Below are 57,671 nucleotides of genomic sequence, written 5' to 3'. Positions count from 1 at the left end.
AGCCCCGAGGCCGGCAACGGCTCGGTCGCCACGACCGCGGAGGCCAGCCTGACCGAGGCCGCGGCCAGCGCCGACCTCCCAGCCCTCGCGGCCGAGACGGGGGAGAAGCAGCCCGCCAAGCGGTCGCGCCAGCGCGCATCCGCCCGGGCGGCCGCGGTGAAGGCCGAGACCCGGCTGCCGGAACCTCAGGGCCAGGAGGAGGAGCAGCATCAGGGCGACGCTCCCTCTGAAGGCAGCACGCAGGCCGCGGAGACTCCCGCGTCCCGGGCCAAGAGTTCGGTGCGTGCCCGCCGCCGCGCCTCGGTCAAGGCCGGTACGGACGAGGCGCCCGTAGCGCCCGTGCGGACGCAGGCGCCGGCCAAGGGCGAAGCACCCGAGGCTGAGGCGCCCAAGGGGCGTCGACAGGCACGGGCCGCCTCGCGCCCGGCGCCGGAGGCGCCCGCGACGCCGGAGGCACCCGTGTCCGAGCCACTGCCCCCGGCCGGCCAGACGGCGCAGGACGAGGAAGCCGAGCAGTCCCAGAGCCCGTTCGCAGCGCTCTTCAGCGATGCCCTCTCGCCCACCTCGATGATCTTCAAAGCGCCGGACCTCAGCGCGATCGTGCGTCCTGCCCCCGCGCCCGAGGAGGCCGAGGAGGACGAGCACGACGAGGACGACGACGTCGAGCTCACCGGCCGTCGTCGGCGGCGCGGCCGCGGACGGCGCAGCCGCAGCGCGCGGGGCGGCGAGTCCGCGGAGGACCAGTCCGAGGACGGGGACGCCCCGGAGGCTGCAGACGAGCAGGCTGGGGAGGGCGAGGGCGTGACCTCACGGCGCCGCCGTCGCCGCCGCCGCGGCGAGGTGGACCTCGAGCTCGACGGGGGCCTCGACGACGACCCGCCCGGGACGGTCACCCGGGTCCGCGCCCCGCGCACCCCTTCGGAGTCGACGAGCAGCCGGGTGCAGAGCCTCAAGGGCTCCACGCGCCTCGAGGCGAAGAAGCAGCGCCGGCGGGAGTCCCGCGAGTCGGGCCGCCGGCGGCACGTCATCACGGAGGCCGAGTTCCTGGCCCGGCGCGAGTCCGTGGAGCGGCAGATGGTGGTCCGCCAGAAGGAGGACCGCATCCAGATCGCCGTGCTCGAGGACGGCGTGCTCGCCGAGCACTTCGTGTCCAAGACCCAGCAGGACTCGCTGATCGGGAACGTCTACCTGGGACGGGTCCAGAACGTGCTGCCGTCCATGGAGGCGGCGTTCGTGGACATCGGCCGCGGGCGCAACGCGGTGCTGTACGCCGGCGAGGTCAACTGGGAGGCCGCGCGCCTCGAGGGGGCGCCCCGGCGCATCGAGAACGCCCTCAAGTCCGGCGACTCGGTCCTCGTCCAGGTGACGAAGGACCCGGTGGGCCACAAGGGCGCGCGCCTCACGAGCCAGATCTCCCTGCCGGGCCGCTACCTCGTCTATGTCCCGGGCGGGTCGATGACCGGCATCTCGCGCAAGCTCCCTGACGTGGAGCGCGCGCGGCTGAAGAAGATCCTCAAGGACCACCTGCCGGAGGACGCGGGCGTCATCGTGCGCACCGCCGCGGAGGGTGCGAGCGAGGAAGAGCTCACGCACGACATCAACCGGCTGCGTGCCCAGTGGGAGTCCATCCAGAGCCAGGCCTCCTCGACCAAGGTCCTCGCGCCGGAGCTCCTGTACGGCGAGCCGGACCTGACCATCAAGGTGGTCCGCGACGTCTTCAACGAGGACTTCTCGAAGCTCATCATCTCGGGCGACGAGGCGTGGGACACGATCGAGGCCTACGTGACGTACGTGGCGCCGGACCTCCTCGGCCGCCTTGAGAAGTACCAGGGCCACGACGACATCTTCGCCCAGTGGCGCATCGACGAGCAGATCCACAAGGCGCTCGACCGCAAGGTCTTCCTGCCCTCCGGCGGATCCCTCGTGATCGACCGGACCGAGGCGATGACGGTCATCGACGTGAACACCGGCAAATTCACCGGCTCGGGCGGAAACCTCGAGGAGACGGTCACCAAGAACAACCTCGAGGCTGCCGAGGAAATCGTCCGGCAGCTGCGCCTGCGGGACGTGGGCGGCATCATCGTCATCGACTTCATCGACATGGTGCTCGAGTCCAATCGGGACCTCGTGCTCCGCCGGCTCGTGGAGTGCCTCGGCCGCGACCGCACCAAGCACCAGGTCGCCGAGGTGACCTCTCTGGGACTCGTCCAGATGACCCGCAAGCGCATGGGAACCGGCCTGCTCGAGGTCTTCAGCGAGACCTGCGAGGTGTGCGCCGGCCGCGGCGTCATCACCCACGACGAACCCGTGGAGCGCGGCGGGACCCGCGGCCCGGCGGCACCGGCCGTGGAACAGCAGCCCCGCACGGACAGCGCCGCGAGTGGCGGCCGCAAGCGCCGCCGTCGGGGCAACGGCCAGCCTGCAGAGGCGTCGGCGCCCGCGGCTCCCGCCCCTGCGCCCGAGGACCCGGACCGGCAGGCGAAGGCCCAGGCGACGCGCGCAGCGCTCGCCGCAGTCGCGGCCGCCGCACACGCGGCCCACGCACACGACGGCGAGGCTCCCGCCGCCAAGGCGCCCGCGGTACCGGGGGAGGCTCTCGCCGGATCGGCCGGTGCCGTCTCGGTCCCCGCCCCCACCACCGCGACCGAGCGGCGCCCCCAGCACGAGGGTGGGTCCTCCGAGGGAGCCTCCGTTGCGGCGGCCGTTGCCGCCGCCTCCCCGGCAGCCCAGGCCGAGGCCGCCCACGCTCCCATGGCAGGATCCGAGCAGCGGGACGGCGCGGCGCCGGCCATCCTGACCATCGGCGGCGAGCGCATCGAGATCCCCCAGGGGGATGCTCCCCATGAGGCGCCGGCACCCGAGCCGGTCCTGAGCCTCGACGCACTCAGTCATGCCTTCGACGAGCTCACGGGCGAGCGCCATACGCCCGGCGAAGCGGAGGCGCGCCCAGGCCGCCGGCGCCGCGGCCGCGGTGCGCGCAGCGGCCAAGGTTCGGCTGAGGTGACGCGCGTGGACGCGTCGGGCGGCGCCGTCGGCGGCCAGACCCGCTCTGTCAGCACCCCAGCGCCCCAGCGGGACAGGCAGACGCCGCCGGATGACGGGGGCCCGCTCATCCTGGGCGTCGGCGTCCCGGCCTCGGAGCTGTAGGCGTGGCCCGCGCCGGCGCCATCCCGCGTGTGCTGAGCATCGCCGGCTCCGACCCCTCGGGCGGAGCCGGCATCCAGGCCGATCTCAAGAGCATCGCGGCGATGGGCGGCTACGGCATGGCCGCGATCGCAGCCTTGACCGCGCAGAACACGCGCGGCGTCACGGCCGTGCACACGCCGCCCGCGGAGTTCCTCGCCGCGCAGCTCGAGGCGGTCAGCAGCGATATAGAGGTCGACGCCGTGAAGATCGGCATGCTGGGCACCGCCGAGGCGATCCGCACGGTCCGTGCATGGCTCGAGCGGACCCGGCCGCCCGTCGTCGTGCTCGATCCCGTCATGATCGCGACGAGCGGCGACCGTCTGCTGGCGGACGACGCGGAGGAGGCGCTCGCGGCGCTGCTCCCGCAGGCCCACCTGCTCACGCCGAACCTGCCGGAACTCGCCGCGCTGCTCAAGGAGCCCGTACCGGCCACCTGGGAGGAAGCCCTCGCGGCCGGGCTCCGCCTGTCCGAGCGGACCGGCTCCGCCGTGCTCGTCAAGGGAGGCCACCTGGACGGCGCCGACTGCCCAGACGCCCTCGTCGACGCCCGCCACGAGGACGGACCCGTCCTCGCCGAGATCGGCGGCCGGCGGGTCGCCACGCAGAACACCCACGGCACGGGCTGCTCGCTGTCCTCGGCGCTCGCCACCGTGCAGGCCCGCACCGGTGACTGGGCCCGTTCGCTCGCAGTCACCAAGGAGTGGCTGGAGGGCGCCCTCACGGCGTCGGACCGGCTCGAGGTGGGCCGCGGGCACGGCCCCGTCCACCACTTCCACCATGCGGAGGCAGCCGTGCCGCTGGCGCCCGGCGAGTTCGCCGAGTCGCTCTGGGCAGACATCGCGAAGGTCCGGGCCGAGATCGACGCGCTGCCGTTCGTGGCCGAGCTGGAGGCGGGAACGCTGCCCGAGGCCCACTTCGCCTACTACCTCACGCAGGACGCGCTCTACCTCAACGGGTACTCCCGCGTGCTCGCACGGGTCAGTGCCCTGGCACCCACCGAGGAGGAGCAGCTGTTCTGGGCCGAGGGCGCACACGCGTGCCTCGAGGTCGAGGCGGAACTGCACCGCACGTGGCTCTCCCGGCACCCCACAGTGGCGCCCGACGCCGCGGGCTCGCCTGCCGAGGCAGCCCCGACGGGAGGCCGTGCGGTGACGGCCGCACAGGGACCCGTCACCAAGGCGTACGTGGACCACCTCCTGGCGGCTTCCGCGTCCGGCAGCTATGCGGTGCTCGCCGCCGCGGCCCTGCCCTGCTACTGGATCTACGCAGAGGTCGGAGCCGCGCTCCACTCCCGCCACGCCGCCCGCAGTGATGCGGCCGACCACCCGTACGGGGCGTGGATCGGCACCTATGCCGACGAGCGGTTCGCCGAGGCCACGCGCAGGGCGATCGCCTTCACGGACGCGGCAGGACGCCGCGCTTCCGCGGGGGAGCAGGAGGCTATGCGGGAGGCGTTCATGGCGTCGTCGGTGTACGAACGGGAGTTCTTCGACGCGCCGCGTCGGCACGCCTGACCCGTGGCGCGGTCCGGGTGGGCTAGACTGGCTGGGCGTGCTTGCCGGGTGTGGCAGGATATCCGCCTGTGCTCCGGTCCATTTGCGGCCGGGCAGAGGACTAGCGTATTCTTGATCCTCGGTGCTTGCGCCGTCACTTCGGTGTTCACTCCCAGGGATTCCCCTCGCGGACTCACGGCAGAAAGCACAGTTGACGCCCAACGAGCCGTGCAGGGCACGGACGCGGGCGCCGCGCGCAAAGAGCTTGTAGAAATATCGTCGAGAGAAGTGAGTTCCCCAGTGGTGTACGCGATTGTCCGCGCCGGCGGCCGTCAGGAGAAGGTTTCCGTCGGAGACTTCGTCACCCTCAACCGCGTGGCCGGTGAGGCCGGCAGCACCATCGAGCTGCCTGCCCTCCTCCTGGTGGATGGCGAGAAGGTGACGTCGGCCGCTGACGAGCTGGCCAAGGTGAAGGTCACGGCCGAGGTCCTCGAGGACCTCCGCGGCCCGAAGATCGTCATCCAGAAGTACAAGAACAAGACCGGGTACAAGAAGCGCCAGGGCCACCGCCAGGAGCTGACCAAGGTCAAGATCACCGGCATCGACGCCTGAGTCGCGCCGGTCAACGTCAGTCTCAAGAATTCCTCAGGGAGGCATAGCTCATGGCACATAAGAAGGGCGCAAGCTCCACCCGCAACGGCCGCGACTCCAACGCGCAGCGCCTCGGCGTCAAGCGCTTCGGCGGCCAGACCGTCAACGCCGGCGAGATCATCGTCCGCCAGCGCGGCACGCACTTCCACCCGGGCAACGGCGTGGGCCGCGGCAAGGACGACACCCTGTTCGCCCTCACCGCCGGTGCCGTGCAGTTCGGCTCCCGCCGGGGCCGTCGCGTCGTCGACATCGTCGCCGCCTGAGCACAGGCGCGTCAGCACAGAACTGGCGTCCCGCAACGGACGCACTGAGCATCAGGGTGGAGTGGACCGGAAGGTCCGCTCCACCCTTTGCTGTCTAGAATCGGGGTCATACCCGCAGACCTAAGGAGAATGAAGTGGCGAGCTTCGTCGACCGTGTCGTCCTGCACGTCTCGGGCGGGAATGGCGGCCACGGCTGCATCTCCGTCAAGCGGGAGAAGTTCAAGCCCCTCGGCGGCCCCGACGGCGGCAACGGCGGCAACGGGGGCGACGTCGTCCTCCGCGTCTCGCACCAGACCACCACCCTGCTCGACTACCACCACTCGCCGCACCGGCACGCCCAGAACGGCGGCCCGGGGATGGGCGACTGGCGGGCGGGCCACACGGGAGAGACCCTCGTGCTCCCTGTGCCGGACGGGACGGTCGTGAAGAGCCGCGAGGGCAAGGTGCTCGCAGACCTCGTCGGGGAGGGCGCCGAGTTCGTTGCTGCGGCCGGCGGCCAGGGCGGGCTGGGCAACGCCGCGCTCTCGTCGGCCAAGCGCAAGGCCCCCGGCTTCGCACTCCTCGGGATCCCGGGCGACGAGCGGGACGTGGTCCTCGAGCTCAAGTCGATCGCGGACATTGCCCTGGTCGGCTACCCGTCGGCTGGCAAGTCGAGCCTGATCGCCGCGATGTCCGCCGCGCGCCCCAAGATCGCCGACTACCCGTTCACGACCCTCGTCCCGAATCTGGGCGTGGTCCAGGCCGGCGACGTCCGGTTCACGATCGCCGATGTCCCCGGACTCATCGAGGGGGCCAGCGAGGGTCGCGGCCTCGGCCACGACTTCCTGCGCCACGTGGAGCGCTGCGCGGCGATCGTCCACGTCCTCGACTGCGGAACCCTCGAAGCGGACCGCAACCCGATCGACGACCTCGACGTGATCGAAGCGGAGCTGACGAAGTACGCCGTGGACATGAGCTACGGTGGTGCGGACGGCGAGGCGGTGCCGCTCAACGAGCGGCCCAAGCTCGTGGCCCTGAACAAGACCGATCTCCCGGACGGCAGGGAGATGGCCGAGATGGTGCGCCCCGAACTCGAGCGCCGCGGATACCGGGTCTTCGAGGTCTCGGCGACGAGCCATGCGGGCCTCAAGGCGCTCGGCTTCGCGATGGCGGAGATCGTCCAGGCGGCTCGCAACGCCGTCGAGGCCGCTCCTCCCAAGGTCGCCCCCGCCGTGCTGCGTCCGCGGGCCGTCAACGAGGCCGGATTCAAGATCCGGCGCGAGGAGCGCAACCTCGAGCCGCTGTTCCGCGTGCTGGGCGACAAGCCCGAGAAGTGGGTCAAGCAGACGGACTTCGCCAACGAGGAGGCGATCGGCTACCTTGCGGACCGGCTCAACCGGCTCGGGGTCGAGGACGAGCTCTTCAAGGTCGGTGCGAAGCCGGGCGACACGGTGGTGATCGGGGAGGACGACGCCGTGGTGTTTGACTGGGAGCCGACGATGATGACCGGCGCCGAGGTCCTCACCGGCCCGCGAGGCACGGACCTGCGCCTCGCCGACTGGGAGCGGCCCACCCGCGCCCAGAAGCGCGAGGACTACGAGGACCGCAAGGCCGCCCGGGCGGCCGCCCGCGAGGAGCTCGAGGCCGAGCGCCGGGCCGGGATCTGGACGGAGTCCTCACGGCAGCGGCGCGGCCAGGGATCCGACCATGACGCGCTGGCGGGGGAGCAGGCCGCCGAGGGGGACTGGGCCGATGACGATGACCTCTGAGGTGCGTGCCAAGGGGCGGGAATGGCTGCCCGAGGCGCGTCGCATCGTGGTCAAGGTCGGCTCCTCCTCGCTCACCACGATCCGGGGCGGGATCTCGGAGAAGGCCCTCGCGGCCCTCGTCGATTCCCTCGCCGACAGGGCCAGCGGTGGCACAGAGATCGTCCTCGTCTCCTCGGGGGCGATCGCGGCGGGCCTCGCCCCGCTGGGCCTGGCCCGCCGGCCGCGGGACCTCGCCACGCAGCAGGCTGCGGCGAGCGTGGGGCAGGGGCTGCTCATGGCCAGGTACACCCAGGCCTTCGGCGCGCACGGCGTCACCGTCAGCCAGGTCCTGCTCACCGCTGACGACCTCGTGCGGCGCACGCAGTACAAGAACGCCCACAGGGCGCTGGAGAAGCTCCTCCATCTCGGTGTGGTCCCCGTGGTCAACGAGAACGACACGGTCGCTACCCACGAAATCCGGTTCGGCGACAATGACCGGCTCGCCGCCCTCGTGGCGCACCTCGTGCACGCAGACGCGCTCGTCCTGCTCTCCGACGTCGACTCCGTCTACACCGGGCCCCCCGCGGAGGGCGGCGTGCGGATCGAGCACGTGCGCGGCGCGGCCGACCTCGATGGCGTGCAGATCGGCAGCACCGGCAAGGCCGGCGTGGGCACGGGCGGCATGGCCACGAAGGTCGAGGCCGCGAGCATCGCCGCGAGCTCGGGCATTCCGGCCCTCGTGACCTCGACCGGGGCCGCTGCCCGGGCCCTCGCGGGCGAGGACGTCGGGACGTGGTTCAGCGTGAGCGGGCGCCGCAAGCCCGTCCGCCTCCTGTGGCTCGAGCACCTCGCCGCCGTGCGCGGCACCCTGACGCTCGACGACGGCGCGGTGCGGGCGGTGGGGCAGCGGCACCGTTCGCTGCTCCCGGCGGGGATCACCGCCGTCTCGGGCGACTTCGAGGCGGGCGACCCGGTGGAGATCGCCGACCAGGCCGGGCGGGTGCTCGCCCGCGGCATCGTGAACTTCTCGGCGGACGAGCTGCCGGCGATGCTCGGCCGGTCCACGAAGGACCTGGGCAAGGAGCTCGGGCCGGAGTACGAGCGCGTCGTCGTGCACGTGGACGATCTCGTCCTCGTGTGACCGGGCGCGGCGGCCGATCGCGCCGACCTCGGTAGACTTGAGGCATGACTGAGACCGCGCGCGCCGCTGCGCCTGACACCGAAACCGCCGAGCACTCCGCTGCCGCCGAGCAGGCCCCTGGGGCCTCCGCGCAGCCGCCGCTCGCACCGGTGGAGGTCGAGGCGGCGGTCCACGCGATCGGCGACCGGGCCCGTGCGGCCTCCCGGGTCATGGCCCGCGCCAACCGGGCGTGGAAGGACCGCGCCCTGCGGGCCATCGGGGACGCCCTGAAGGCCAAGGAGTCCCAGATCCTCGCCGCGAACGCAAAGGACCTCGAGGCCGGTCGCGCCAACGGGACCTCCGCGGCGCTCCTGGACCGGCTTGCCCTCACTCCGGCACGCATCGACGGCCTCGTCGCTGCTCTCGAGACGCTCGCCGGTCTGCCCGACCCCGTTGGCAGCGTGGTCCGCGGCCAGACGCTCCCCAACGGGCTCCGCGTGCGCCAGGTCCGCGTCCCCATGGGCGTCGTGGCTGCCATCTACGAGGCGCGTCCGAACGTCACGGTGGACATTGCCGGGCTCGCGCTCAAGAGCGGCAACGCGGTGATCCTCCGGGGCGGGAGCGCCGCGGCGCACACGAACGCAGCACTCGTCGACATCCTCCGGGACACGCTGGACTCCGTCGGCCTGCCTGCCGACGCGGTGCAGAGCGTCGACGCGTACGGTCGCGAGGGAGGCGCAGTCCTCATGAAGGCCCGCGGCCGCGTCGACGTCCTGATTCCGCGCGGCGGCCGCGAGCTCATCCAGAGCGTCGTGCTCGAGTCGACCGTGCCCGTCATCGAGACCGGTGAGGGCAATGTGCACATCTTCGTCGACGCGAGCGCGGACGAGGAGATGGCCGTCGACATCCTCGTCAACGCCAAGACCCAGCGCCCGAGCGTCTGCAACACCGTCGAGACCGTCCTCGTGCACCGTGACTCCACGGTGCTTCCCGCCGTCGCGCGGGCCCTCGCCGAGCGCGGCGTGCGACTCCACGTGGACGGCCGCACCATGGCTGCGCTGCCCGAGGGGGTGCGCGCCGAGGAGGCCACAGACGCCGACTGGGCCACCGAGTACATGGACCTCGAGCTCGCCGTGGCGACCGTCGAGGGGCTTGACGAGGCCATGGCACACATCCGTCGCTGGTCCACCGGCCACACGGAGGCGATCATCACCAACGACCTCGCCAATGCCGAGCGCTTCATCGCCGAGGTCGACTCCGCAGCCGTGATGGTCAACGCCTCCACGCGCTTCACCGACGGCGGCGAGCTCGGGCTCGGTGCCGAGGTCGGGATCTCCACCCAGAAGCTGCACGCGCGCGGTCCCATGGGCCTCGCGGAGCTGACCACCACGAAGTGGATCGTGCAGGGCGAGGGACAGGTCCGGCCCTGATCCGCCGGGGTAGGATGAGATCCAGCCGCGGCGCTGCATCCGCAGCGCGCCATTTAGCTACGACGTGAGCTACGACTTGAAGGGGAGACCATGCTGGCAACGCTGATCAGCACCGCAGTCAACATCGCCGGGGAGGTCGCTGGCCACGAGGAGCCTGCGCCGCTCATCGCCCCGCCGTTCGTGATCGGCGGCACGATCTTCGCGATCTTCCTCGTGCTCATGTTCGTGACGGTCTCGTACACGAACCTCGGGCGCCGTCACGAGGCCGTGGACGAGCACGCCGACCCGCACCGGCAGCACCCGAACAAGCACGACCGCGGCCAGGGCCACTGAGTCCTTTCGCCGTGGGCCCGGCACAGCAGCGCGAGAGCGGACAGCGAGTCCGCCTCGGCGTCATGGGCGGGACCTTCGATCCGATCCACCACGGCCACCTCGTCGCCGCGAGCGAGGTGGCCTCGAAGTTCAACCTCGACGAGGTCGTCTTCGTGCCCACCGGGGAGCCGTGGCAGAAGTCGAAGCGCAAGGTCAGCGCTCCCGAGCATCGATATCTCATGACCGTCATCGCGACGGCATCGAACCCACGCTTCACCGTGAGCAGGGTGGACATCGAGCGGCCCGGGCCCACGTACACGATCGACACCCTGCGGGACCTGAGGCGCCTGCGGCCGGAGGCCGACCTCTACTTCATCACGGGCGCCGACGCGATGGCGCAGATCGTCTCGTGGAAGGATGTTGACGAGCTCTGGGAGCTCGCCCACTTCGTCGGGGTGACGCGGCCCGGCCACGAGCTGCACAACCTCGGGCGCAAGGACGTGAGCCTGCTCGAGGTGCCGGCCATGGCGATCTCCTCGACCGACTGCAGGGCGCGGGTCGCTGTGTCCGAGCCCGTCTGGTACCTCGTCCCGGACGGCGTGGTGCAGTACATCGCGAAGTACGGCCTCTACCGCGGGGGCGGCACGCAGGATGGAGCCGAGGACGGCAGCAGGCACAAGGACGAGCACGGAGAGGCAGGGAGCGCAGCGGAAGCTGTGCGATGAGCCAAGGATGAGCAACGAGGAGAAGCCGATCACGAGCCGGCGCGAGCGTCGCCTCGCGCAAGCTGCACTCGGCTCCGCCGACCAGGTGCGGCTGACGCCGGAGCAGGCTGCAGCGGAGGCGCGCGGACGCGCCGAGGCGGAGGCTGCCGCCGAGCGGGAACGCGCCGCGGCGGAGGCTGCCGCCGACCGGGAACGCGCCGCGGCGCGTGTCGCGGACCGCGGTGCGGCCGAGGAGGCAGCGCGCAGGGCGGGATCGTCGTCGTCCTCTGCGGCTGCGGCCGCGAGCGCGTCTGCGCCGCTCCGTTCCCGCCGCGCCCAGCAGGCCGCTGAGCCCGACCAGTCACCCGGGGAGCGCAGCTCCCAGGCACGGGCACGGGACAGGGCGGCCCAGCGCGTGCTGCGCGAACTGGCCGAGAAGGAGCAGGCCGCGCAGAGCGCGCAGCAGGCGTTCCCCACGCGTCGCTCCATCCGGGAGCGCGAGACCGGCAAGATCCCCGCGGTGGACACCCCGCCTCCCGGCACCGGGGGGACCGAAGGCGGTGCTGCTCCGCGGGCCGTCCCTGCAAGCGGCGCTCCGTCGCGTTCCCCGCGGGACGCCGGCCCGCGGCCCGGGCCGCACCCGATCCCCGGCATTGACCCGGCACCTCCCACTGCGATGCAGGGCATCATCCCGACCGGTCTCACGGTCACGCCCGCACTGGGTCCCGAGACAGGCTCCTTCCGCCGGCTCAGCCACGAGCAGATCGCCGCGGCCCGCGAGCTGCTCAAGGAGCAGGCCAAGAACCAGGCAGCCATGATCGATTCGCAGCGCGGGGGCAACGGCACGGATGTCGATCCTGCCGTGCTCGCGGAGCAGGTCGCGATGGCGGAGCGGGCGGCGATCCTCAACCGGCGCGCGCAGGCGAAGCAGAAGCTCGCCGAGGAGTCCCGGAGGGAGGCCGCCGCTCCGGCGCGCAAGGCGCCCGCACCGGCCGCAACGGACAACCTCGCCATGGTCACCCCGCTCGAGTTCGTGCACCTCCCGGGCGTTCCCCACCCGGTGATGAAGCCGCCCACCACGACCCACGTTCCCGTCGTGACCGGCAAGACGGTGCGGCAGGCGCCCCGCAGCACCCGGTCGGAGCCGCAGGAAGCAGCCCCGGTCTCCGCACGCACCGCCCACGGCCTCGAGCCGCTGAACGCGTCCCAGACAGGCGCCGGGCGCGCGGAGCGGGAGCGCATGATCCTGCTCGGCGTCGGAGCCGTGGGCGTCGTGGCCCTCATCGTGGCCATCATCATGATCGTGCTGTCCGGCAGATAGCCGACCGGCAGCGCCGAGGCCGGGCGCCCCGCCCGGTGCACGGCACAGACCGGCAACCCCAAGCCTCCCAAGGAGAAGAGTGAGCGCAACAGAGACAGCCATCGAGCTGGCCCGGACGGCGGCGAAGGCCGCCGCGGACAAGCTGGCTGAGAACATCGTGGCTGTGGACGTCAGTGAACGCCTGGCCATCACCGACATCTTCGTCATCGCATCCGCGGACACCGAACGCCAGGTCAATGCCGTGGTCGACAACATCGAGGACGAGCTCATCATGCAGCTGGACCGCCGACCCGTGCGCCGCGAGGGCCGCTCCGAGGGCCGCTGGGTGCTCCTGGACTTCGGGGACGTCGTGGTGCACGTCATGCACAGCGAGGACCGCGCCTTCTACGCGCTCGAGCGGCTCTGGAAGGACTGCCCTGCCGTGGATCTCGGCCTCGACGGCGCGGGGGCCGCGGCCTCCGCCGCGGGCTGAGGCCCGTGGAGGCCGGCTCCCGCCGTCGCATCGTCTTCTGGCGCCACGGCCGCACCGACTGGAATGCCGCCGGCAGGTTCCAAGGGCAGACCGACATCCCCCTGAACAAGGAGGGTCACCGCCAGGCAGTGCAGGCCGCCCGAAGGCTCGCCTCGCTCGGGCCCAGCGCCATCGTCTCCTCAGACCTCGCGCGGACGCGCTCGACGGCGGAGGCGCTCGCCTCAGTCACGGGCTTGCCCGTGGCCATCGACCCCGATCTCCGTGAGACCAATGCGGGGCAGTGGCAGGGGCACACGTTCGATGCGATCCGCACCATGGACCCCCACGGCCTCCACTTGTGGGAGGAGGGGGACGTGCACACAGCCGCGGGCGGGGCTGAGACGCGCCTGGACGTCGCGGCACGCTTCCACCGCGGGGTGGACCGCGCCCTCGGTGCGGTCCCTGCGGACGGCACCCTCGTCGTCGTGAGCCACGGCGGCGCGATCCGTGTGGGCCTCGCACACCTCCTCGGCCTCCCGCACACGCTGTGGGGCGCCCTCTCGGGGCTGTCGAACTGCTCGTGGTCCATCCTCGAGGAGCGCCGGCCGGCCGCCGATGGCACGCTGCGCTGGCGGCTCGGCGAGCACAACGCGGGCACGCTGCCCGCCCCCGTGGCAGTCGTCGAGGGGTGACGAACGGCCTCCTGCGCAGCGGTCCGCGCGATTTGTGCGGACGCGTTGCGAGGCTCTAAGATGGTCGAGTTGCTCCGGACGGGGTGAAGGGATCTTCGGGTCCTCTCCACAGCGTGCGGAAACGACTTCCGGGGCTGTGGCGCAGCTGGTAGCGCACCTGCATGGCATGCAGGGGGTCAGGGGTTCGAGTCCCCTCAGCTCCACGGGGGTATGGCGCAGTTGGTAGCGCGTCTGCATGGCATGCAGAAGGTCAGGGGTTCGAATCCCCTTACCTCCACCCAATAGGGCTTATTCGAAAAGTCGAAGCAGTCTTCGACATCGGATAGCCCGGAATAGCGAAGAGAGCCGTCCTGCGGGGCGGCTCTCTTCGTGTCTGTGGTTGTCGTCGCTTTTGGCACTGGTTTGTCAGGATCGCGAAGTCCGCTGGCGATCAGCTCCTGGTGACGATGGAGGTCGAGCAGTAGTTGGAATGGCTCCTCGAGCAGGTGGCCAGAGACGTTGTCCTCGTCGAGGTAGATGTGGGTGAAGAGCGCGAGGTTGAGTTCTCTGCGTTGGTCGTCACTGCATCGTCGGTAGAGCCAGTAGGGATCGCGGAGGAGGTCGAGGCAGGCTTCGACGAGCTCGGCGCCAGCACTGAGGTCGTCGGTGGTCGTCTCGAGGCGGGAGCGGACTTTCGCGCGCTGGTCGGCGATGTCCATCAGCTTCGCTCGGATCTGATCCTTTCCAAGGACACCATCGGCTGCGAGGTCGATCAGGTTGGATTCCTGTCGGGCCAGCGTCTCGAGCTGTTCTGAGAGCTGGTCGTTCAGTAGTCTGGTCGCCCCATTCGCGTCGTCGACCACACTCCGGATCTGGGCCTTGACCTGGGTGACGAACGCCTCACTGAGCCCGACGGCGCTGTAGTGGCGCTCGACGGCATCCTCGACCCGGTGTGTCGGTAGGTGCCGCATCCGGCAGACATGGCGCTTGGTGCCGGTGCAGAAGAAGTACCCGTAGGTCTGGCCGGACTTGGCGGTGCACAGCTGGAGCACCATGCGGTTGGTTTCGCCTCGTCGAGCGCACTGGCCGCAGAAGATGCTGCCCTTGAGGTAGTGGTGGTGCTTGCGCTTGCGGACGCCGTTGCCTGAACGGGAGGCGATCACGCGCTGCACCGCATCAAACGTCTCGCGATCGATCAGGGCCGGATGCCGTCCCTCGTAGTGCTCGCCATGGAACGTCACGTAGCCGAGATAATAGGGGTCCTTGAGCATGCGATGGAACTTGGTGACACTGATCGGCTGGGACGCGCGTCTGGGTGTCCGTCGGCTCCGCAGACCGCGGGCTTCCATCTCGTCAGCGAGTTCTTCGATGGTGTACTCGCCGCTTGCGTATAGCTCGAAGGCAAGTCGGACCAGGTCGGCGCGTTCCTCATCGATCGTGACTGCCCGAACCTCGCGGCCGTCGACCCGGTCGATCGTGTTGAGGTAGCCGAGCGGCGCCATGTTGACCGTGCCGCCCTTTCTTGCCTTCTGGCCCATCTTGTAGGCAATGTCTGCGCCGTCCTCGCGGGAGCGGTACTCGTTGAAGGCTGCCAGGATGCCATGCATGAGCTGACCCACGGGCGTGTCGTCGATGGACTCTGTGGCGGATATGAGCGTGACGCCGCGCTTGCGCAGGTCAGCCATTACGATGGCATCGTCGTAGCGGTTCCTTGCCATGCGGGAGAGCTTGTAGACGATGACGTACTCGATGTCCTTGTCGTTGCGGATTCGCTGGAGCATCTGCTGGAATTCCACCCGGCCGACCATCGTCGTGGCAGATTTGCCAGCCTCGACGTACTCGCCAACTATCGTCAGTCCGAGCTGCTCGGCCTTGCGCTGGCAGGCCACGCGCTGGGCCGGAATCGAGATGCCTTCCGGGTCGTAGTCGGTGTTGACCTGGCCCGCCGAGGAGACACGGAGGTAGAGGACCGCGCGTTTTTGTTCGGGCACTGTCTCGGGCGGTGATAAGAGATCGAGGTCTAGTGACATGATGCCTCCTTTTCGTGCTTTATAGTTCTGTGAGAATTGTTTATACTAGGGATATATGGAAGAACGATTCGATAGATTAGAACAGCAGATCGGAAGTGTTGCAGGGCAACTTGCAACACTAGCGCAGCAGGTCTCAAAAGGCTTTGAGGGCCAGCAGCGTCAGATAAACGAACTAAAAGATGATGTCTCAGGGCTAAAGATGGCGCTTGAACGCAAAGTCGATACAGATGTGTTTCTCGAGCACCTCGACGGCATTCGTGAGTTCCTTGAGGATGAGCGCCTCGAGCGCACAGCTGGGGCAGCGAAGCTTGACCGTCACGAGGCGTGGATCGAGGTGGCAAGCCCCAAGCTCGGGGTGAGCTACCCCATTGACGGGCCATCGCTGGCTGCGTAGGCCTATCCATCGATGCCTCCTATCTCCTTGTCGTGTTGTCGGCTTTGGTGTGACGGTCGGAGCGACCGCTGTGTGCCGATGTGAATTCGCGAGCTTGATCTGACATTGCGTGTGCGATGGGTATACTCACGCGGTGGGCGCCAGCCAGCAGGCTCTGGACGGAAGGCTGCGTTGAATTGACGTCTGAGCCGCGTCGTGTCGTCTGGCCACCAGAACCGGCACCAGTTGACGTGGCCGACCTCGGGGACGCACCAGCGCGCGCAGTAGATCCGCCACTGCAGGCGATCTTGACGGATAGTTTTGACGGCAACCGCTGCTAACTCGTAGCTAATCAGGCTGCGTCGTGCTGCCAAATAAACGGGGGTCGCGGCGCCGGTGATGCGTGAAATCATCAGCCTCTTAAGCAGGGTGTCGAGGGTTCGAGCCCCTCCTGGCCCTCCACGCAAATCCGCCGATTCGACCCCCGTTGATCGGCGGTTTTGCGTGGTTTGCAAGTCTTCAGATTCGATGTCTTGGCTATCGTTTGACGGATAGTTTTGACGGCAACGGCTACCGTCAGCCTCCACCAGCGACTGCCCGATGCTGTCGAGCGCGGTCGTTTGGCCGGCCTCGTCGGCGTGCTGGTAGATCTGCTGTGTTGTCGTGATGTGGGCGTGGCCCAGGATCAGTTGGACGTCACGCGCGGGCAAGCCCTGGTTCTTCATGAACGTCGCTGCGCCGTGCCGCAGGTGGTGAAGCGTGTTATCGGGCAGCGCCGCCATAGCGGCGAGTCTTTTGAACTTGATATAGAAAGTCTTGGGATCGACCGGGCCGCCCGTCTCGGCGGTGAACACGAGCCGGGCGTCGCGGGGCGTCTGAGGCCGCTTGTGGGCCGCGTCGGGCACGATTCCGGCCGTGAGCGCCCTATTGGCGAAGTAGGCCTGTGCAGGCCCGGTGAGCGGCAGCTGGCGCCGCCCGGCGCTCGTCTTGAGCGGTCCAAGCTCGAGCACACCGTTGACGCGCTGCAGTTGGCGTTCGACATGGATGGAGTTCTCGGCGAAGTCGAAGTCGCCCCATTGAAGGCCAAGCGCCTCGCCGCGCCTCAGGCCATACATGGCCATGAGCAGGTAGGCGCCGTACCACGGCGACCGCTCAGCTGTCTCTAGAAATGCCTTGGTCTGGTCGGCGTCCCATGGCGTGATGGTCTTTCGTTCCCATCGGGGGAGGTCGACGGCTGTGGCGGGGTTGTCGTGGATCAGACCCTGCCGGATGGCGTCGTTGAGGGCTGCGCGGAGTACCTGGCGGCTCTGCTGGATGACGCGTGCTGAGCGGCCAGTGTCGTGCATATCGTCGAACATTGCTTGGACCTGGGCTCGCCTGAGGTCGGTCAGGGCAGTGGTAGCGAGGAAGGGTTTGAGGTGGAGCCGGATGATGCCCTCATAGAGCTCGACCGTACGGGGCCGGTTGCGACGGCTGACACGCTCCACGAGCCAGTGGTCGAGGAACGCGCCGGTCTGCCAGCGCTTCTCGGCAAGCGGCCGGCCTTTCAGGTCGTCGGCGATCCTTTCGGTGAGCAGACGCCTGGCGGTATCACGTTCGCGGTGGACAACGCGGTAGCGCTTTACCTTGCCGGATGTCGTCTTCTGGAAGCTCGATGCTTCCCAGCGCCCGTCCTTACGCTGGTAGATCGAACCGTCACCATTGGCCGCGCGCTTAGCCATGGTGGCCTCCAGCGTCTTGCAGGGTCGAGAGGTAGCGCTCGAGCTCTTCCGCGGCGAACAGGGTCCGGGTCCGGATGTGAATGGGCCGAAGCGCCTTGCTCTTGATCAGCTCGTAGACCGTCCACCGGCTGATCCGGAGGCGCGAGCACACCTCAGTGACCGTGAGGAGACCGCCAGGCGTCGGGTCCGTCACCGGTTCGCTCGTGTCCAGGCGAGCAGCAGCCAGTTGGCGCTGGATCGTGTCGAGTGGTGCCTTGAATCGGGCCGCAAGCTCACCGGGCGAAAGTGCCATGCATTCGGCAGACTCTATGAGCTCCTCAGGCGCGAGGACCTCGTCGGCAAAGCGGTCTGCCATTGCATCACGAACAGCCGCGGTGGTTGCCCGCGTTCCCTCGTAGAGGGAATCGGCAACAGGGTCGTCGATGATGTGCTTGAGGATGTGCAGGGTCATGAAGCGTTGAACTGGCTCCTCGATGTCGGTGTTGATCGCGATGTGCCAGCTCTCGCCTTGCACCGAGTGCTCGATCGTCCGGTAGCCAGTGGCGGGAACCGGCATGTCGGTCTCGTGGCGGAAGTTGAGACTCGATATGGCTGAGAGCGCGGCCAGGTCGAAGCGCTCGGCGTCCTGCGGCTGCCACTTTCGAAGGAGAGCCGCTTGCTGTCGCGCGGCCATGAGAAGTGCATGGTGGCCGCGCCGTTTAGGTTGGATGGCGCGGAGCGCCTCGAGTGTGTGGGAAGAAGCGAGTGGGGCGGCTGTGGTTCCTGTGTTGGCTAGTGGCATTCCATCGCTCCCTTCTCCTCCGCTGCGGCTCTTAGCGCAGGTCCAAGTCCTGCGGATCGATAGTCGGCCCGTCGAGATCGATCCGATGCTGGTCGATGAGCCTTTGTAGGTATGCATCGGCGTCCGCGCTGGCTTCGACCGGGAGGGCCGAGAGCTTCGCCCAGATCGGTCGGGTGGCGGCGTCGAGGTCGAATGGCGTCTGGAAACCTGCCACTGTCAGCAGGTCGAAGAACGGCACCTCCAGCGCTGTTGCGAGGGAGCGCAATGTCTCGACCCTCGGGTTGCGCAGCTGGCAGTTCTCGAGGCGGCTGAACGTCGCCATATCCATCCCGGCCTTGCGAGCCAATCCTCGGACACTCAGTTTCAGGTACTTTCGCCGTCGGGCGAGGTATTCGGCTAGTTCTATTTGATGTAGATCGTCCATTTTGCTTCTCCGTTCGTGTCCACATTTTACCGTGTTCGAGCGTGAAAAGCATCAATTGTTGACAATTCCGCAACCTATTTTTATTCGCAACGGGGGTTTCGCTACCAAACAGGGACATGGAAGCGGGGAGGTTATTTGTTGAAAGCATAGAGGAGCGCTCCGTCGGGCACGATGTCCCAGACTTCCCTGATCCGGGATTTGAGCAGGTCGCGGTCGATCCTTACGAACTCTTCCATCCCGTATTGTGCGGCGAAGCCGCGAAGGGCTGCCTCCCAGTCGTGCACCACGAGCCACCGGTCGACGATCTCGTCCCAGCTGTCGAATTCACCGGCGTAGGACTCGAGGAACACCTCTTCAAGGTTTGGGTCGGTTGCCAGGATGTCCGGCAGTTTCATGAACGCGGCGAAGGGCCTGCCATGCTTCTGGAACAGGTCGCTTGCGCGGGCCAACGCCGTCTGGATTTCTTCCGCAGGTGTCTCGGCTTGGACCTTGAGGTACAGACCTTGGCGCGGATCGCGGACGAAGGTGGCTGAGAAGCCGTCTTCGTCGTGCTGGATGTCAGACAACCCCGGTCGTTGGTCAGCGTCCGTTTCGGGTTGGATGTCTCCCGGTACGTTTTCATTGCCTAGTTCGTGGTTCATCTGACACCCCTCCTTTCTGCGGAGGCCAGCTCCTCGCGGGCGATCCGTGCTTGTAGGTACTGGTCCAAGAGATCGCGCCAGTCGCGCAGCTCGACGGGTACATAGCCGTGCTGGAGTTCAGTGACTGCGAGTGTGGGCCGCAGCTTGCCGGTTGCGGCGAAGCGGCAGAGCTGTGAGTCGATTCCTGAGTGAAGCGCGGCGGCAAGGACCCGGGCGACCGATGTGGACACTTGCTTTCCGGTGAGTTTGGCGAGTCGGACGCGCGTGTCGAGCCGCCGGATCCGCAGGGCATTGCGCGGGGACGCGCTGATAGTTGTTTCGATGTACTGAATCATGAGACCTCCTTTCGTTTTCTGATGAGCGCAGCGGGCTAAGCACCCTTACGGTGGTGCACCGCCCGCCAGGATGAGGGCCATGAAGTCCTCGCTAGTGGTCGTGCGGAACAGCTCGGGCGAGAGCCTGGAGTCCGCTGCCACGACGCGCGCGATGGCGTCGCGGCGTTCGATGCTTGATGTCACCCAGACGATCGCCGGGAAGACTCCGTGCTCGGCCTGATGCGTTCCCGAGGCCGCATATCGCTGGTAGATGCTGGCCTTGCGGAGAATGGCTTTGAGGCTTTCAGTTGCGCGGTCGGCCTCGACGAACCAACTGTCCTCGAAGTCGCCGGAGACTGTCCTGAGGAAGAGGTCTGGTCGGAGGTGCACGGTCGCGCCGTGGGGGCCTGCGAACGTGCGCCAGCAGGTCGGCTCGGTTTCGAGCGCGATGACCTCAGTGTGCTGTTCTTCCTGTGCTTCGTGCAGCTGGACGGCCAACTCCGCGACGGCCAGGGTGTGGGCGGCAAAGGTCAGCGTCGGTTCCACGAAGCGACGACGTTTGGTGAGGCCCCGCTCGGTACGGACGAGGGTCTCCCCGCCGCTCGCGAGGTAGTAGATAAGGCCGGCCGATCCACGTTGCACGCCGCCCACGCGGCCCTTCACCTTGATAATCAGCCGGAGGCTTTCGAGCCGAGACATAACCCGGGTGGTAGCCCTCAGTGCTGCTGTCGCTGTGGTGTGGCCGGTCGCGAAGAAGAGGCGTCGAATCTGATCGGTCGAGAGGATGCGGTATTCGTAGAGGGCCGCGAGGATGGCCCGATCTCGTTCCGCTAGACGACTTTGGAGCTGGCGCAGCTCACGGGCATTCATGGCTGGACCCCCTGCACGGGCATGATAGGGAGAAGATGGCCCAAAGGGGCATCAGTCTCTTCCGCCATGGGGTCAGGCTGCCCGGGAACGCGGCCACCTTTGGGTGCTGTGGGCACTTCGGCACGATGGGCGACAGGATGGGTGAGACGACGCCGTCGGGGAGTTGCGGCACTCATGGTTGGACCCTCCGTTTGCGTCCGATTGGTGCCGCAGGCGGCACGGCAGCCTCGATGCGCTCCTCGTCCTGCGGAGCGCGTTCTCGCTGAGTGGCGGCGTACAGCTCGCGGCTCCGGCTGATGACCGCTTGGCTGGTCGAGATCTCCGTCTGAGGGCCGAGGGTGGCGAGAGAGGCCCAGCCCGTCGGCGCGCCGTTCGACGCGAGGTTTGCGTACACCTGGTGGCGCTCGAGAGCCGTGAAGTCCTCGACGGTCAGCGACCCCGCAAGGTCGGCAAAGTACTTCGCGTCTTTTCGCTCCTGCTTGTAGACGATCTTGTTGCGGGCGTTCGTCGCCACGGCATCGCGGATCTCGGTCGGGAACTGGCTTGGATACTGCGTAGCGAGATGCCAGCCGACACCGAGCGACCTGCTCTGATTGAGCGCATCGGCAAGGGATACGGGCAGATGGAGGAAGCGGTGGGCTTCATCGACGAACACCATGCCGGGGCGATCCATTGGCTGGCGCTCGCGGGCGCGTTCTTGGGTGGCCTGCCAGAGCTCGGCTACCACGAGGCTTCCGAGCAGTGATGCGGTGCCTTCGCCGATCAGGCCTTCATTGAGGGGCACGAGCACGATCTTGTTCTGACGGAAGACGTCCCGGAGATGGAAGGCAGGATGCGGTTGCCCCAGCATCCGCACGAGTGCGGGTCGCAGGAGCAACTGCCGCAGCTTGTTCATCGGCGGAGCGATGGCCGCCGACTGCCCTCCCGGGGAGAGTTCTTCGTACCACGCCCAAAAGCCAGCGAGGCCGGGATCGTTGACGACCTTTGCCGTGCGAACTCGTCGGTAGGTCGGATCGGTCAGCAGCCGCGTGATGTCGATGAGCGTTGCAGGATCGTCGGCGGTGCTGGTTCGGGCCAGGGTGCGCAAGGTTGCAGAGTAGATGTCCTCGGTGCGTGGGCCCCAGCCTTCGGCGAAGATCGCCTTGAAGACCGCCAGGATACCGTCGACAATGACGTCGGGATCCCGGCCTGGGCTGGGCGCAAGCGGGTTGAAGCCAACCGGACGTGCGTCGGCGGCGTCGAGGATGACGACATCATCGAGCCGGGCTTTAGGGATCAGACGGGTGATCCTGCCGAGGGCGAGTTGGGCTTTGGGGTCGAGTACAACGACCGGCCGACCAGCCTTGAGATCCGAGGCGATGAGTGCCTCGAGGGCGGTGCTTTTGCCGCTTCCGGTCGGGCCATAGAAGATCGAGTGGAGCAATGCGTCCTGGGCCCGAATTCCGATCCGACGAGTGTCGCCTGGGACAGCCGACACTGCGAAGGCCCGCTCTGCCCCGAGGGCGGGACTGGCTCGGCAGAGGCGCGGATGGAGCGGAGCCACAGCCGGGAAGTCGGGCTCTCCGGCAGGCCAAGCGAGGAGTGCGGCCACCTCGCTGCTACTGAGAGGCACGAGGGCCGTACGCGGCATCCGCCCCGCGAAGACGTCACGTGCCGAGGCCGGCCCAAGCGAGATGCGGTGTCCAGGTTGCTCGAGCTGGCGCAGGGCCGACAGCACGTCATTACCGAGCTGTTGACGGCGAGGCGCGACCGGTGAGGAGACTCCAATTCTGATCGACGCGACGAAGCCGGGCTCACCCGCCTTTGCCTCACGGCTGCGTCGTTCTGATGCGGTGACCTTGCTCGGTGTGCCGACAAGGGCGTCCAGGATTGACGACTGCGTGCTCGCGAGCTGTGCCGGGAGGATGCGGGCAGGGCGCCTGGCCCCAAGCACGACCTGTAGCACGACCGACTCGCCGTCTCCGAAACGGCGGTTCGCGCTGGACAGGAGGGCGAGGGTGAAGGCTTCCGTGCGATCAGTTGAGAGCATCAATGAAGCCGGGCGGATGTCGACACGGCGAGCCCGATCGGGCGAGAGCCGAGGCGCGGACAGCGCATGAACGACGCTGCCGGGTAGGTGATCCTCAAGTGCCCGCCGGAGGCGAGGAAGATCGCTGGGACGGCACCCGAGGTGATACCGGGTACCGTTCCGGTCGACATAGAACTCGAACGCGATCGGCTTGACCTCACTGCTCGTTGCGATGACCCGAATCGTGTCCAGGACGGCGCTGAAGTCAAACGGACGGGCCAAGTAGAGGGAGTGGAACTCGAGGCTAGCTTTGCTCATCTGTCGCCTCCCGCTGCTTAGGGGACTTCCGGTCAAGCTCGTGCTGTCGGGCGAACTCGAGGAGGAGGCGTATGAGGCGCGGGATGTCTGGCTGCTCGCGCAGCACAGCGGTGGCCACAACGTGCAGTTCTGGTCTTCCTGCACTGCGGCGCGGTGTCCGATTTCGGGTGCCCATATTGGCCTCCTTTCTACAAATTCCGACTGATGCATGAAATCATCAAATCGCAAGGATAGTTATTGATGATTTTGCTCATCACGTCAAGATGAATTGTTGAAAATACAACAAGTTTCACCTGATTACCAGTGATCACGACGGACGCGTCGGATGGAAACGACAAGCCAGATGATGATCCCGATGATGGCGACGCCCACGATAATTGGCAGAATTGGTTGGACCCATTGCCAGGCCAGCGTCAGTAGGATCACCGACCCGATAATGAGGAGGCTCGCGTTCCACAGCCACTCGATCGGGTTCTTTCGCGGTGGCGTGTCACCCATGTCAGCTCGCCTCCATATGACGTCGGTCTGATGGCACGCGATAGCCGGGAATGACGATGTCGGACTCGACCTCGTTACCCCAGACGCTCCACGGTGCCCTGGTCGGTGGTCGACGTCGCGCGAAAAGCTCAAGGTACGGCCCGGGGGAGACGCGCTCGATGATGGCGAACTGCTCCTCTGGCTTGTGTGAGTGATCCTGAAGCGGCGCGAAGACCCAGGTGGCCTGGCTGCGGTAGAGGACAGGCGCCTTGCCGCGCGTGGCGAAGATGACGTGTTCTGTTGCGTTCCGGAGGTAGACCCCGAGGGTGAACCGAGGCTTGACCCAGGTCAGGAGTGAGCGGGGGGTGAAGCCCCATGCTTCAGCGACGTCATAGCCGTCCCGCAGCATGGCGTTGGTGACCCACAGCCACAGATGGGCATCGTCGGCGGCGATATCAGCAACTGGCATGTCCTTGATCCGCTGGAGCGGCAACAAGCTGTAATTCTGGATTGCGCCGCGCGCGCCCTTCTGCTGAACGTCCCAAGGCGGATCGGCAAGAATGGTGGCGAACTTCGGTCCGACATATTGGCGAGATGGTGTGGTCATGGGTATCTCCTTTCTGGACTGCACGATGATTCAGGCTGTCCTGCAGTTGATTAATGGCAGATCGGCGGTATTTGTACGACGCGCCCGTCGTGCGACGCGTCGGGGGACACGAGCGCCGGGCCATCTTCACAATGCTGAATCATGGACGGCTAGCTGGCTGTTGTGAAATTTATTCCCACGGATTTGAGATGAGCGGCATGCGGTGAACTTTGAGCGCATCGAACACCGCCTGCGCGACAGTGCCTGGAGTCGACTGCGGAGTGACGGGGATGAACTGGGCCCCGGGAGGGAGAACGGCCGGTCGCTTGACGATGCCGAGCCCAACGCTGACGATCTGGCCCGGAAGGCCAGCTAATGCGCCTTCGAGCTCCTTGGGATCGTCGAACAGCTCCCAGTCAGTCAGGATGACCGTGACCAGCTCGCTGTCCGGGACTGCTGTGTGGTGGGTGGCCAGCGCCGATAGTGCACCGAGCGCGACGCTCTGCCCTGCGGCATCGGGCGGTGTGCGCAGGCTTCTGGCCAGCACGGATGTCGACGTTCGGCGGAGAGTACGTGGGGCAAGGCACCCTGAGGTCGGCGTGTCGAAATGGATGATCGAGACGTGCTCGTTCCCGCAGAGGCACCACCGTCGGATAGCTGTAATTGCCCGGCGGATTTCCGCGTAACGGTTACTGAGAGGATCGTTGCCGGCCGGCCCGATGACACTGCCCGAATCGTCGATCAGGAAGGCAGTCAGGACCGAATGCTCGGGGCACAGCCCTGGAAAGCCGAGTCGGGTTTCCACCCCAGCTTCCGCGTGCATCGGCGTGGAGTCCCCTCTGAGCGCGGATGCCAGGCAGGCGGCGGTCTTCATCGCGCGCCGATCTGTTCATCGAGCTCGGCCCGTATCCGGCGTGGGGTCGAATTCGGGGGCAGCGCCGAACCGGAAGCCGGTCCATGCCCGACGACGCCAGGGTTGTTGCTGAGCGTTTGGTACTTCACGGCGTGTAGGTGGGTTCGCGCCGCCTCGCCCCTGAGCTTGTGCTCGGCGTCGATCGAGCGGCTGGTTGCGACGTCGCCGTCATGGTTTCGGACGACGGCGTCACCCGACAAACGCAGCCAGAGTTTCCTTGGCCGTTCCGCTTCCAGCCAGGCGTTGTCAACGATGTCGGCCGCCTCGTCAGCATAGGAGTAGCTGTTGACGAATGATGCGAGAGCGGTGGCTGCCGCGAGGGCTCCGAAGACGAGCCCGGCGAGGGTGCCCTCGACCGTGCTGCGAAGCGCGAGAATGCCGACGGTCACGAGCAGAACGATGGTCGTGCATACAATCGCCGTGGTCTTGATGAACGGCAGGGTTGCTTTCACGCCGGAGAAGACCCTTGTGTAGCGCCGCTCGTCGTTGGTGAGCGATTCGGGGTCCCGCGATCGCTCCACCTTCAAACGGATGTCCTTGACGTCGCCGCCGATTGCGCCGGATGTGACCGCCGCGAGGCCGGTGGCGATCGCTTGGCCGATCGCGATCCAAGGTTCTTCGCCGAGGAGGAGCGCGGCGCCGGCAACACCGCAGGTGTCCCCGAGGGCAAGCGCCGCCCAGGTGACCAGATATCGGAATTTGGCCTTCGGTTCGCGCTTGATCCATGGCCCCAATGTCTGGAGCGCCCGTAGGTACTCATCGAGAGCAGTCTCGTGCACCCGTTCGAGCTGGGCACTCATAGCGCCAATAGCCTGACGTCCGAGCGAAAGCGATGCGCTCCGGCTCCGTTCCGTGCGCGAGGCTTGCTCGGCGTCGGCGTCCCAGATGAGTGGCTGCTCTTCGGCCAAGTGGCCGATGCCCTGTTCGAGCCAGGTTGTTGAAAGCGTCTGCGGTGATGCAATCGCTGCGGCTTCATCGACACGCTGAATGCCAATTCCCCCTGCCTCACGCTGCAGTTCCGCTGCCGGGCTGTGCACGACTTTGCTTGTTGCCGACATGTCAGCTCCACCTCGGCGCGTAGTCGGTGAGAGCGGCGCATTTGGCGGCATGCATCTGGTCACAGAGCGCGCCATAGAAGGCTCGAAGCTGAGCCGTGACATCCGACGCCGCATCATTGCCGTTGCTCCGACCGAGGCCGGCAACCATTACGTTCCATCCTGAAAGGTCAGGGACGCGGCCAAAGGCACCCGAGGTCGCGGAAGCGGCGGTCAGCGTGATCGGCTGAGGGCCGACGGTCTGAAAGCCGTCCGTGAGCACGACGAGTTCAACCTTCGTCTGGCCCTGTTGATGAGCCCAGTCCGCGGCCTGCCCGAACTGAGCGACGACGTCCGTGGCATCGTCGCTCAGTGTCGTGCCAACCTTTGCGTACCCCGCCCGAACGTCCGAGACGGCGTCATCGGCTGTTCGAACGACCTGACGGAGGTGCCCATTCTCGGTTCCCGAGGGGACGTGGAACGAACGATCGAGAAGCGTCACAGTGGCCGCGTCCGACGTTGTGAAGGCGAATACCCGCAGTCGGCCGTCACAGGCGGCGACTCGCGTTGCGATGTCTCGAACGGCTTGTTCGTAGCGGGTCGGGAGTGATGGTGTGCGAACGCTCGCGGTGAGATCGATTGCAATCTGGGCATCCGGCGATGGATCTGCGCATGCCTGACTGGCGTGCTGGATTCCTTGGAGGTCCTGCGGGACTGCGTTGGTGCAGGCAGCAAGCGAGAGGAGGGAAAGTGCGAGTGCGCCACGCCTCAAGAGCTTGATCACGGTTGGCTCCGATGTTCGATGGGGTCCGCGAAGTGCGGATGTCTCGAGCATGCGGGTGTGCGAGGGTACAAAAGTCGATGACCGGTCATCGCCAACGGGATGACCGGTCATCGCTAGGGGGTTTGGTTGCGTATGTTCTGAACTGCAGCTATCCGATGGTCATTCCGTCAACGATGACCGTGCACGACGCGGACAGCGCGAGCATGTAGGTGAGCGATTCGCGTTCACCGGTGTGCCGGATCAGTGCGCGGGCAGTCGCGCCACCCCAACGCGCCAAGACTTCCCTGACGCGTGAAATAGCCCGGGGAATGTTGGCCCATGCAATGCCGGTTCGCTCGGCGAGTTCGTGGCGTTTGAGCCCGTGGCGGGGACCGCGGGCGAGTGCTTCAAGCACATGGAGGACCTGCTCAGAAAGCCGGTGGACCGTGTGATTCCGGTGGTTCGAGAATCGAATACTCAGGGTGCGCGCCGCGTTCGCGAGCTCGAAGGCGGTTACCTCAGGAGCGGTCGGAACCGTGGTTGGTTCGAGATCCGGGATGTCCGCTCGGTCGTGGAGGTTCCTGAAGCCGCGCACGTACGTCAGGGCAGTGTGAAAGGTCCATGACGCGTGGAACTCCTTTTCGCCCCCTTCAACGCGGCACCAAGCCCCCTGCTTCCGAGATGCGCCGACCATCCATCTGGATTCGAGACGTTCCCACAAGGGGTGGATGGTGGCCGAGTTCGGATCCGGGGGCACGCTATCGTCATCACTGATACGAATCAGGAGTGCATTCGGCACGACGGCGATGGTGTGGAGGAGCCCTCGGACACTGTTCGGGCCGATGCTGTTCTCGAAGTCCGCCTCAAGAAGCGGGCTTTGCTCCTGCGCAAGCGCGCGAAGCCAGCGGACGCCGCTGGCGATGCCGTCGGGCAAGCGCAACAGCAATGGGTGGTCGGGGGCCATGGCGTCGAGGGTATGCCGGGCCTCCTCCAGGGAGATGAGGCACACGGCCGACATTCCGGGGCTTGGTGCCGACGAGTCGATGGACTTGCTCCAAACCGATTCACCGCCCAGACGCGAAACAAAAAGGCCATTGATGCAGTGCTCAAGCAGACGGACGCTATCGTCGATCGTTGCCGGCCGAATCGTGTTACGCGAGACATCGTGCGTTTCTGAAAGTGCAAGCGCGGCCGCTGCTAGGACCCGCACCGCGAGTGCCGTCTCGTAGAGGGCGGACTCTGTGTCTGCGGCGCGTACGGGCAGGCCGTCGCGAGTGACGGAAGCGCGAAGCGACTTCACGCAGCGCGCGATCGCCGCCTGCGATTCCGCGAGCTTGGGGTGGGCGGCGAAGCCGAGGATAGCCCAGATGAGCGTCCGAGTGAGTGCGCCCTGGCCGCCTTCGCTAAGGGGGGCGAACTGACGCCAGAGATGCTCATCGAGGTAATGCACACCATAAGAGAGTGCGCTGTCGACTTGACGGCGCGTACCCCGCCGGAGGCGAAAGTCACGGAGGCCGATACGAAGAAGCCACATCGCTTGAGCGGTGTGGCGAATGGTAGACGGACTGTGTGGATGCTTGCCCCATCCACCATCGGGGTTCTGCTCGCCCAGATACTTGAGGACGAGCCCTACAAAGCGGTCCCTATAGGGTGGGTTCGGATTGAGTGCCTTCTTCGTCAGCATGGGTTCCTCCGCCATGGTCGTGATCGGCGGTGAGGGTGGTGTAACCCTCTAGCGGGAGTTGTCGTCCCGTTGGGGTAATGATCGGGCATCCTGCGCGACCTCGCATATCGACAGTTGTCGTAGTTTCCGAGCAAAAGATGCGGCTCACCGCATAGTGACTCAGGGCAGCAACCGATGACATAATGAGAGATTGGGTGACCTGTGGACACCAAGTCATGGCTTACCCCCGGTTGCCCGAGGGTAAGCCGGGGGTTTGAGGTTAGTCCCGAGGGATGATGCGAAGTTCCGTCAGATCGTACGCTTGCTGCAGGAGAACCGCGCACGATACCGCCGCGAAGTAGTCCGTAAACGGAAACGGATACTCCAGCCAGCTTGGCCTCGTGGTGTGTCTCATCCTGATGACGAGACGGGTGCTCCGCAGCGCTCGCTTCGTCGGATTTGCGATGTTGACCAGCGTTCCTTTTTCGGTGATTGATCCCACCAAGACGGCGCGACCACGAGGGTGCGCAGGCCTTGTTGTGCCCGCTTCGAGCATCATCACCGCTGCGGCCCGCTCGTTGAGCCGCTCGAGTGGGCGATTTGCATACACCAGAACCATGCCGTTGAGTGGGAGCTGGATTGCGTCGGAGGGTTTGTCTTCGACGAAAAGATAATTCTCGACGTCCGTGAGGTAATCCATTTTCGCCCAACGTGCGGGCTTCTGTGGTTTGGATGGTAAGAGGAGCGCAGTTGGCATGATCGTTGTCCCTTCTCGGGTGCTATCTCCAGTTCGGGTGAGCTGGAGATCGACAACCGCGAAGCAGGAGCCGCGTGTATTCTTGTTATGCGCTTACGACCGGAGAAAATCAAGACCAATTTGTAATGCCCCTCGACCGCAAAGGACGGTCGAGGGGCAGAGTCAGTCCCGAGGGACGATGCGGGTAGCGAAGCTGGGTAGCTTCAGTCGAATGTCGACGACGAACGCCATAGCGCCGAACATGTCGGGGAACGCCAGCGCTACCGGATGCCATCGCTCCTCGCCGGCTGCCTGGAGCTCAACGCGGTAGTTGGCTCGAACGAGGCTCACAGCCAGGTCTTGCGGCACGCGCTGGGACTTGCCATTGCGGTCGGGCGGGCCTGTGAGGACGACGTCACCACGAAGGGAGTCCGTGCTGACGAACCGCTCATCGATGTACCACCAGAGCACGGTGGCGCGTGTATTGACCGGCAACTCGCGTAGCTTGCCTTCCTCATTGACGACGAACGTCACGGCGGGTGGACGGGCGCCGATCGCTTCAATGTAGCCGCCAACCGCCTTCTGGTAGTCGGTGAGCGACGACATGTCGGCGATCTCGATCGGGCGATCGATGTCGGCTGGGATAAGCAAGGTCGTGACCATGGCCACGCCTCCTTTCTCGGGTGCGTTCTCCAGCCCGGTCGAGCTGGAGAGTTGCAGCCGCGAAAGTGATGGGGAGTTGGCGAGAGTCGTGGTGACTCCCGTCAACTCCGTTCCCGCTATGCGGGTTCCGCCTTGCCAGGTGCGGGCTTGGTGGCCGCGCCGCGGGGCTTGGTCGACTGGGGGCCGCTGAAGATTGCGTCGATCGCATTGCGGCGCGTCTGGGCGTCACGTTCGATGTCGGCGCGGACGGCATCGGCCTTCTTGAGCACCTCGGGGTCAGACTTGACCCTGTCGATCCAGTGCTCAATCGCGAGCCGAATCTCTTCAGTGGCACTGCGACCCGTGAGCTGGCCAATGACGTCCAGCTGGGCGCGCAGTTCCTCCGACAGACGGACCGGAAACGTCTTCATGGCGCCTCCGTTTGTTGCCTCGCTCATGGCGAGCCTCCTCGGGAAAGTGCGATCGATGAGCCCTGAGTGGGCTGCGACGTCGACCGCAGAATCCCGGTGAGGTATCGCGCTGGTGAGGCCTACCCATGGTTATGCGCTAAGTGATGAGGAAAATCAACAGTTGCTGCAATGAAAGTACATCAATTACAACGTCTGCCGGGATGGTAATTTATTAGACTGCGAATTAGATGATTTACGAAAATGACAAATCAGGTTAAAATCAGGGCAGATGCTACGTAAGCCGGTGCGAGCCCTGCTCCCGGCCGTGGGCCGGGACGAGCATGCCTGCCGAGACTTGTCGGTGTGCGCTGCTAGGTTGAGAGGGCAAGCCCAGAGTGACAATCGTAAGCGCGCCGAGGCGCGGAGGAGACACCAACATGGCCCGACCGGCTACCAAGCCGAAACCGACGAAGTCGCTGGAGCAGACCCTCTGGGAAGCTGCAGACAAGCTGCGCGGTAACCAAGAACCGAGCGAGTACAAGCACGTCGTGCTCGGCTTGGTGTTCCTCAAGTACATTTCAGACCGGTTCGAGGAGCGACGCCAGATGCTCGAAGCCGAGCTGACCTCCGATGGTATCAAGGCGGAGCGCCTCGCCTCGTTCCTCGAGGATCGAGATGAGTACACCAGCCACAACGTCTTCTGGGTGCCTGAGCTTGCCCGTTGGGGATACGTCCAATCCGTTGCCAAGTTGCCGAATGTGGGTCAGCAGATCGATCAGGCTATGGACTTGATCGAGAAGGAGAACCCTTCGATCCGCGGTGTTCTGCCCCGTAACTACGGTCGCGATGGTCTTGACAAACGGCGTCTCGGCGAGCTGGTTGACCTGATCGGATCGATTGGATTCACTTCAAGTGACGACCACGGGGCCGACGACGTGCTGGGGCGCGTCTACGAGTACTTCCTTGGTCAGTTCGCCGGCAAAGAGACCGGCAAGGACGCTGGCGCCTTCTATACGCCACGTTGGGTAGTCAAGCTTCTTGTAGAGATGCTCGAGCCGTACAAGGGTCGGGTTTATGATCCTGCGGCTGGCTCAGGTGGGATGTTTGTCCAGTCTGCCGAGTTTGTGAAAGCGCACGGCGGCAAGCGCACCGACATCTCCGTTTACGGACAGGAGTACACGGACACGACCTGGAAGCTCGCGAAGATGAACCTCGCCCTGCGAGGCATCGAGGCCGACCTCGGCACCCACTCCGCCGACTCGTTCGGCGAAGATCTGCACCCCGATCTGCGGGCAGACTTCGTCATAGCGAATCCTCCGTTTAATGTTTCTGATTGGTGGGATCCGAAACTTGCAGACGATCCACGTTGGAAGTTTGGGATTCCGCCGCAGAGCAATGCAAACTTTGCCTGGGTCCAGCACTTTATCTACCACCTGAGTCCTAAGGGTACGGCGGGCTTCGTCCTTGCCAATGGTGCGCTGTCGTCGCGTGCCACTGCTGAGGCCGACGTACGAGAGCGCCTCGTTAAGGAAGATCTCGTTGACTGCATCGTCTCGCTACCTGATCGTCTCTTCTTTAATACCGCGATCCCGGTTTCGCTCTGGTTCGTATCGAAGGGACGTCACGGCAATGGGTATCGAGCGCGGTCCGGCGAAGTGCTATTCATCGATGCGCGGTCCCTGGGGCACATGGAGACCCGTCGCCTCCGTGCTCTGAGCGATGAGGATATATCTAGGATTGCTAGGACCTACCATGCTTGGCGTTCGGTAGATCCGGAAGAATCATACGCTGACGTTGAAGGCTTCGCGCGCGTTGCGACAATTGAAGAGATTGCGGCGAATGGCTACGTCCTTACCCCGAGTCGATACGTCGGGTCGAGCCACTTGGGTGTCGACCCGAACGCGCCCGAGTCGATCGCTGCACGAGCTGGTCTGGCATTGGAAGCGCAGGGGCTTCTGCGAAAATTTGATGCCGCTCGCCTCGAAGCGGAGGCAGCACTTAACTTGCTTTCGGAACCTTTAGAGATCGAAGACTGGGAGGAAGTTCGCGTTGGCGATGTTGCTAGAGTCGTTGGCGGCGGGACGCCTCCTTCGCGCGACGATGCCAACTTCGGTGGTGGTATCCCCTGGATAACACCAAAGGATTTGACTGTGCACCAGGGCCGCTACATCCGGGAGGGTGCAAGGTCGCTCTCTGAAGGTGGTCTCGCGGTGTCCAGTGCGAAGCTGCTGCCGAAAGATGCCGTCCTTGTTTCCAGCCGCGCACCAATTGGGCTCGTGGCTATCGCAGCTCAACCGCTGGCGACCAACCAGGGGATTCGATCATTGGTCTTCGACGATACGCAAGACCCTGTGTTTTGGTATTATCTCCTGCGACAGTCCACTGCGACGCTGGACGCGCATGCTAACGGCAGTACCTTCCGCGAAATTAGCGGCGGCAGTATTGCGAACCTCGTTTTCGCCGTACCACCTCTCGCGGAGCAAAGGCGCATCGCCGAGACGCTGAGCCGTATTGACGGGCTGATCGAGCACAACCTCGAGCTCAACGATGTCTTGGGCAGGCTCTCGATGCGGGGGTCGCACTACGCGGTTAGGCGGAGTGAATGAACGATCCTCAACTTTGCACAGTAGGCGGGTGCCTTAGGATGAATGGGCACGGTGGCGGGCATGACCCTCGTCCATCCGAAGCGTGGCATTTCTTTGGACCGGCAGACATCAGGAAGATCAACAAGGCGGGCTATGCGACGCCCCGAGGTGGCGATAAAGGCGCCTACCAGAACCATGTATACCGCAACAATAGGGTGATTGTTCCTTTCGAGCACCTAGAGCAAGTCGATCTGGTGAAGTACGTCGACGGCTATGTCGTTCGTCTGTTCCCCGACCAGTACTTTGAGGCGCCAGGCATCGTGCGATCGCGTTTCGCTGAACCGAACGCACCAGTAGTGGGGCGAGACGCATTCGTTCTCTATCGCAGCCATGCATCGCTGGAGGAGTTCCCGCCTCCACCTGACTGGGAGGTGCGCTGGTTGTCGCGAGACGGCCGCGCTGTCCCCCGTCGAGGCGAGCGCGTTAAAGACTCAGGCGACTACGTTCTACGCCTCTCAAATGTCGGATCGTCGCGGCCGGCGCGCCATGAAGGACCGCCGCAAGGGATCTTCGCGCCCGAGTATGCCCCTGCTCAGACGAATTTCGAGTGTCAGGCAATGCTTGCGTGGCTAATCGTTCATGCGCGGTCGAGTCCCTACACGACATCGCAGGCTTTCCATCTCAAGCGCATTCTTGAATATAGCGGGTTGCTCGGGGATCGGCTCGAGCGTGCAGGGGTAACTAGGAACGGGCTGTCCATCTGCCCTCTATGTCTTCGGGTGATTGATTACGAGGAGCTTCATAGGCCAATCGAATTCAATCAGGTTGATGGGCTGCTGAACGCGGCTCTTCAAGTTGAGGGTGCAACTCGGTCGACGAAGGTAAATCTCTTCCATCTCGAACCGCTGGTCTACGAGACACTAAACCATCGCCCGACTTCGGTGGCATGGGGGCACGCAACCTGCAACACGTTGCTTGGGCAGAGACACTGCTATTCATTGGCGGAGCTGCAGGAGGCAGGCCGGAAGATCGGGTTCATCGACGATGATGATGAGCTTGTGACGTTCGGATGGATGTCGAACGACTTCAAGATGATTAGATCGCCCCACGGTGCTGTCTGGGTCCAACTTAGTGACGACATGACCGTGGAAGAACAGTCGGCCTCGTTTGACGCGGCGGAGGATCTCCCACTTACTGCTGCCGTGGTTGAAGATGAGCCATTGGCTGAGGAGCAAGGCTTGTGAGCGCATTCAACGAAAATACGGTTGAGTTGGCTGCGCTGGAGTACTTCCGCGAGATCGGCTTCCAAACGCTTCAAGGCCCCGACATCGCACCCGGCGAGTCTGGTGCTGAGCGTGAGTCATATGAGGACGTCTTCCTCAGGGGTCGCCTGCGCGACGCCATCCGGCGGATCAACCCCGGCCTGGGTCCTGCCCTCGCGGATGAGGCGATCAAGCGGGTGCAGCGTGCCGAGTCTCAGAGTCCGATCGACGAGAACTACCGGCTGCACAAGCTCATCACCGAAGGGGTGCCGGTCGAGCACCGCGAAGCGAACGGGACGCTTCGCACGTCACGGGTCTGGCTGCTCGATTTCGACCATCCACGGAACAACGACTGGCTGGCGATCAACCAGTTCACGATCATCGAGAACGGTAAGAATCGACGTCCCGATGTGCTTGTGATGGTCAACGGCATGCCGCTGGCATTGCTGGAGCTGAAGAACCCGGCGGCGGAGCATGCGACATTGAAGTCGGCGTGGAATCAGGTGCAGACCTACAGGCAGGACATCCCTTCAGTGTTCGTCCCAAATGCCGTGACTGTCGTCTCGGATGGGACCTCGGCGGCGATGAGCTCGTACACCGGCGGTTTCGAGCATTATGCCCCGTGGAAGACGATCGGGGGGCGTGAGGTGGTTAGCCATGTCCCTGCCCTCGAGGTGCTTATCAAGGGGGTGTTCGAGCCGAAGCGGTTCCTGGATCTGTTGCAGAACTTCGTGGTGTTTAGCGACGAGACCGCGACTGACAAGGCCACCGGCCAGCCGACTCGCGTCCTGGTGAAGCGCGTTGCCAAGTACCACCAGTACTGGGCGGTGAACGCGGCCGTCGAGTCGACTGTGCAAGCATCGCGCCCGGATGGCGATCGCCGCGGAGGCGTGGTTTGGCACACACAAGGCTCGGGCAAAAGCTTCGAGATGGTGTTCTACGCCGCGAAGATCATGCGGGACCCTCGCATGGCAAACCCCACACTGGTGTTCATTACCGACCGAAACGACCTCGACGACCAGCTCTTCGGCGAGACCTTCGCCCCGGCTCGGATCCTTCCTGAGACACCGGTGCAGGCGGAGACCCGCACCGACCTGCGCGTGAAGTTGAAGCGTGCTTCGGGCGGGATTATCTTCACCACCCTTCAGAAGTTCGTGCCCGGCGAGGACGGCGACGCCGATCCGATGCTGACCGATCGCCGCAACATGGTCGTCGTAGCCGACGAAGCGCACCGCTCGCAGTATGGCTTCTCGGAGAAGCTCGACCGGCACGGACGCCTCAAGGCGGGCCTCGCCAAGCACATGCGTGACGCCCTGCCCGGTGCAACCTACCTCGGATTCACGGGAACGCCAATTGAGTCAAACGACAAGAGCACCCGTTCCGTGTTCGGCGACTATGTCGATGTCTACGATCTGACTCGGGCCGTCGAGGACGGCGCGACAGTGAAAATCTTCTACGAATCCCGGCTCGCGAAGATCGACCTCTCCGACAAGGACCTCGCAGCACTGGATGAGCTTGCAGACGAGATTACCGAGACTGTGGAAGAAGAAGCCGCGACCGCGGCCAAGTCGCGATGGTCACGCCTCGAAGCAATCGTCGGCGCAAATTCCCGCCTTGATTTGATCGCTCGTGACGTTGTCGACCACTGGGAGAAGCGCCGCGAGTCTCTGTTCGGTAAAGGCATGATCGTGGTTATGAGCCGCAGGATCGCAGTGAAGCTCTACGAGAAGATCGTTGCCCTCCGGCCAGATTGGCATTCAGACGACCCGGCGAAGGGCAAGATCAAGGTCGTCATGACCGGCTCCGCTGCCGATCCTGCCGACTTCCAGGCGCATATCTACTCTAAGGACGTTCGCAAGGATCTCAAGCTCCGAGCCAAGAACCCGGACGATGAGCTAGAGCTTGTGATCGTGCGGGACATGTGGCTTACCGGCTTCGATGCTCCCTCAATGCACACGATGTATGTAGACAAGACAATGCAGGGCGCGGGCCTCATGCAGGCTATCGCCCGCGTGAATCGCACCTTCCGCGATAAGCCGGGCGGCCTAATCGTCGACTACATCGGCGTCTTTGCGCACCTCCAGGCAGCGCTCATGGAGTACTCGCCGTCCGACCGCGATCAGGCTGGCGTGCCGATCGAGGAGATGGTGTCGGTGATGCTCGAGAAGCACGACATCGTGCGCGGCCTGCTCCACGGCGTTCAGTACGACTCCTCGACGGCCCTGACCGCCCCGCAGCGGCTGGCGGAGTATGCGAAGGTGCTTGATTTTGTCATGGCGGACCCGGACCGTACGAGCCGGTTTAACGACCAGGTGCTCGCGCTTGCTAAGGCCTTCGCGCTGGCCGGCGCGCGTGACGAGGCCACTGTAATCCGCAACGATGTCCGGCTCTTCATCGACGTGCGCGCAGCGATCCTGAAGATCCAGAATCCCGATTCGGGACGAGGTGGTTCGGGTGCGGTGGAAATCGACACGGCACTTGGCCAGCTCCTGAACGAAGCGGTCGCGGCCGACCAAGTTGTTGATATCTACAAGCTCGCGGGGGTGGAGACACCGGAGCTGTCCATTCTCTCGGATGAGTTCCTCGACGCCCTGGCGGAGAAGGAGAAGCCGAATCTGCAAATGGGTTTGCTGCGACGCCTCCTTAATGACCAGATCCGTACAGTACAGAGAACTAACCTGGTTCAAGCACGGAAGTTCTCAGAGCTGCTGGACGAGGCGATCAATAGATACACCAATCGATCGCTGACCACGGCGGAGATCATTGCGGAGTTGGTGAAGCTCGCCAAGCAGATGCGTGACGATAAGCTGCGCCACGATGAGCTCGGTCTCCGCGAGGACGAGGTCGCCTTCTATGACGCCATTGCCCAGAACGACGCGGCCGTTCTCGAGCTCGGTGATGATGTACTAAAGGAGATCGCACAGAAGCTCGTCAAGGCCGTGCGCGAGTCTGCCACGATCGACTGGAACTTCAAGGACTCGGTCCGCGCAGCGATGCGATCGAAGGTGCGGCGGCTGCTCGCGAGATATGACTATCCACCGGACGCAGAAGCGAAGGCAATCGAGTTAGTACTAGAGCAGGCGGAGTTGTTCGCCAAGGGGGAGGCGTCTTGAAGATCACCAGGATCAAGTTTGAAAACTATCGACGGCTAGTTGATACGGAGATCTCGGTTCGGGATCACCTGGTCCTTGTCGGAGCAAACGACGTTGGAAAGTCGTCGTTACTGCGGGCCCTTGACCTTGTGCTCGGGGCTAGCGCGGCTCAGTTGTACGCAAACATCACGATTGATGACTTCCGTTCGTCTGACGTACCACTACTTTTTGAGGTTGACCTCGAGGAATTCTCTGCCGACGAGAAGGCGCTCTTCCCTGACGAGATTCGGTATGAGCCGTTGCTTGAAAAGGCGTGGCTTACTATCAGGCTGAGCGCGACTGTCGATCCCAGCGAGACGATCGCAATCACCCGAACTGCGCCCCATGCGGGAACAGGACGTCAACTTTCAAGGGACCAAGTTGCGGGGCTCGGTTGGAAATTTCTCAGCGCGACCGCGCAGACGCGCGACCTGAGGGAGGACCGCCGGTCAGCTCTCGACGATCTCCTTCGCAGTGTGGATCTAGGGTCCGAAAAGGCCGATTTCGACAAGGTGGCTGAGCAGTTCCAGCAGGAGCTCAGCAACTCGAATATTCTCAGGCAGCTCCGTACTGATCTCGCCGGTCAGCTCTCGAAGGCGCTCCCGAACAAGGTGCTCACCAACGATCTATCGTTCGTGAGCGGTGCTTCGGCCGACGATGAAGTGTTAAGTGACGTCCGACTTCGAGTGAGCAAGGGTGGTGTCGAGCACGAGCTATCTCAGCAATCAGACGGTACCCGCGCGCTCTACGCGATCGCGCTTTACGACATGATGAGTGCAGGGGCCAACGTCGTCGGTATCGACGAGCCGGAGATACATCTGCATCCCACGAGCCAGCGAAGCATGGCGAGACTGCTCAAGGCCAGTAGCAACCAGAAGGTTCTGGCAACTCACTCCACTGACATCGTGGGCGCGTTCGAGGCCGACTCAATCGTGGTTGTTCGCCCGGGAGGCGAGCTCGTCCAGCCTTCTGCGGGATTCCTCGCACCAAACGAGCGGACGTTCGTGCAGTGGTGGGTCCGAGACAAACTTGAGCCGCTTACGGCACGTCGTATTATTACCGTCGAGGGGCTTTCTGACCGGGTCGTTCTCGAACGAGTGGCCGAACTCACTGACCGCAACCTCGACCGGCTCGGCGTCTCCGTCATCGAGACCAACGGGTCCGCGGAGATCAGTGCCATTGCGAAGCTCTTCGGGCCTAGTGGGTTCGATCTCCGGATCTCGCGGCTCATCGACTATGACGCCCAGGGCACTACCGAGTCCGCAACGGGTATCGCAGTTTCCGACTTTCCGACCAGCTCGGTGTGGGTCTCCGATGTCGACCTTGAGGACGAGTACGTCAAGGCACTCGGCGCTGCCGAGGTGTATAACGCGCTAAAGAACAGCGGTCAGTTCTCGACAAATGAACTCTCGAATTGTACGCCGACGGGTATTGGTGGTACGTACACCGAAGCCGATGTGGCTGCGTTCTGTCGCAGGGGCAAGTATAAGATTCGCGCGTCATTGTCGGTCTTACCGATCCTTACGTCGGCGAACGCCTCAAAGATTTCAAGCATCAACAGCCTCCTCGAAGAGATCGTGGCTTAGATGATCCGTCCGACGACATCGCAGCTTAAGATCCGGGACGCTGCGGCTCGCGATCTCCTGGTGGTCGCGCCCGCGGGCTGCGGTAAGACCGAGGCGCTTGCCCTCCGCATCCAGGGGCTGCTCCACCGCGGAGATGTCACGAGCCCCCAGAAGATCCTCATAACAACCTTTTCGAACAGGGCGCGGGACAACATTCGTGATCGACTCAACGAATACCTCCCGATCTCGGAGATGCGGGAACGTATCGCGATTACAAATTTTCACGGGCTGGCCGCTAGACTATTCCGAGCGCACGCTAATGTTATCGGACTTGATCCTGACCTGATTTTGCCTGATGGCGATTGGGTCGGCGCCCAAGCCCGAGACAAAGGTCTTGATTTCAATACTACGGCAGCGCTCCAGAAGATGCTGAGATTGTCGAAGCAGGAGCCGCGCACTGATGCTGAGGTAGACGCACTCCTGCAGAAGCCGGGGTGCGAGAAAGCACTAGCCTTTGAACGTTTGCGCGTTGAACAGGGACGCCTCACCTACGACGACCTTCCCAGACTTGCCGAGCTGATCCTTGCCCACGATGTAGTTGCCGATCTCTATCGGGCGCACTTCGGGGCTGTAATCGTCGACGAGTTCCAGGACCTTACACCGCAGCAGCTACGGATCGTCAATCGTATTGGCTACAAGAGGACTACGTACGCGGGTGACCTGGCGCAGGGCATCTACGGGTTCGCAGGAGCCAAACCCAATGAGGTATATGCGGCGATACGCGCTGAGTGCACCGAGGTCGTTGAGTTCTCGGAGTCGCACCGGTCTTCGCCTGCCGTACTTGCCATGGTCAATGCCCTGGGAGGGCTCACCGGCGGGAATGCTCTCACTAGCGCGGATCCGGAATCATGGCCCAATGGAGGCTTGGCAGCCATCGCGCATCACCGGACTGCAGAAGCAGAGGGCGAGTGGATCATGAAGGTTGCGCGGGCATTGGTGGCTCGCGCGCCAGGTCATCGAGTTGGCATCATCGCGCGAACGGTCGGGCGTCGTCGCTTCGTAGAGGGTGCGCTTGAGGCGGAAGACATCCACTTCTTTCGGTGGGACGACGGGATCCTTGACACGGACACAGCGCGAACCATCAAGTCGATGCTAACGAGTTTTGATCTGAAACGGTATCTCGCGGCACCCGACAAGATGACTTTCCTATACGATGCGTCGGGGTTTGATTCCATTATTGATCCCAGCGGACGCGAGAGCCTTCGTGACGCTCTCACCTGGTGTTACGACTTGCTCCGCGATGGAGTGACTCCGCAAGAAGTTCGCGGGCGGGTTCGGGTCGGGGATGCTACAACGCTGGTCTCCGCCCCCGGGATTCATCTACTCACTGGACATGTAGGCAAGGGGCAGCAATTCGATTGGGTAATCGTCGTTGGGCTCGAAGACGGAGTGCTTCCTGATTTCAGGGCGACAACCGCCGAGGAGAAAACCGAGGAGGCACGGGTGCTCTCGGTCATGATGTCGCGCGCGCGTCACGGAGTCATCCTGAGTCGAGCAGCCTCAGTACCTACAAATGCTGGACGTCCGATGAGTCGCACGCCATCATCGTTCTTCGGACAGGTTGCCGCGGCTCGCCCGCTTGACTCGAAGGGTCTCGTTGAATGGATTACGCAGGCTGACTGGAATGTGATTGCCAGCAGGTAGCGTTGGCGTCTGCCGGCTAGTTGTATGAGGCCATGACGTTGGTGACGCGGGTGCGGGCCTTGGTGGCTGGTGGCCGGTTTCCCACGGCAGTGTGTGGTCGATGGTAGTTGTAGTGGACGTTCCAGACCGAGAGGGCCTGTGCGCGCTGGTGTTCTGAGGTCCATTCGCGGGCGTAGAGGAACTCCTCGGCCAGGATCCGGTTGTAGCGCTCGACCTTTCCGTTGTGCCGTGGGGTGTACGGGGTGATGCGCTGGTGCCGGGCGCCTTGGAGGACGTGGGCGAAGTCGTGGGCGCGGTAGCAGGAGCCGTTGTCGGTGACGATGCGGTGGATCCAGGTGATCCCGTGCGCGGCGAAGAAGGCCTTGGCCCGGGTGACGAACCCGATCGCGGTGGCGGCCCTCTCGTCCGGCAGGGCCTCGGTGTAGGCCAGTCGGGTGTGGCCGTCCACGGCGGAGTGGAGGTAGACGTACCCGGCCCGGGCTCCCTTGGCCTTGGCCCGCTCGGCGGCCTTGGCCTGGGCGCTGCCGCGGCCGTGGACGCGGTGGCCGCCGCCGTCGGGGATGCGGCCGACCTTCTTCACGTCCACGTGGACCATGTGCCCGGGCCAGCGGGCGTGGATCCGCTTCGGTTCCCGGTTGGACTCGCCGTTGGGGTCGATGAAGCGGCGCCGGTTCAGTCCCAGATGGGCCAGGTGCCGGGACACGGTGCGGGTGCTGATGCGGATGCCCTCGTTGCCGAGCTCGTGGGCGATGCGGGCCGCAGACCACTTCCTCTCCCGGCGCATGGCCTCGATCCGGACCACGACTTCGGCCGGGGTGGCGGTGGGCTGGCGCCTGGGCACCGAGGGCCTGTCCTGCAGGCCCAGCTCGCCGTGCCTGCGGTAGCGGTTGACCCACGTGGACGCGCAGGCCCGGGAGATGCCCATCTCGGCGGCGACGTGGGCGATGGGGCGGTCCTGGCAGCGCTTCACCAGGCGCCGGCGGCCTTCCAGGGACAGCGGGGCATTACCGTGGGTCATAGACGGGTCTTCCTTCGGTCGGGCGAGTTCTTTGGCGATTACTCATCCTGCCGGGGAAGGCCCGTCCCCTTCACCCCGACCCGCGCCCGAGCGTCAGCAACCTCATGACCCGCAACAGCTAGTTGTCAGCCGTAAACACCACACCCTGCTTTGGAAGCAGGGTGTAACCCAACGCAGAACTCTCGTTCGTAGTGTGTCGGTAGATTTCCTGAGGTGCCGAGCCCGCCACATCGGTCATGCTCCGCCCTAGCTGCGCGGACTGTTCCCCCCAGATCTCTCAGACTGCGGTATCCGCACATTGTCACAAGAGTGGGGCAGCGCGACGAAGGAACGATTCGAGCTTCTGGAATCCACTGATGGGGCTCAGCGCAGTCGCTCAGCTTCCGTACCGCGTGGTGCCGTAGCCCCTCGTTCGGTGCGCGGCGTTGTTGTTTTCAGACAATGAAGCTATGAGACCCCGGAGGCCTATTACTGTCAACGCTACGCCTCCGGCATATTGCAGGAATTTGGTGCGGTCCATCTTTTGACTCATGATGCTTGCGATCTTTGTTTGCATGTCGATTTTGTCTCATTTAGTGGCATCCTCATTTAAGCAAATCTTGCCGGTTATGGCAATACGTCTAATTGACGAAATCTGAGATTAGCCCACCACGTGGGGGAGTACTCCTCCCAGCTTCGGGCGCGCGGCTGGCCTGCCGATGCGGCTCACGCGGGGATAGTCGAATCGCCGGCCGCGCATCGGCGCGTATGGGCCGACGCGAGTCCTGAAGTACTGGTGGGCGACGAGTCTGGTCGCGCTTCACAGTTGTTTGTGCGCTTTGCGTCGGGACTGCCAAGTCTGGTGGGAGAGGGACGATTGAGCGCGCTCTAGTGGCGCGAGGATCCTCTGCTGGGAAAGGCTGATGGGCTTTTCGTTGCTTCCTGCGCGATGAGCTGCTGTCGATAACGACGACCAGGATGGAGAGGTTGTAGAGCACGACGATTGGCAGCGCGATGAGGGCCTGGGTCGTGAGATCGAAAGCAAATGGTACTAAGACGCCCACGCCAACGCTGCCGGCAATGACGTACTTCTCGAACCCAAAGAGGCGCCGTGGCGAGAGTGGCTTGATCCGGTTGATGCCCCACAAGATGAGGGGGAGCTGGAAGATGAGCGCAAAACTGGCCAGGAGCTTCGCCACGAGGTCGAAGTAGCTGCTTGCCGTGATGAGGGCAGATAGTCCCGCCGTCTGGAAGCCCGTGAAGAACCGAAGGACGAGTGGAATAACAACGAATAGGGCGAACGCTGCACCCGTGCAGGCCAGCACGAACGAGACGAGCGATAGAAGGGCGCAGCGAGTCCTTTTGATCACCAGAGGGAAAGCGGGGCCGAGGAACATGAGGATGTGGTACACGAGCAAAGGGATGGCGGCAATCAGGCCGGCAACCAAGCAAATGCTCATCGTGATGTTAAAACCGCCTTGGGGTGACGTGAAGTAAAGCGGCGCATGGAGCGGCGCCTGGAGAAGGGCAAAGACACTGCCGTAGATGAAGAAACACCCGACCGACGCCAGGACGAGCGCCACGAATGGCCATGCCAGGCGACGTCGGATCTCGCGTAGATGGTCGGAGAGCTCCCAGTCTTCCGGTTGTTGTGTGTGACGGGCTCTATGCGCGTTTTGACGAGTCATCGGCAGCCACCTTGGTGCCATCGGTCGAAGGCGCGTCGTCTGGGCTGTCGCGGAATCCGCGCTTGAGTTCTTTGACTGATTCTCCGACGCTGCGCGCCAATTTTGGTAAGTTCTTTGCTCCGAACAACAGCAAGATGATCGCTGCGAGAATGAGCAATCCTTCAATCTTCCCTAATCCCATATATCTACCCTTTTCTCATTTATCTCGTTGATATATTATGAATATACTTCATCAATTCAATAAAGACAAGAAGTGGGGGGTGTATGAGGCCATTTATCGAACACTGGCTTTCGGCGCGGTACATTCGGCCGGGTATGGTTGTTGTGACCATGCTCGCCGGTACGCTTGGTATATTAGGAGCTGAATCGGCCTCGGCAGTCTATGGTGGAGGGGCGTACGGAACGCAGGCCTACCAGACTGTCCCAGCATCGCCTTCAGATTCTGGAAAAGCGTTGCCCGGTCCGGCTCCAGGGCCAGGGGATTCACCGGGCAGCCCAGCGGCACCGAGTTCGCAAGCCGGTACTCCGACGGCCGGGGAGGGCATTAAAGGCAGCTCCTCGGAACCCGTTCAGGAGAAGACTGCTAAGCGGGAGGCGGCCATTACTGCACCCAAATCTGGAGCGTTCACACAGTGGAACCCTGTTCTGTTCACCATTGCATCGACAGCGATTCTTGCAGGTTGTCTGATCCTGGTCTTCGCGCTGAGGCGCCACAGGCGAACCAGAAGGGGATTGTAGGTCGTGTTGCAGCGGATTATGGACTGTGATCACATATTTCTTGTTTTGTTACCGCTTATACTTTATAATCTGCGGCAGAAATTCAGTAATCGATATGAATAGGAAAGGCGGGTGATGACACGGTTACCAACTGTAGGCGGCGACGAAGGAAATTGGGGAAACATCCTCAATGACTATTTGTCCCAATCGCACGCTAGCGACGGCACGCTGAGGACTCAGGTTGTCGGTGCCCCACAATTGCAGCAGAATTCGGTAACGACTGCTGCATTAGCGCCTGGTGCTGTCAGCGCGTCAGCCATTCAGGACGGCAGCATCACGACGTCCAAGTTGCAAGACGGAGCCGTCACGGGCACCAAACTAGCCGCACTCGGCCAGCCAGGCGGGATTGCAACGCTCGACACGACCGGCAAGCTGTCTTCAGCTCAGGTGCCTGCGACCGCCGATGCGACGGCAACCACAAAGGGCGCGGTCCAGCTCGCTGGCGACCTCGGGGGCACCTCCGATTCACCTACGGTGCCCGGGCTCACGGTTAAGCAGGATAAGGCCTCCCTGGACGCGGACGTGGCCGCGAAGATCAGCGACGGGGCGTCCGCGTCGCGGACTGCACTGAACGCCGCTTATGCCCCCGCCAACCCGGCCCTCACCGTCAACTACAACCCGGACGGAACCGTCGCCTCGACCGTGGAGGACGGCGTGACCACGAGCTACACGTACAACGCCGACGGGACCGTTGCCACTGCAACCCGGGCCGGAGTCACCCGGACGTTCACCTACTCCAACGGCAATGTGACAGGAGCCGCCTGATGGACATCGTCACTCTCGGCATGGCCCGTGCCGAAGCCATGAAACGGCACGCCCATCACCCACCCCAGACCATGGTCGTCATCGGCGACTCCCTGACCGAGCAGGGCGGCATGATCGCCGCCGCCCCCCAGCTCAAGCCGGTTTCCGCTTGGACGTGGGCGAACGTCCTCCTCGGCCAGCGATTCGAGATCCTGAAGAACTCTGGCATCGGCGGGCAGACCACAACCCAGATCCGTTCCCGCCTCCAGACGGACGCCCTCGACCTCAAACCAGGGTGGGTTCACCTGCTCTGCGGCACGAACAACATGGGCACCGCTGGCGGCGTGGCGACCGCCAAGGCTGACATCACGGCCATGCTCGACAGCCTAAACGCGGCCGGCGTCATGACGATCCTCGGCACAATCCCACCCCGGATCACGCCCAGCTACACCGGCACCATGAAGGCTGACACGATGGAGCTGAACCGGTGGATCGTGCAGACCGCACGCACCCGCCCGAACGTCATCCTCGCGGACTACTTCACCGCCCTCGCCGAGGCAGGTGGGAACTACGCCGACCCCCTGTACGGTGGGAACAGCACAAGCGACGGCGTGCATCTATCCGCCCGTGGTGGATACGCGTGCGGCCGCGCTCTCGCAGACGCGATCCTCGCCCACGGCACGAGCGCCCCGGCGCAGCGCTTCCACCCGTCGGTCTCGGCCAACGGAATCAACCTGCTGCCCTACCCACACCTCAACGGCACCAGCGCGACGGCCGCGCCCCAGGGGACCACGGTCTCAGGCTCGGCAGCCGCGTCCGCGACATGGAACACGGCACCGGCCAAGGACCAGCCGATGCCATGGAAGGTGCTCACCGTTGCCAACGGCGCCGGGAACATGAGCCTGCAACAGAACGCCAACGTCGGCGCCAACGGCCTCGCCGTCGGCGACACCGTGCGGGCATACCTCGAGTTCGACATGAGCGGGCTCGACCAGGCCGCCGCGGCCGGAGCGCAGGCCTTCTACCTCTCGGTGAGGCAGTGGAACGGCTCGAGCTACACGAACACCGACAGCGCAATGTCCGACTACAACTCGCCCAATGCCGACCGGGCCGGCGTCATCCGAACACATGACGTGACGATCGTCGCGGGCACCACGGTTGTTGTCTGGGAGCTGTTCATCTGGGGCGGCGGCACATACAAGATCCGCCGCGCCGGCCTCTACAGGACGGCGGCACTCAACGCGGCATAAGCCGGTCCGCGACGCGCCGCCCCACAACGTGAGAGCCCCCCACACCCTGAGAAGGGCGTGGGGGGCCTTTCGTCGTGCCCGGGCTACTGCTTGATCGCCTTCACCGGGTCGTTCATCCCGGAGTCGGCCACGTCCACGCGCACGAACTCGGGCACGGGGCCGACAGCGGCGAGCCATGCTGTGCGCCGCTCCCCCGGCTCCGTCCACGAGTCCGCCTCGTTCGCCCAGCGGATCATCTTGTTGTAGTCGGCCGCGGGCAGCTTCGATTTGTCCATGCCCTCCAGGAGCTTGTCGGGGCTCGTGTACACGGTCCGCTTCCCCGCCGCGTCCGTGAGCGCCACCGTGTACACGCGGGTCCCCTTCGCCCCGTTGCGGTTGTCGATGTCGACCTTGACCCACGACCCGGCCGGGATGCCGAGCGCGATGGCGGCAGGGTCAGGCTCGGACGGCACTGTCACGACGACATGCGCCGCGCCGAGTGTCACCTGGTACTCGCCCGGACCGGACGATTCCGGCACTGCCTCGATGGACGACGGCGCGGCGGATGGTGCGGCAGGTACGGTTGTCCGCGTCTCGTTCGCAGCCGGGCTGGCAGAGCATCCGGCAAGCGCGAGCGTGGCGATGGCTGCGAGGGTGATGGTTCGATTCATTGTGTGGTCCCCTTTGTTGTTGATGGTGCGTTTCAGCCGAGCGTATCGGGAAGGTCATCGCCCGAGTTGGCGGCAACCCGCGCGTAGACGCGCAGGGGGGTCTGTGGATCCTCGTGGCCGAGGTGCGACACGTTGCTTAAGAAGCTGGGTGCGCTGTTCGCGCTAATTCTCCAACGTCTATAGTATTTCGAAATGCTATTGCTTTAATTTGCGCCAATGCCCTATAGTGGTATCTGAAACATGGCTGGGCATCATAAAACTTACACCTTTTTGAAAAAGCAGCGCGGCTTCACGATCGTAGAACTACTGATTGTGATCGTGGTGATTGCTATTCTGGCGGCGATAGTGATCGTGGCGTATAACGGTATTCAGCAACGGGCAAGGGATAGCAGCCGACTTCAGGCTGTGGATGCAATTACGAAGTCTCTTGAGCTGTACTATCTTGACAACGGAAAGTATCCAACGAGCAGCGGCTCGACTCAGATAAATGCTGGCTGGAGCACCTCTGCTGACAGTAGCTGGGCGAACTTGGCAGCTCAGCTCAAGCCGTATATGTCAACGCTACCCATAGATCCCGCCAATAATAGCGTGTCGTTTCTTGCGGGCGGAACTAATTACTCATACTATTCCGGTCCGAATAGTGGCACCAACTGGTGCGGCACCACGAACAACCAAATGTATATCCTTACATATAGGCTGGAAGGGTCAAGTCAAAAGGATACCCTTCAAGGAGACTGCACAACTAACCCCCTATACTACGGGGGTGTCAGCAATTATCGCGTGAGGAAATAGCCACCTATTCACGAAGCGGTTCGACACCGTGTCGGCAGGTGTGATGGGTGCTGCCGACGGGGGAATAATGGCTTCAGGGCGCGGATCAACAGGGTCGTGCACGAGCAAGGTGTCACTCCCGGCTCCGGCTCGTACCCGTGGGTAATTCCGGCCGACGCCCGCTCGCGAGGGACTCTCCAGCACGATTACGCGACGGTCCCGGCGTCCCATCTCGCGGGTCCGCGACTGCTCGCCGTGTACCCGGTTCTCGGTTGGTGGGAAGATGGTCGCGAAGGCTGGGACAAAGCCTTGCCGTACTCGGTAGTCGTTAGCGTGGACCTCGGAGAAGTCGACCTCGACGTCTATTCGCTCGTGTCCGCCACTCTCGTCCCGGCTGCAGTTCGGATCCGGCGTTGATCGTGACTTCTCCGCCGGGGGGCGAGGTAGACGTCGCGGATCTCGTTCACGTCGCAACCACGGAATGGATCAGCCGTCGTGGACAGGGCATCCTGGAAGTCGCTCGAGCGCGTACTCGACGCTGAAGCCCTTCTCGACCGCCGTCGTGCCGAGGGCGACAAGGAGGTGCCGCTTGCTGGGTCCTGAGTCGCCGAAAGTTTCCTTCCCTCGGCAGTTAGTCCGGATGCCATGGTGGCCTGGGTAGCGAGGTTGTGTGCGCCGTTCAGTCGAGCGCAGCCGTGAAATAACTCGGTTGGCCACTCGACGCGCACGATGACGCTGTGCTCGAGGCGGTTTTTGCATCACCCTTGTGGGTTGGGCAGTATGCGAGGATGATGCCGCCGTCGGCGACTGATCCTGACCGATGTGTGACGATGGGGAACTTGGCAAGGATGTCGGGCGCATCTTTCTTCAGCGGGCAGACGGCGGTCAGCTCTGTCCCGTGGTGCTCCCGTAGAGCGAGGGCGAGCGGCGCGCCCACCTCGAAGATTGGCTTGGCCTGCACCCAGGGGACGCAAATGTACTGGTGCTTGGCGAGCTCTTTGACGATGTCCTTCATCGCGGGTCCTCCTGCCTAGTGTGTGCATGCATGAGGATAGGTCGTGGGTCCGACAGTTCTGACGGCTCCCAAACGTTGGTGGTCTGAGCTGTGTGAGGAGGCTCTCGTGGATGTTGGGGATGAGCTGATCTATCGCGTTCGTGACTACGCGGCGTCGGAGAGGGTGCGCGTGGTCGCGGTGATCCCCGGAAAGAAGAATCCCCGATACGAGGTGGAGTTCCTCGACGGTGAGACGGTCGGGAGGCGAGAGAACGTGCCCGGCAGTCGCCTTCACGGCCCGTGGGCCGGGGTCCGCGCGTTCGATGAGGTCATGGCCAACTGGGAACGCTTCGAGGCATACCGCCTGACCGATCCTGAGGAGACCGCGGTCGGGAAGGCATTCGCACTCCTCATCCCGGAGCCGGTTGCCGAGTGGGAATGGTCACCCGTGCGGTGGACGACGACGGTGCACGATCAGGGGGCTTTGGAGCGAATCATTGGGCTGCCGATCGCAGATCTGGTTTCCCAGACTGACTCCTTCCTGCACGACGGCGAACTCGTCGTCTCTCCGGCAGGCACGTTGATGATCTCCGAATGCGCCTGCCGTGTCACGCCTGGGCCAGTTCTGGAGTGGGTGACGAGCGACGAGAAGGAGTATCGCGAACGCGCGAAGCACGGCAGGGATTGGACCGACGTCACCGGACATCCAACCATCACGTCCCCGGAATGGGAGTACCAATGGTATCTGGAACGCGGTAGGCCAGTTCATGAGCTCCTTCGCGCTTGGTGCGGGCAACGCGCGGTCTCGGCGCAGGAGCGTCTCGCGGCCGCCGAGGCGGAAGTCCACAGGCTCGATGCCCTTGTGGTGCGGTTGATTGATGAGCTTAAAGAGCACGGCCATGCTCGGGCGGCCGAGATCATCGCTCAAACGCATGAGGACGAGAGGATCACTCCGTACAACGTCCGGCCTATCGTCGATCGGCCTTTGAAACCGTCCGAGATCCCTATTCGGTACGAACGGGCTCCACGTCGTTGGGGGTACTGAGCCTATCGTTAGAATGGTTCGCGATATTTCGTGAAGGGTTTGAGGTCGCTGTCCGTGGGCTCGGGGATCCTTGGCTTCCAAGGCGTACCGGACAGGGGATCGATTGACCGAGCGCGCGCGGCAATCTGGTTGGCCCATTCTCGGGCTTTCGCGGCATCTTCGATGTCGAGCAGCGCTGAATGCTGTCGGAGCGCTTCGGCGTATCGTCGGAGGTCATCAGCTTTCACCCACTGAGATGCCTGGTTTTCCATCGCCTTGAAGATCCCCGTTTCCATGAAGCGGTCCCGGGCCTGTGCGCGGTCCTGGTCTCGTTCGAGTTGGCGCCGATGTTCCTGGGCGGCCCGCCTGGTGCGCTCTTCGTCAAGGTGTGCGTGACGGAGCCGGAACTCCTCAAGGATCTGGGCGAGGTGCTCCTCGAGCCGATCCTCATCGGTGTCCTTCCAATCGCTTGCCCAGAATGTGCCACCGTCGCCTCGGATTGCGATGCCCAGGCGATCGTCGGGGATGGTATCGAAGTCGGGGAATACGTATCCCCGCCGGGCCCGAGCGAGTTCACGGGGCGTTGGCTCGTGAGGCTGTTTCAGTGAGGCCTGGGTGAACCAGAGGCGGAACTCATCCTGACCGATCTTGAACCCTGTTTCATCTTGACGAGGCGAGTTCGGGCCATAGCTGTTGAGAAAAACTGGCTGGCCTGTGTGTGCTTTGACCTTCATCCCGTCATCCCGTGCCGCATGGACAAGCCCGTCAAGGAGGCGGAGAGCGCGTTCTCGGGGAGTGCCGACGACCGGGAATGTGCTGCTGTCCTTGTGCTTGCTGACGACGTCAGTGAGGCTGTCGATGCTCGTGGGTACGGCGATTGGTGCGAGTCTCTTTGTGCGCCAGGCCGGAAGCGGTTCCAGCGAGATCTGTATCTCATCCCGGCCCGCGTCCCGGTGGTAGCTCGTGGTGAGTTGCATTCCTTCCGGTACCCGACCGTGTCGCCGGGCCGAGGCGATCAGCTGCTTGTACTTCGTCTCTTCGGATCTGGGCACCCTGAGCGTGTGACTCGCTGTGTCCTTCAGCTGCGCCATGAGTTCGTCCATGGGGCCATGAGCCTTCCCCGCGGTGGAGTTAGACAACTTGGTTGCGCGGGCCTTCGGCGTGGACCCTTGAAGCTCAGGCTCCGGTACTACGGGAGCACCGGCTAGAGTGCCTGATCGCTCGCTGGTCGGCGCTCTCTGCTCGAAGTAGCTCGCCCCATATTCCGTAAGCGAGGCCGTCCAACTCACACCACGGCCCTTTACGGCGATGAGGCCTCTGTTGTGCAGGCCACGCGCCACAATCCGATGGGACCAGTCGGGGTAGATACCATCAGAACAACCGTCGCGAACCCAGGTGAGAACTTCGACTTGCTGCTCGCTGAGCGACTCGCTCCTCGTAGACGTCAAGAGTCCACCTCCACGGTGTGCCGCCGAGTCATCGCACTGATCACCCTAGACTGGCCGCCTCGGAATCGTCCCATTGCGGTCGATCAAGTGTCTATTAGGTCGTCTCGGTGTCGCGTATGACGGCTTGCAGCGCAAGCTCCGGCACTGCTCTCATGGCTTCGCCGAGGATGTACTCGATTGGAACAGCATCTTCCGATTGAGACACCGATGTGAGGGTAAGCCATTCATTCGGCTGATACCTTGCGAGGCGAGAGAGAACAAACAACAACGCCCACCAGAGCATGAATGGGTGTGCTGGAAGGTCCGTCGAGTCGAGCCGGGGATAGACGTAGTGGACTCCGTGATAGTCCACGCTTCGGGCCTCGAGAGCGCGGCCCTCGGATTGACCGGGTTCCTTCGGCAGCCGCAAGGGGACCTGCAGGTAGCGCTCTTCCTCGTAGAAGCCTTGCTGATATGGGATCGGCTGGCCGTGCGTGTTGGTGGAACTCCAGCCAGATAGCGTCGGATAACTCTGCAGGAATTGTTGCAGGAGTTCGTACTCCTCGGCAATGCTGGCATCGTCAACAACATCCGAGCCTGCCGCTGCGTTGGTGACGGTCGAATGAAGCTCGAGTGGCAATGGATAGAGCCGTACACGCGCCTCATCCTGTCCGCGGAGAAGATGCGTAGACTCTGAATCGAGAATCAGGCGTTGTAGTCGGCCTCGACTTCGAAGGGGAAACCGATCACTGTAGGGAAGCAGGTCCCAGAGGTCGCCGAGCGGGATGGCGTCGTTCATTGGAGAGCAGCCCAAGGCCCGGGCCACGGTGGGGAAGGCCCCCGAATTCAAGGCTTGGACGGTGACCTGGCTCAGACCGTGGGTGGCGGCGTCTTGGAGAGCCTTGTCAGTAAGGCCATGACCGGATAGCCGGTACTCGGAGTTTGTTAGCCGAGTGGACGCAGCTGCGAGGCCGCGCCCGAGCTGGCACAGGCCGTAGAACAGAAGAATCGGCTGGGTGGCTGTGCCCACTATTGTCGCGGCGGTGAATAGCTGCTCCGCCTGCTCTAGCGCGGCGTCGAAAGTTGCACGGCGCGCGCCTTTGGCTGCATTTCCAACTCCTCGTGATCGGAGGGAGCGAAGCTCCTGCCAGATCTCTCTGAGGGGTCGTGCCTGGAGCTCGGCGTAGGTCACCACGCTCTTACCCTAGTATCTGGAGTGCGTCGGGGGAGTAGTTGGTGCTCGCCGATGTGGTCGATCAAGAGTCGTCCTCGAGCAATCTCCGCCGAACCCCGCTTGCGGTGTATCCGATCTGCCGTCCGATGCGTTCGTATGAGAGCCCCTGATCGCGGAGACGCCGCACCTCAGCAAATTGTTCGTCGGTGATTGGGGAGTGGCGCATCGGGATGCCGGCTGCCTTGATCCATCCGGCCACCGTTGTGCGCGACACGTTGAGCCTGCGCGCGATCTGTGTCGTCGAGATCCCGGATTGATACAGCTCGATGGCTTCTCGCGCCTGTGTCTTGACCTCACGCGCTGGCCCCGGTGCGGTCTCCCTAGGCTCGGCATGAGCCAGCCTGTCGCGGAGCTTCCTCAGCTTGAGGATCCTCTTCCGCTGCTGCACGTTTTCGACACACGAGTGCAGCAGTCCCACCATAGGTGTCTTATTCGAACCACTGGTCGAATAGACACCGGGTAAGGAAATCAGGTCTGGCGCCCCCGCATTGCGGGGGCGCCTTTCTGTACCCCCGGAGGGAGTGCCGGCGCCCCGGGGCGCCTCTGGGGCCTCCCAGAGGGTCCTGGCCGCGTAGATGTCCGCGAAGGGCGGCGACATCCGAGTTGAGACCGTCGAATGCTCGTCGACGTAAATCCGCTCGAAGAGAGCTTGGTTCATCAGCCTGCGGACACTATCGGCGAGTCGCTCATATATACCGCTCGGGTCGTGGATGAGCTCCAGGGCGGTGCGGAGAACGTTGCCGCCTACGGCCAGCTCCGCCGAGGTTGTCGCGAGGCTGTCACGCGCCTTGGCCTTCTGGAACTGAGTCTCGTACAGTTTGGCGCGAATCTTCTGGTGGGGGAGCAGTCCGTCGGATGCAAGATCAACGAGTCGTTCCTCCCGAGCATACAGTTCTTTGAGCTGGCGACTGACGCGTGCATGGATCTCTCTGATGCTTCCTTGTTCGTCGGCGAGCGCCGTATCAATCCGGGTCCGCAAGTCGTCTAGAAAGGCGCTCGGTAGGTGGAGCCCCTTGTAATGGTCAACGAGTGCGTCTTCAACGCGCTCGACAGGGAGGTAGGGCAGGTCGCATCCTTGCTGCTTCCTGCTGAGGCAGACGAAGTACTGGTACGTCCCTCCGTTGCCGGTTGCCTCGGTATAGACCAGACGACTGATGCGCCCGTTCTCGTGGCAGCGTTGGCAGTACAGCTGGCCTTTGAGGTAATGATGATGAACTCGGTCACGCTGGCCCTTCTTGCTACGCATGTCCGCAACCTCTTGAACGTGTTCGAAGAACTCGTGTCCTACGATTGGCTCGTGTCTCCCGGGGTAGACGTCGCCCTTGTAGACGACGTAGCCGGCGTAGTACGGATCACGGAGGATTTGCTGGAACTTGCTGGCTGTGACCGGTCGCTCTGCTGTCCTAGCGGTTGCCTTAGAGGTCAATCCCATCCCGGCCATCGCATCTTCGAGACGGTCAAGGGTGTAGTCACCCGTTGCGTATAGCTCCCAGGCCTTGAGGATTAAGGGAGCGCGGGTCGCATCGAGTCCGACCGTGTTCACGAGGCGACCATCGAGGCTCTTCGCGTTTCCGCGGGAATTGTCCTGCTGGGTGAGTGTCACGCTGCTGTCTGAGCGGCGCTCCTGAGCAGGATACGTGATCGGTAGTTGTCCGGGTTGCGGAATCCGCGGCCGGTGCGCTTGATGTTCTTGATCGCGGTGTTGTTCGCCTCGACCTTGGCCGTGGTCGCCCCGGTGGTGATGAGGACCTCGATCTCGTTCCACCAGCGCGTCACGGTCCGCAGGAGCCCTTCGTCTCCACGGTGGGGGCCGCCTCGACGAGGCCCTCGAGGATCCTGAGGTGGTCCCCGGCCTCCTCGAGCGAGCCGAAGGCGAGCAGGGTGCGCAGCTGCTCCTTGGCCTCCCAGACGGCCTGCAGCTGCCCGGTGGGGTCGTCGGTGGCGAACACGTCCCGCAGCCGCTTGTGGCCTCGGGTGGAGAAGGTCTCGGCTCCGCGCAGGAGCAGGCGCCGGTTCGCCCACCCCGGATCGACCGCGCGGCCGCGGCGGCCCCGGACCTCCTGGCTCAGCCGCTGTCTGGCCTCGGTCACGGCATTGTTGGCGAGCTGGACGAGGTGGAACGCGTCGACGGAGACCGCGGTGCGGGGCAGCCACATCCGCAGGGCCTTGCGGAACGCCGCGGGCGGGTCGATCGCCACCACCTCGACCCCGAGCCGCCGCGCCAGCGGCCGGGCGAACAGCCACTCGCCCACGCCGGCGCTGTCGCGTCCGTCGACGATGCCCAGTACCCGGCCGGTGTCCAGGTCCACGATCGTGGTCATCCACGGCTCCACCCGCTGCCAGGGCGAGTTCCCGTCGGCACGGAAGAAACGCACGGAGCGGTAGCGGTGCTCGCCGATCCCGAGCCTCTTGGGCGCGAGGGTGTCCACATCGGGCAGGGTCGCCGCGGCGGCGTCCAGGGCCTTCTGCACCAGCCACCACAACACCCCGTGCCCGGCCGCGGCCTCCGAGGCAGCACGGCCCGAACGGACGACCGCGTCCACCAGCGACTGGCCGTTTGTGTAGAGTCGCCGCGCCTCTTCGATATGTTCTGGAGTCATGCGGGCGTTGCGTACAGGTGCGTTGTGGCGCCGTAGCAGGGAGACGACACTCGTCTTGTTGAGTCCGAACTCGGTGGCTAGTTGTCTGGACGATTCGCCGGCTCGATAGCGCTCGGTCAGGCGAGCAACGTTCTCGGTGCTCAAACGCTCGCTCAACTTTGTTGTGCTGAGGGAGCGCTGTCGTATGGGACCTATGGACGCAGGCGGTCTGGGAGGCGCTGCCACTATCTTCTTCCACTTGGCCAGAGAGTGGCGGTGGAGGCTGGAATGGTGACGCAGAACCTCCTGCCAGCCGTTGCCCCTGCTGAAGCGTATCGCCGTCTAGTCCCGTTGATGTCTGCAAACTCTGCGTGCCCGCCCGAGGAGGCGCGAGCTAGACGGACGTCCGACGATGGCCGCGACGGTTGGCCTGCTCATGTCCTGGTTGGCGTAGGTTGCGTGGCTGACAAGAGTGCTTGCTGCCTGTGCCAGAGGGGCTGCTAGTCTTCACGGTAAAGCGCTACGGACGATTCCACTTCGAGCCGCTAACGGTCACTGGAGTCCCGTCGTGTTAGGGATCATCGCTCCGAAAGGTTACGGCTTGTCTCAGTTAACGCTACGGATTGTCCCGCTTGGCGGTGGAGGCCGCACGGCCGGCCGGTACCTGGGCTTTTATGCTCGCGTTATAACGTTTGTTTTGGCGTATGGGCTCACTGTAGGTCGGCTGCTGTTGAGTGCATTCATGCTGACTGCGATCAGAGACAGCGAGGCTTTTCTAGCTGTCGTTTTGCTTGCGATCTTTGTCGTTGTGGATATTTACGATGGGGTAGTCGCTCGGCAATTCAATCTTGAGACCGGCTTGCGGAGGGGGCTAGACGGGTTCATAGATAAAGTTTCGATACACGTGATTGCCGGATTTGTATGCATGGGAACTCGAGGTGGCCTCGTGATCTGGTTGATTATCATCGGCCGAGACATATGCCAGGCCGCGGTGGGTGCTTGGGTCCTTTATAGAAAGCGGGTAATTGCAGCCGGAGCCAAGTGGCATCGGGCATTTACGCTTAGTATCGCCGTATGGGGCGGTTTATTGATTGTTACAAGAGATCTTTGGCTACCTATCGCGGCGCTGGTCGTGCTTCTGGGCTTTGCGACGATAGTTGATTATGTGCGTCAATGCGTGGCTTATCTTCGCGGTACGTGGCATAACAATGGGGCCGCTGCGCTCGAAATCGGGTCCTAGTGGGTCGTACTTGTCCAGCGAGGGGAGTCGGCAGGTGAGTAGTGGCGTGACGGATCATCATGCGTCAACAACCGAAGCCCAGATACTGCAAGTTGGTGTCGCAACCTCTGTGTCGCTCGTATATGCCTTGATCTTCGCACCGCTTATCTTCCGCGACTACAAGCCGGGACCCTTGCCGGGCACGCCTTGGTTCATTCTGCTATGTGCAGTAGGGATTGTTCTAATGTTCATCGGAATACTGAACAGAAAGCTGCTAAGGGCGATGGTCGACCCTTTTGTCGACGGGTGGCGTCAAAGCGAGAGCGCCGTTCCTGTTTGGTACGGCTGGGGACGGAGGACGATTCTCTACGTTCTAGTCGTTCTATCGATCGTTCTTCTTGCCTGGAGCACCTTGCCCTCAGGGGGGACCTTGACGAGCCCATTCTCGGGAGCCCTAATCGCAATCGCGCTTCTTTCACCTTTTGTAGCCCAAGGCTACAAGACACCGATCGTTGCCTTTATTATGGTTATGTGCGCTTTTTGGACTTGCTCAGGGGTAGTATTTTCGATTCCCAGAGCCAGCATCGAGATACCCGACCTACTGACGGCTGTATCGATGACAGTTACGAACTTCATTGCGATTGTGCTTGCGGTTCTGGTCAAGAGGCGAGACTTGAAGCGACAGCGGGCGAATGAATTTGTGGGGTAGTGTAGGCCACCCGTTCGGACATAGCTTATTGCTTTTCGATGTAGACGGTTTGCATTAGCGCAATAACAATCAACACCTATCCAATCGCCAGTAGGGGCAGCGCAAACCACCGGTCAGATAGGATCAGCGTTCCAAGTGCAAGTATCGCGGCACCAATGATGAGCGTTGTCAGGCAACGTTTCATGTTGCTCACCCCATTCAGTTGGGGGTGGCCTACATGCCAATAATCTCATTCCGACATGAATATGTAAATCCTTCATTCTTTGGTTCGGACTGAGTGCCGGATCTATCTCCCGTGCGTATCCCGCATATTCACGCCAGCCCTCGTAAGTCGATTCCATATCGTTTTAGGGCTGTAGTTTAGTTTCTTGCCGATCGTGGCAACTGAATGGCCGATAGCATACAGCCGCACAGCCTCATGATGTCGTTGGGCGTCATGCGAGCATTGCGGACCGGCACGTCATGCTGTCGGAGCAGCGTAACCACGCTCGTCTTGTTGATTCCAAACTCGACGGCGAGCTGTCTGGACGACGCGCCGGCTTGGTAGCTTTTTAGGAGCTCTGCGATGACATCGCCGCTTAGTCGCTCGCTCAACTTGATAGTGGCAGGGGAGCGATGTGTGCGGTTCCTCGGGGACCCCGGTTGTCGCGGTGGCGCCGCCATCTTCCTCCACTTCGCCAAAGAGTGGCGGTGAGGGTTGGAGTGGTCGCGCAGAACCTCCACCCACTCAGAAGAGGCCCGGTCGCCCGGGCCTCTTCTGCGTTTGACTGCCGTCGTTCCCGCCGACAGCGTCTGGTGATCTTCGCCGGGGCTTCACTCGCCGTTCGCTCTGCGGGCCGGGCTCCCTTTCTAGACTGGCGCCGTGAAGCTCACCGAGTACATCGACCTCGTCGAGGACCTGACCTCCGCCGTGCTGGACGGGGAGGGAACCGCCGCCGCGAGCCTGGCGCAGACGGTCAAGTCCGCCGGGAGAGAGATCCGCACCCAGGCCCAGAAGACGGACTGAGGTCCCTAGCAGCCACAGCTCGCTCCGGGCAGAGTTGGTACAGACCAATGCCCTCTGCCCAGGAGTGACGCCGTGGAAAAGACCCAGCAGCCCCTCGGATTCCTGCTCAAGACGCTCGATGGCCTGCTCGAAGACCGCTTCAACGAGGCCCTCGAGCAGCATCGGCTCAGCCGCCGGCAGTGGCAGCTCCTCAACGTCCTCGCGGACACCGAGGCAACGGTCAGCCAGCTCGACGAGGCCATCGCCCCGTTCCTTGACGGGTCTTCCACTTTGGGCGTGGTGGCGGTGTTCAGCATGCTGTCTGGGCTGCCGTGTACAAGAG

Annotated in this window: 51 protein-coding genes, 2 tRNA genes and 3 pseudogenes (1 of these 56 running past the window's edge); 29 read left to right on the top strand and 27 right to left on the bottom strand. The window is 63.8% G+C overall.

Annotated features, from left to right (window positions below):
• The 15 genes from IE231_RS04315 to IE231_RS04245 form a co-directional block, all read left to right on the top strand.
• Positions 1 to 3,147, top strand: partial view of a ribonuclease E/G gene (locus IE231_RS04315; RefSeq protein ID WP_189692725.1) — the 3' portion only. Its footprint begins 336 nt before the window's first position; the window shows 3,147 of its 3,483 coding nt (coding positions 337-3,483); its start codon lies beyond the left edge, outside the window; the stop codon is at positions 3,145 to 3,147.
• A gap of 2 nt (positions 3,148 to 3,149) precedes the next feature.
• Positions 3,150 to 4,700 carry a bifunctional hydroxymethylpyrimidine kinase/phosphomethylpyrimidine kinase gene (locus IE231_RS04310; RefSeq protein ID WP_189692724.1) on the top strand — a complete coding sequence of 517 codons (1,551 nt, stop codon included), beginning with the start codon at positions 3,150 to 3,152 and terminating at the stop codon, positions 4,698 to 4,700.
• Between the two features lie 279 nt (positions 4,701 to 4,979).
• Positions 4,980 to 5,291, top strand: a complete 312-nt coding sequence (gene rplU / locus IE231_RS04305; RefSeq protein WP_189692972.1) for a 50S ribosomal protein L21 — start codon at positions 4,980 to 4,982, stop codon at positions 5,289 to 5,291.
• A gap of 50 nt (positions 5,292 to 5,341) precedes the next feature.
• Positions 5,342 to 5,593, top strand: a complete 252-nt coding sequence (gene rpmA / locus IE231_RS04300) for a 50S ribosomal protein L27 (protein WP_189692723.1) — start codon at positions 5,342 to 5,344, stop codon at positions 5,591 to 5,593.
• Positions 5,594 to 5,727: 134 nt separating this feature from the next.
• The gene (gene obgE, locus IE231_RS04295; RefSeq protein WP_189692722.1) at positions 5,728 to 7,341 is read left to right on the top strand and encodes a GTPase ObgE; all 1,614 of its coding nucleotides are present in this window, start codon (positions 5,728 to 5,730) and stop codon (positions 7,339 to 7,341) included.
• On the top strand, positions 7,325 to 8,461 hold the full coding sequence (proB, locus tag IE231_RS04290) for a glutamate 5-kinase (RefSeq protein ID WP_189692721.1): 1,137 nt from the start codon (positions 7,325 to 7,327) through the stop codon (positions 8,459 to 8,461). Before obgE ends, proB begins: the two co-directional genes overlap by 17 nt.
• Positions 8,462 to 8,505: 44 nt before the next feature.
• Complete coding sequence (locus IE231_RS04285; RefSeq protein ID WP_189692719.1) at positions 8,506 to 9,870, top strand: glutamate-5-semialdehyde dehydrogenase; 1,365 nt, start codon at positions 8,506 to 8,508, stop codon at positions 9,868 to 9,870.
• A gap of 90 nt (positions 9,871 to 9,960) precedes the next feature.
• Positions 9,961 to 10,203 (top strand): hypothetical protein, encoded by a 243-nt coding sequence (locus IE231_RS04280; RefSeq protein WP_189692718.1) that lies wholly within the window; start codon positions 9,961 to 9,963, stop codon positions 10,201 to 10,203.
• A gap of 62 nt (positions 10,204 to 10,265) precedes the next feature.
• Entirely contained in the window at positions 10,266 to 10,907 is a 642-nt protein-coding gene (gene nadD, locus IE231_RS04275) for a nicotinate-nucleotide adenylyltransferase (protein WP_229866520.1), read from the top strand.
• Between the two features lie 7 nt (positions 10,908 to 10,914).
• Entirely contained in the window at positions 10,915 to 12,207 is a 1,293-nt protein-coding gene (locus IE231_RS04270) for a hypothetical protein (protein ID WP_189692717.1), read from the top strand.
• 79 nt (positions 12,208 to 12,286) lie between these two features.
• Entirely contained in the window at positions 12,287 to 12,679 is a 393-nt protein-coding gene (rsfS, locus tag IE231_RS04265) for a ribosome silencing factor (protein WP_189692716.1), read from the top strand.
• A 5-nt stretch (positions 12,680 to 12,684) separates the two neighbouring features.
• On the top strand, positions 12,685 to 13,350 hold the full coding sequence (locus tag IE231_RS04260) for a histidine phosphatase family protein (protein ID WP_189692715.1): 666 nt from the start codon (positions 12,685 to 12,687) through the stop codon (positions 13,348 to 13,350).
• A 130-nt stretch (positions 13,351 to 13,480) separates the two neighbouring features.
• Positions 13,481 to 13,553 (top strand) — tRNA-Ala (locus IE231_RS04255).
• 1 nt (position 13,554) lies between these two features.
• Positions 13,555 to 13,627 (top strand) — tRNA-Ala (locus IE231_RS04250).
• Positions 13,628 to 13,814: 187 nt separating this feature from the next.
• The gene (locus IE231_RS04245) at positions 13,815 to 14,144 is read left to right on the top strand and encodes a hypothetical protein (RefSeq protein WP_189692714.1); all 330 of its coding nucleotides are present in this window, start codon (positions 13,815 to 13,817) and stop codon (positions 14,142 to 14,144) included.
• Between the two features lie 348 nt (positions 14,145 to 14,492).
• Here the strand turns inward: IE231_RS04245 and IE231_RS18535 are convergent.
• Positions 14,493 to 15,359: pseudogene (locus tag IE231_RS18535) on the bottom strand (recombinase family protein); the annotation flags it as partial.
• 55 nt (positions 15,360 to 15,414) lie between these two features.
• Here IE231_RS18535 and IE231_RS04230 point away from each other — a divergent pair.
• The gene (locus IE231_RS04230) at positions 15,415 to 15,753 is read left to right on the top strand and encodes a hypothetical protein (protein ID WP_189692713.1); all 339 of its coding nucleotides are present in this window, start codon (positions 15,415 to 15,417) and stop codon (positions 15,751 to 15,753) included.
• 2 nt (positions 15,754 to 15,755) lie between these two features.
• On the opposite strand, the gene IE231_RS04225 is transcribed toward IE231_RS04230, so the two are convergent.
• The 15 genes from IE231_RS04225 to IE231_RS04155 all read right to left on the bottom strand — a co-directional run bounded on the left by IE231_RS04225 (position 15,756) and on the right by IE231_RS04155 (position 30,081).
• Positions 15,756 to 17,453, bottom strand: a complete 1,698-nt coding sequence (locus IE231_RS04225) for a site-specific integrase (RefSeq protein WP_189692712.1) — start codon at positions 17,451 to 17,453, stop codon at positions 15,756 to 15,758.
• Positions 17,446 to 18,126, bottom strand: coding sequence for a helix-turn-helix domain-containing protein (locus IE231_RS04220; protein ID WP_189692711.1), 681 nt, complete (start codon positions 18,124 to 18,126; stop codon positions 17,446 to 17,448). Before IE231_RS04220 ends, IE231_RS04225 begins: the two co-directional genes overlap by 8 nt.
• Positions 18,127 to 18,265: 139 nt before the next feature.
• Complete coding sequence (locus tag IE231_RS04215) at positions 18,266 to 18,658, bottom strand: helix-turn-helix domain-containing protein (protein ID WP_189692710.1); 393 nt, start codon at positions 18,656 to 18,658, stop codon at positions 18,266 to 18,268.
• Between the two features lie 131 nt (positions 18,659 to 18,789).
• A complete protein-coding gene (locus IE231_RS04210) occupies positions 18,790 to 19,299 on the bottom strand; it encodes a hypothetical protein (protein WP_189692709.1) in 510 nt (169 codons plus the stop codon).
• Complete coding sequence (locus IE231_RS04205) at positions 19,296 to 19,634, bottom strand: hypothetical protein (RefSeq protein WP_189692708.1); 339 nt, start codon at positions 19,632 to 19,634, stop codon at positions 19,296 to 19,298. Before IE231_RS04205 ends, IE231_RS04210 begins: the two co-directional genes overlap by 4 nt.
• Before the next feature lie 45 nt (positions 19,635 to 19,679).
• Complete coding sequence (locus IE231_RS04200) at positions 19,680 to 20,483, bottom strand: replication-relaxation family protein (protein WP_189692707.1); 804 nt, start codon at positions 20,481 to 20,483, stop codon at positions 19,680 to 19,682.
• Between the two features lie 172 nt (positions 20,484 to 20,655).
• Complete coding sequence (locus IE231_RS04195; RefSeq protein ID WP_189692706.1) at positions 20,656 to 22,809, bottom strand: type IV secretory system conjugative DNA transfer family protein; 2,154 nt, start codon at positions 22,807 to 22,809, stop codon at positions 20,656 to 20,658.
• A gap of 499 nt (positions 22,810 to 23,308) precedes the next feature.
• On the bottom strand, positions 23,309 to 23,893 hold the full coding sequence (locus IE231_RS04190; RefSeq protein ID WP_189692705.1) for an MT-A70 family methyltransferase: 585 nt from the start codon (positions 23,891 to 23,893) through the stop codon (positions 23,309 to 23,311).
• Positions 23,894 to 24,062: 169 nt separating this feature from the next.
• Complete coding sequence (locus IE231_RS04185) at positions 24,063 to 24,746, bottom strand: hypothetical protein (protein ID WP_189692704.1); 684 nt, start codon at positions 24,744 to 24,746, stop codon at positions 24,063 to 24,065.
• On the bottom strand, positions 24,743 to 25,843 hold the full coding sequence (locus IE231_RS04180; protein WP_189692703.1) for a hypothetical protein: 1,101 nt from the start codon (positions 25,841 to 25,843) through the stop codon (positions 24,743 to 24,745). Before IE231_RS04180 ends, IE231_RS04185 begins: the two co-directional genes overlap by 4 nt.
• Position 25,844: 1 nt before the next feature.
• Positions 25,845 to 26,603 (bottom strand): hypothetical protein, encoded by a 759-nt coding sequence (locus IE231_RS04175; RefSeq protein WP_189692702.1) that lies wholly within the window; start codon positions 26,601 to 26,603, stop codon positions 25,845 to 25,847.
• A gap of 148 nt (positions 26,604 to 26,751) precedes the next feature.
• Positions 26,752 to 28,266 (bottom strand): prenyltransferase/squalene oxidase repeat-containing protein, encoded by a 1,515-nt coding sequence (locus IE231_RS04170; RefSeq protein ID WP_189692701.1) that lies wholly within the window; start codon positions 28,264 to 28,266, stop codon positions 26,752 to 26,754.
• A gap of 259 nt (positions 28,267 to 28,525) precedes the next feature.
• Complete coding sequence (locus tag IE231_RS04165) at positions 28,526 to 29,002, bottom strand: hypothetical protein (RefSeq protein ID WP_189692700.1); 477 nt, start codon at positions 29,000 to 29,002, stop codon at positions 28,526 to 28,528.
• A gap of 162 nt (positions 29,003 to 29,164) precedes the next feature.
• Positions 29,165 to 29,644 carry a DUF3846 domain-containing protein gene (locus IE231_RS04160; RefSeq protein WP_189692699.1) on the bottom strand — a complete coding sequence of 160 codons (480 nt, stop codon included), beginning with the start codon at positions 29,642 to 29,644 and terminating at the stop codon, positions 29,165 to 29,167.
• A 116-nt stretch (positions 29,645 to 29,760) separates the two neighbouring features.
• Positions 29,761 to 30,081 (bottom strand): YlcI/YnfO family protein, encoded by a 321-nt coding sequence (locus IE231_RS04155; RefSeq protein ID WP_189692698.1) that lies wholly within the window; start codon positions 30,079 to 30,081, stop codon positions 29,761 to 29,763.
• A gap of 389 nt (positions 30,082 to 30,470) precedes the next feature.
• Between IE231_RS04155 and IE231_RS04150 the strand changes: the two are divergent.
• From IE231_RS04150 to IE231_RS04130, 6 genes and pseudogenes are all read left to right on the top strand, one after another.
• Positions 30,471 to 31,928, top strand: a pseudogene (locus IE231_RS04150) (class I SAM-dependent DNA methyltransferase); the annotation flags it as partial.
• Positions 31,917 to 32,639, top strand: coding sequence for a restriction endonuclease subunit S (locus tag IE231_RS18530; RefSeq protein WP_374189413.1), 723 nt, complete (start codon positions 31,917 to 31,919; stop codon positions 32,637 to 32,639). The pseudogene IE231_RS04150 and the gene IE231_RS18530, both read left to right, overlap by 12 nt.
• A 38-nt stretch (positions 32,640 to 32,677) precedes the next feature.
• Positions 32,678 to 33,862 (top strand): hypothetical protein, encoded by a 1,185-nt coding sequence (locus IE231_RS04145; protein ID WP_201896937.1) that lies wholly within the window; start codon positions 32,678 to 32,680, stop codon positions 33,860 to 33,862.
• The gene (locus IE231_RS04140) at positions 33,859 to 36,993 is read left to right on the top strand and encodes a type I restriction endonuclease subunit R (RefSeq protein WP_189692696.1); all 3,135 of its coding nucleotides are present in this window, start codon (positions 33,859 to 33,861) and stop codon (positions 36,991 to 36,993) included. The genes IE231_RS04145 and IE231_RS04140 overlap by 4 nt, the downstream gene beginning before the upstream one ends.
• Positions 36,990 to 38,597: an ATP-dependent nuclease gene (locus IE231_RS04135; protein ID WP_189692695.1), complete on the top strand. Its 1,608-nt coding sequence runs from the start codon at positions 36,990 to 36,992 to the stop codon at positions 38,595 to 38,597. The genes IE231_RS04140 and IE231_RS04135 overlap by 4 nt, the downstream gene beginning before the upstream one ends.
• Entirely contained in the window at positions 38,598 to 40,280 is a 1,683-nt protein-coding gene (locus IE231_RS04130; RefSeq protein WP_189692694.1) for a UvrD-helicase domain-containing protein, read from the top strand.
• A gap of 16 nt (positions 40,281 to 40,296) precedes the next feature.
• Here IE231_RS04130 and IE231_RS04125 read toward each other — a convergent pair whose 3' ends face one another.
• The 3 genes from IE231_RS04125 to IE231_RS04115 all read right to left on the bottom strand — a co-directional run bounded on the left by IE231_RS04125 (position 40,297) and on the right by IE231_RS04115 (position 43,146).
• Positions 40,297 to 41,298 (bottom strand): IS481 family transposase, encoded by a 1,002-nt coding sequence (locus IE231_RS04125; protein WP_189692693.1) that lies wholly within the window; start codon positions 41,296 to 41,298, stop codon positions 40,297 to 40,299.
• Between the two features lie 620 nt (positions 41,299 to 41,918).
• The gene (gene tatC / locus IE231_RS04120; protein ID WP_189692692.1) at positions 41,919 to 42,965 is read right to left on the bottom strand and encodes a twin-arginine translocase subunit TatC; all 1,047 of its coding nucleotides are present in this window, start codon (positions 42,963 to 42,965) and stop codon (positions 41,919 to 41,921) included.
• Positions 42,943 to 43,146: a Sec-independent protein translocase subunit TatA/TatB gene (locus tag IE231_RS04115; protein WP_189692691.1), complete on the bottom strand. Its 204-nt coding sequence runs from the start codon at positions 43,144 to 43,146 to the stop codon at positions 42,943 to 42,945. The genes tatC and IE231_RS04115 overlap by 23 nt, the downstream gene beginning before the upstream one ends.
• Before the next feature lie 884 nt (positions 43,147 to 44,030).
• Between IE231_RS04115 and IE231_RS04110 the strand changes: the two genes are divergently transcribed.
• Both IE231_RS04110 and IE231_RS04105 read left to right on the top strand, forming a co-directional pair.
• The gene (locus tag IE231_RS04110; RefSeq protein ID WP_189692690.1) at positions 44,031 to 44,507 is read left to right on the top strand and encodes a hypothetical protein; all 477 of its coding nucleotides are present in this window, start codon (positions 44,031 to 44,033) and stop codon (positions 44,505 to 44,507) included.
• Positions 44,507 to 45,736, top strand: a complete 1,230-nt coding sequence (locus IE231_RS04105; protein ID WP_189692689.1) for an SGNH/GDSL hydrolase family protein — start codon at positions 44,507 to 44,509, stop codon at positions 45,734 to 45,736. Before IE231_RS04110 ends, IE231_RS04105 begins: the two co-directional genes overlap by 1 nt.
• A gap of 83 nt (positions 45,737 to 45,819) precedes the next feature.
• Here the strand turns inward: IE231_RS04105 and IE231_RS04100 are convergent, their stop codons facing one another.
• Positions 45,820 to 46,386 (bottom strand): hypothetical protein, encoded by a 567-nt coding sequence (locus IE231_RS04100; RefSeq protein ID WP_189692688.1) that lies wholly within the window; start codon positions 46,384 to 46,386, stop codon positions 45,820 to 45,822.
• 240 nt (positions 46,387 to 46,626) lie between these two features.
• On the opposite strand from IE231_RS04100, the gene IE231_RS18525 reads away from it, so the two are divergent.
• Positions 46,627 to 47,178 (top strand): prepilin-type N-terminal cleavage/methylation domain-containing protein, encoded by a 552-nt coding sequence (locus IE231_RS18525; protein ID WP_189692969.1) that lies wholly within the window; start codon positions 46,627 to 46,629, stop codon positions 47,176 to 47,178.
• Between the two features lie 658 nt (positions 47,179 to 47,836).
• On the opposite strand, the gene IE231_RS04090 is transcribed toward IE231_RS18525, so the two are convergent.
• Positions 47,837 to 48,172 (bottom strand): hypothetical protein, encoded by a 336-nt coding sequence (locus IE231_RS04090; protein WP_189692687.1) that lies wholly within the window; start codon positions 48,170 to 48,172, stop codon positions 47,837 to 47,839.
• A 106-nt stretch (positions 48,173 to 48,278) separates the two neighbouring features.
• On the opposite strand from IE231_RS04090, the gene IE231_RS04085 reads away from it, so the two are divergent.
• Entirely contained in the window at positions 48,279 to 49,196 is a 918-nt protein-coding gene (locus IE231_RS04085) for a hypothetical protein (RefSeq protein WP_189692686.1), read from the top strand.
• A gap of 8 nt (positions 49,197 to 49,204) precedes the next feature.
• Here IE231_RS04085 and IE231_RS04080 read toward each other — a convergent pair whose 3' ends face one another.
• From IE231_RS04080 to IE231_RS18405, 5 genes are all read right to left on the bottom strand, one after another.
• Positions 49,205 to 50,278, bottom strand: a complete 1,074-nt coding sequence (locus tag IE231_RS04080; protein WP_189692685.1) for a hypothetical protein — start codon at positions 50,276 to 50,278, stop codon at positions 49,205 to 49,207.
• Positions 50,279 to 50,717: 439 nt separating this feature from the next.
• On the bottom strand, positions 50,718 to 51,797 hold the full coding sequence (locus IE231_RS04075) for a YaaC family protein (RefSeq protein WP_189692684.1): 1,080 nt from the start codon (positions 51,795 to 51,797) through the stop codon (positions 50,718 to 50,720).
• Positions 51,798 to 51,858: 61 nt separating this feature from the next.
• Positions 51,859 to 53,439 carry a recombinase family protein gene (locus tag IE231_RS04070; RefSeq protein WP_189692683.1) on the bottom strand — a complete coding sequence of 527 codons (1,581 nt, stop codon included), beginning with the start codon at positions 53,437 to 53,439 and terminating at the stop codon, positions 51,859 to 51,861.
• Positions 53,436 to 53,612, bottom strand: coding sequence for a transposase (locus tag IE231_RS18410; protein ID WP_255429882.1), 177 nt, complete (start codon positions 53,610 to 53,612; stop codon positions 53,436 to 53,438). The genes IE231_RS04070 and IE231_RS18410 overlap by 4 nt, the downstream gene beginning before the upstream one ends.
• Positions 53,609 to 54,436, bottom strand: a complete 828-nt coding sequence (locus tag IE231_RS18405) for a transposase (protein WP_255429881.1) — start codon at positions 54,434 to 54,436, stop codon at positions 53,609 to 53,611. The genes IE231_RS18410 and IE231_RS18405 overlap by 4 nt, the downstream gene beginning before the upstream one ends.
• 547 nt (positions 54,437 to 54,983) lie before the next feature.
• Here IE231_RS18405 and IE231_RS04060 point away from each other — a divergent pair.
• Positions 54,984 to 55,655: a CDP-alcohol phosphatidyltransferase family protein gene (locus IE231_RS04060; RefSeq protein WP_189692682.1), complete on the top strand. Its 672-nt coding sequence runs from the start codon at positions 54,984 to 54,986 to the stop codon at positions 55,653 to 55,655.
• A 974-nt stretch (positions 55,656 to 56,629) separates the two neighbouring features.
• Here the strand turns inward: IE231_RS04060 and IE231_RS18520 are convergent.
• Positions 56,630 to 56,755 carry a helix-turn-helix domain-containing protein gene (locus IE231_RS18520; protein ID WP_189692681.1) on the bottom strand — a complete coding sequence of 42 codons (126 nt, stop codon included), beginning with the start codon at positions 56,753 to 56,755 and terminating at the stop codon, positions 56,630 to 56,632.
• A gap of 450 nt (positions 56,756 to 57,205) precedes the next feature.
• Between IE231_RS18520 and IE231_RS04050 the strand changes: the two genes are divergently transcribed.
• Positions 57,206 to 57,349, top strand: a complete 144-nt coding sequence (locus IE231_RS04050; RefSeq protein ID WP_189692680.1) for a hypothetical protein — start codon at positions 57,206 to 57,208, stop codon at positions 57,347 to 57,349.
• Positions 57,350 to 57,421: 72 nt separating this feature from the next.
• Positions 57,422 to 57,671, top strand: a pseudogene (locus IE231_RS04045) (hypothetical protein); the annotation flags it as partial.

The sequence above is a fragment of the Sinomonas cellulolyticus genome, from assembly GCF_014656475.1.
GTDB classification, from domain to species: Bacteria; Actinomycetota; Actinomycetes; order Actinomycetales; family Micrococcaceae; genus Sinomonas; species Sinomonas cellulolyticus.
Note: the sequence above shows the minus strand (reverse complement) of the source record. Positions and strands in the feature narration are given on the sequence as shown.

Excerpts from the sequence above, each read along its gene's own strand:
- IE231_RS04100 (WP_189692688.1), bottom strand. The coding sequence starts at position 46,386 with ATGAATCGAACCATCACCCTCGCAGCCATCGCCACGCTCGCGCTTGCC.
- IE231_RS18525 (WP_189692969.1), top strand. The coding sequence starts at position 46,627 with ATGGCTGGGCATCATAAAACTTACACCTTTTTGAAAAAGCAGCGCGGC.
- IE231_RS04105 (WP_189692689.1), top strand. The coding sequence starts at position 44,507 with ATGGACATCGTCACTCTCGGCATGGCCCGTGCCGAAGCCATGAAACGG.
- IE231_RS04270 (WP_189692717.1), top strand. The coding sequence starts at position 10,915 with ATGAGCAACGAGGAGAAGCCGATCACGAGCCGGCGCGAGCGTCGCCTC.
- IE231_RS04200 (WP_189692707.1), bottom strand. The coding sequence starts at position 20,483 with ATGAATGCCCGTGAGCTGCGCCAGCTCCAAAGTCGTCTAGCGGAACGA.
- IE231_RS04090 (WP_189692687.1), bottom strand. The coding sequence starts at position 48,172 with ATGAAGGACATCGTCAAAGAGCTCGCCAAGCACCAGTACATTTGCGTC.
- IE231_RS04210 (WP_189692709.1), bottom strand. The coding sequence starts at position 19,299 with ATGAACCACGAACTAGGCAATGAAAACGTACCGGGAGACATCCAACCC.
- IE231_RS04160 (WP_189692699.1), bottom strand. The coding sequence starts at position 29,644 with ATGGTCACGACCTTGCTTATCCCAGCCGACATCGATCGCCCGATCGAG.
- IE231_RS04180 (WP_189692703.1), bottom strand. The coding sequence starts at position 25,843 with ATGTCGGCAACAAGCAAAGTCGTGCACAGCCCGGCAGCGGAACTGCAG.
- IE231_RS04225 (WP_189692712.1), bottom strand. The coding sequence starts at position 17,453 with ATGGCTAAGCGCGCGGCCAATGGTGACGGTTCGATCTACCAGCGTAAG.
- IE231_RS04155 (WP_189692698.1), bottom strand. The coding sequence starts at position 30,081 with ATGAGCGAGGCAACAAACGGAGGCGCCATGAAGACGTTTCCGGTCCGT.
- IE231_RS04205 (WP_189692708.1), bottom strand. The coding sequence starts at position 19,634 with ATGATTCAGTACATCGAAACAACTATCAGCGCGTCCCCGCGCAATGCC.
- IE231_RS04190 (WP_189692705.1), bottom strand. The coding sequence starts at position 23,893 with ATGACCACACCATCTCGCCAATATGTCGGACCGAAGTTCGCCACCATT.
- IE231_RS04170 (WP_189692701.1), bottom strand. The coding sequence starts at position 28,266 with ATGCTGACGAAGAAGGCACTCAATCCGAACCCACCCTATAGGGACCGC.
- nadD (WP_229866520.1), top strand. The coding sequence starts at position 10,266 with ATGGGCGGGACCTTCGATCCGATCCACCACGGCCACCTCGTCGCCGCG.
- IE231_RS04230 (WP_189692713.1), top strand. The coding sequence starts at position 15,415 with ATGGAAGAACGATTCGATAGATTAGAACAGCAGATCGGAAGTGTTGCA.
- IE231_RS04145 (WP_201896937.1), top strand. The coding sequence starts at position 32,678 with ATGAATGGGCACGGTGGCGGGCATGACCCTCGTCCATCCGAAGCGTGG.
- IE231_RS04115 (WP_189692691.1), bottom strand. The coding sequence starts at position 43,146 with ATGGGATTAGGGAAGATTGAAGGATTGCTCATTCTCGCAGCGATCATC.
- IE231_RS04195 (WP_189692706.1), bottom strand. The coding sequence starts at position 22,809 with ATGAGCAAAGCTAGCCTCGAGTTCCACTCCCTCTACTTGGCCCGTCCG.
- tatC (WP_189692692.1), bottom strand. The coding sequence starts at position 42,965 with ATGACTCGTCAAAACGCGCATAGAGCCCGTCACACACAACAACCGGAA.
- IE231_RS18405 (WP_255429881.1), bottom strand. The coding sequence starts at position 54,436 with ATGACTCCAGAACATATCGAAGAGGCGCGGCGACTCTACACAAACGGC.
- IE231_RS04220 (WP_189692711.1), bottom strand. The coding sequence starts at position 18,126 with ATGGCCGCGCGACAGCAAGCGGCTCTCCTTCGAAAGTGGCAGCCGCAG.
- IE231_RS04080 (WP_189692685.1), bottom strand. The coding sequence starts at position 50,278 with ATGGACGAACTCATGGCGCAGCTGAAGGACACAGCGAGTCACACGCTC.
- IE231_RS04185 (WP_189692704.1), bottom strand. The coding sequence starts at position 24,746 with ATGAAGACCGCCGCCTGCCTGGCATCCGCGCTCAGAGGGGACTCCACG.
- proB (WP_189692721.1), top strand. The coding sequence starts at position 7,325 with ATGACGATGACCTCTGAGGTGCGTGCCAAGGGGCGGGAATGGCTGCCC.
- IE231_RS04285 (WP_189692719.1), top strand. The coding sequence starts at position 8,506 with ATGACTGAGACCGCGCGCGCCGCTGCGCCTGACACCGAAACCGCCGAG.
- IE231_RS04215 (WP_189692710.1), bottom strand. The coding sequence starts at position 18,658 with ATGGACGATCTACATCAAATAGAACTAGCCGAATACCTCGCCCGACGG.
- rpmA (WP_189692723.1), top strand. The coding sequence starts at position 5,342 with ATGGCACATAAGAAGGGCGCAAGCTCCACCCGCAACGGCCGCGACTCC.
- IE231_RS04130 (WP_189692694.1), top strand. The coding sequence starts at position 38,598 with ATGATCCGTCCGACGACATCGCAGCTTAAGATCCGGGACGCTGCGGCT.
- IE231_RS04125 (WP_189692693.1), bottom strand. The coding sequence starts at position 41,298 with ATGACCCACGGTAATGCCCCGCTGTCCCTGGAAGGCCGCCGGCGCCTG.
- IE231_RS04280 (WP_189692718.1), top strand. The coding sequence starts at position 9,961 with ATGCTGGCAACGCTGATCAGCACCGCAGTCAACATCGCCGGGGAGGTC.
- IE231_RS04165 (WP_189692700.1), bottom strand. The coding sequence starts at position 29,002 with ATGCCAACTGCGCTCCTCTTACCATCCAAACCACAGAAGCCCGCACGT.